A 55,667-nucleotide genomic window follows, 5' to 3' on the forward strand; every position below is an offset into this window, starting at 1 on the left:
GCCGCAGGGCGGCCAGGTTCATGCCCAGGCTGGCCGCCAAGCCGGCGAAAAACATCAGCCGGCACTGGCTGTCGAAATGCGTGGCCAGCGCGCCCGCCAGGGCGATGCCCGGCAGCAGCAGGGCGGCCGCCAGCCAGGCCCGGCGGTAGCGGTAGGCCGCGTGGAAATACAGCGGCAGCAGGGCGGCAAACAGCCAGGTGAGGCCGCTGACGGCATACAGGCGCGCAAGATGCGCGGGATAGGCGTAGCCGGCGATGCCGCGCCAGCTTTCCGCTACCAGCAGCAGGGCGGCGGCCAGGCATAGCGCCGCGAACACTGCCCAGTGCGGGCGCCGCCGGTAGCGCAGGGTCAGGCCCAGGAAGAGCAGGGCGATGGCGCCCAGTGCGCCGGCCAGCAGCAGGGGCGGCAGCTTGCGCCACGCCTGCGCCGCCTGGTAGGCTTGCTGCTCCTGCAGCCATAGCGCATGCAGAGGCGTGTCCAGGCGCGCCGGCACCCGTTGCGTCGACAGCCGCAGGCGCAGCTGGTGCGTGCCGGCGGCCAATTGCCGTGGTGCCAGGGGGAAAACGACATCGATGTTGCCCGGGCGTTCGTCGGCCGCGCGGGACGCCGGCTGGCCATTGCTGCCGATCAAGACGCCATCGAGCCAAACTTCGCTGGCGGCCAGCGCCGACAGCACCAGCACCTGCGTGGACGACGGCGTGGCGGCCAGGACCAGGTCGCGTTCGACGCACAGCAGCTGGCCCCGCTTGAGCAGCTGGTGCAGCGGAGCGACGGGCGCTGCGGGAGCGCTGCCGCAGGCGCGCCAGCCATCGTCGAGCGACAGCCTGGCCATGCCCATGGCAAGGGAGGGCAGGGCCAGGCAGCACAGCAGCAGGGCGCGGAGGAGTGGGGGCATGGCGGGCATTGTAGCTGCTTATTTGCAACATATTGGCGCCCGCCCGTGCCGTTCATGCGCACAGCGTGCATTTCGTGCACGGCCCGCCACCGGCGCGTGAAATCCTTTTACCATGCAGCAGCGCCGCGCGGTGGACGGGGCGATACGGGGGAAAGATCGATGATGCAATGCAGCAAATATGACTGGTCCGCCGGCGCGTTCGCGCTGGCGCTGCTATGCGGCCCGGTGCAGGCCGGCGCCGCATCGGCGCCTTCCGCCGCGCTGGCCGCGCGCCTGGCCGCTTTCGACGGCTGGGTGGCGCAGCGCATGGCCAGGGAACGCATGCCGGGCATGACCATCGGTTTCATGCAGGACGGGGTGACGTGGGTGCAGGGCTATGGCTATGCCGACCTGGAAAACCGGGTGCCGGCGACGCCCAGGTCCAGCTATCGCCTCGCTTCCGTCACCAAGCCCATGACGGCGGTGGCCATCCTGCAACTGGTGGAGCAGGGCAAGGTCGACCTCGACGCGCCCGTGCAGACCTATGTGCCGTATTTCCCCGTGAAGGCGTTTCCCGTCACGGTGCGCCAGCTGCTGGGCCACCTGGGCGGCATCGACGCCTACCGCAATCCTCAGGCCGAGCAGCATTTCAAGGAACACAAGACGACGCGCCAGTCCATCGCCGTCTTCGAGCACTTCGACCTGATCGCCGAGCCTGGCACGCGCTACCGCTACACCAGCTACGGCTACAACCTGCTGGGCGCCGTCATCGAAAGCGCCTCGGGCGAAAGCTATGGCGGCTACATGCGGCGCCACGTGTGGCAGCCGCTGGGCATGGACGCCACCGTGATGGACGACCCCGATGTCGTGATCGCCCACCGCGTGCGCGGCTACCGGCTGGCCGGCACGCAGGTGCGCAATGCGGAATTCGTCGACATCAGCAGCCGCTTCTCGGCCGGCGGCACGCGTGCCAGCGTTCCCGACATGCTGGCCTTCGGCCAGGGCATCCACGACGGCAAGGTGCTCTCGGCGGCCAGCCTGGCGGCCATGGTGCAGCCCATGGCCACGCGCGCGGGCCGCCTGACGGACTACGGCATGGGCTGGGAAACGTATCCCACGGGCGGGCGCTACGTCATTTCGCACAGCGGCCAGCAGCCCGAAACGGCGACCTACCTGTTCAGCTTTCCGTCGCGCCGGCTGACGCTTGCCGTCGCAGCCAACCTGGAACGGGTGAATACGGAAGCGTTCGCGCAGCGCCTGTTCGAGGTGGTCACGGGCGAGCCGTGGCAGCTGAAAACCTATGTTGCCGATACCGCCGCGCAGCGCCATTACCGGGTGGCGCAGGGCCTGTTCGAGGAGGGCCGCGCGTACGCCGAGCGCACGCGGGCACCCTATGCGGACGGGGCCGCCACGCGCGCCGCCTTCCAGCAGATCAACGGGCAAGCCCTGGCGCCCGACGCCGCGGCGGCGCGCCCCTTCATCGACGCGGCCCGCCATCCGGCCGGCGGCCGCGTTTTCCTGGCGGCCGGCGCCGGCATGGCCGAGGCCTTGCGCGCTTCGGGCATCGACCTGGACCGGTATTCGCGCGGCGGCGCACTGGCCTTTGCGCGTGACTACGTGCGGCTGTCGCAAGGCGCACCGGCAGGCGCGCTGCCCCGCTTCGAGCCCGCCTTCGAGCAAGCCGTCGCGGCCCTGGCAAGCAGCTGGGACCGCACGGGGGCCATCGCCTGGCCGGCGGCGCCCGTTTCCGTCGCCACGCTGGACGCGACCTTGCGCGCGGCCTTCCGCGGCCAGCGCGCCTATCCTGATTTCATGCCCGAGCTGCTTGAGCTGGCGCAAACCGCGGCTGCGCGGGGCGACGCCGGCGACGCGCTGGCGGCGGGCAGGCTGGCCGTGGCCCTGTATCCGCTCAGCGACGGCGCGCATGCGCTGCACGGCCTGGCCTTGCTGCGCGCCGGCGCCACCGACGCGGCCATCGCCGCGCTGCGCCTGGCGCTGGAACGCGACCCTCTGGGCGCGGCCAGCCCGGCGGCGCTGAACGGCGCAGCCTACCGGCTGCAAGGCGAAGGCGCCATCGGGCCGGCGACGGCCGTGCTGCAGGCGGCCGTGCGGCTGCATCCGCGCGACGCCAACCTGCACGACAGCCTGGGCGAGTTGTATGCGGAGCAGGGGCTGCGCGCGCAGGCCCTGGCGGCGTACGGGCAGGCATTGCGGCTCGATCCCCGCTATCCGGGCGCTGCGGGGGCGAAGGCGGCGATGCGCCAGCTGGGTGGCGAGAGCGCCGTGCCCACGCCATGATGGCGCTTAGATGATTTACGCATAAACAAGGGTGAAAAGATTCCTTTTTGGAAATAAGGGCGCTGCGGTCTAATGGCGCCATTCATTAGCCACCAGAGGAATCCCATGCAGACCCGTCTTCACTTCGCCGCCCTTCTTTTCACGACGCTTGCCTTTGCGCAGGTGGCGCAAGCCGACCAGCTGGCCAGCATCAAGGCGAAGGGCGAACTGGTCTGCGGCACCCTGGGCACGGACGAGCCGAACAGCTTCATCGATGCCAAGTCGCGCGAGCTGGTCGGCTATGAAGTGGACCTGTGCCGCGCCATCGCCAGGAGCCTGGGCGTGAAGCCGGTGATCAGGCAACTGGCCGTGGCTGCCCGCATTCCCGAACTGCAGCAGGGCAGGGTGGACATCCTCACGGCATCCTTGACGCACAACAAGGAGCGCGAAGCGCTGGTCGATTTTTCGCTGTCGACGTTTTACACGGGCCAGCGCGTGCTGGTGAAAAAGAGCAGCAATATCACCAGCGTCGCGGGACTGGCCGGCAAGAAAGTGCTCACCGTCAAGGGCGGCACGCAGGAACCGAATATCCGCAAGGCCGTGCCCGGCGTGGACGTGGTGACGTTCGAGACGGCGGGCCAGGCCTACCTGGGTTTGCAGCAAGGCAAAGGCGTCGGCTATGTCGACGATGAAGTGTCCCTGCTGAACAATTACGCCAAGCTGGGCGCCGCGCAAAAAAACTACGTGGTGCTGCCGCAAAACATCAGCCAGGAAGTCTTTGCCTTCGGCATCCGCAAGGGCGAGACGGGCTTCAAGACGGCCGTCGACAACGTGCTGCGCAGCCTGGAAAAGTCGGGCGAGGCGGAGCAGCTGTTCTTCAAATGGTATGGCCCCACGAGCAACGTCAAATTCCAGAAGCGCACATTTAAAATCGAGTCGGACAAGATCAACGCCTGAGCCTGGCCTGACGCTTCCCCATGTTTGACCTGAACTTTCTGCTGTCCGGCGACTACCGCGACTGGCTGCTGTCCGGCCTGCTGCTATCCCTGCAACTGATGGGCATCACCTTGCTCTTGTCCTTGCCGCTGGCGTGCGGCGTGGCCATGCTGCGCCTGGCGCCGTCGCGGCTGCTGAACGGGCTGGGCGCCGCGTATGTCGAGCTGATCCGTAACGTGCCGCTGCTGGCGCATCTGCTGTTCTGGTATTTCGGCGCGCCCGAGCTGCTGCCCGAGGCGTGGAAGGAGCGCTTGTACGCTGGCAATATCGAGGCTGCCAGCGCCATCACGGCGCTGACCTTGTATACGGCCGCCTACATGGCCGAGGATATCCGCAGCGGCATCCGCGCCATTCCTGCCCAGCAATTTGAAGCGGGCCGCGCGCTGGGCTTGAGTTTTCTGGCCACCATGCGCCTGTGCATCTTGCCGCAGGCGCTGCGCCTGGCCGCGCCGCCGCTGTTGTCGCAAACCCTGAACCTGTGGCAAAACACCAGCATTGCCACCGTCATCGGCGTGGCCGAGCTGATGTACCAGACGCAGCGCGTGGAAGCGGCCTCGTTCCGCAGCGTGGAGGCCTTCGTGTTGGCCAGCGCGGCCTACCTGGCCGTCTCGCTGGCCCTGTCCGGCCTGGCGGCTCTGCTGCAAAAAAAGGTGGCCTGATGCTGGAACTGCTGCACGATTACTGGCTCTACTTTCTGGTGGGACGCTATCCGCAGGGGCCGTTGGGCGGCCTGGCGCTGACGGTGCTGCTGGCCAGCCTGGCCCTGGTGCTGAGCTTGCCCTTGGGATTGCTGCTGGGCCTGGCCCGCCTCAGTCCGTGGCGCGCGCTGCGCTGGCCCGTCACGGCGCTGATCCACGTGGTGCGGGGCATCCCCTTGCTGCTCGTTATCTTCTGGGCCTATTTCTTCCTGCCCAGCGTGACGGGACATGAAAGCGGGCAGTTCGGCACCATGCTGGCGGCCCTGGTCCTCTTCGACGGCATTTACCTGGCCGAGATCGTGCGCGCGGGCGTGCAAGCCGTGCCGCGTGGCCAGGTGGAAGCGGCCCGTTCGCTGGGCTTGAGCTACCTGCAGAGCATGCGCGCCGTGGTGCTGCCCCAGGCGCTGCGCCACATGCTGCCTTCGCTGGTGAACCAGTTCGTCTCGACCATCAAGGAAACGTCGCTGGGCACCATCATCGGCCTGGCCGAAGTGTCGTTCATCGCCTCGCAAGTCAACGGCCTGGTGCTGACGAAACCCGTGCAAGTGTATTTCCTGCTGGGCATGAGCTACTTTGTTTTATGTTTCAGCCTGTCGCGCGCCGCCTTCTGGCTCGAGCGGCGCCAGGTGCGTATCTTGAAAGCGGCAGCATGATCAACTTTGACAACGTCCACAAATACTATGGCGGCTATCACGCCTTGAACGGCATCGACGGCCACGTGGCCAGGGGCGAGGTGCTGGTGGTGTGCGGCCCGTCCGGCTCCGGCAAGTCGACCCTGATCCGCACCATCAACCGCCTGGAGCCGATCGCCTCGGGCCGCATCACGGTGGCGGGCCAGGACATTCACGCGCCGGGACGCGACGTGAACGCCTTCCGCTCGCATATCGGTTTTGTCTTCCAGCAATTCAACCTGTTCCCCCATTTGTCCGTGCTGGACAATTGCACGCTGGCGCCGCAGCGTCTGCGTGGCCTCGGCCGGCGCGCAGCGGAAGAGCGGGCGCTGGGCCTGCTGGAGCGGGTGGGCCTGGCGCACAAGGCGCGCGCCATGCCGGTGGCCTTGTCGGGCGGCCAGCAGCAGCGCGTGGCGATTGCCCGCGCGCTGGCCATGCAGCCGCCGCTGATGCTGTTCGACGAGCCGACCAGCGCGCTGGACCCGGAAATGGTGGGCGAAGTGCTGCAAGTGATGCGCGACCTGGCGCAGGGCGGCATGACGATGGTGTGCGTCACGCACGAGATGGGTTTTGCGCGCGAAGTGGCCGACAAGGTCTGGTTCATGGACCAAGGCCGGGTGCTGGAGCGGGCCACGCCCGACGACTTTTTCACGCGGCCGCAACACGCGCGCGCGCAGCAATTCCTGTCCGATATCCGCAGCCCGTTTGGCGTGCCGGCCTGAGGATTTTTGGGCTGTGTGCGTAAGCGAACGGTGCGCCGCGGCGCGCAGGCGCACGCTGCCTGTCAGTGGCGCGCGGTGCGCCAGCAGCCGACCAGGAGGGCAGATCATGTCACGCATCATTGCAGGTCATTTTCAGTTGCAGGAACAAATCGACGCCGCGCGCGCCGCGCTGAACCAGGCGGGATTTTCCGACAGCCGCATCAGCGCTTTTTTTGTCAACCAGCCTGGGCAGCATGACCTGCACGCGCTCGGTGGCGACCGCGACATGTCGCCGGGCGCCAAGGAAACGCCCGAGGGCGTGGCGGAAGGCGCGGCCGTGGGTGCTGCCGTGGGCGCCGGCATCGGCGCGGCCACGACACTGGCGACAGGGCCGCTGGGTCCGGTCGTCGGCGCGCTGGTGGGTGCCCACGTAGGTTCGCTCTACAGTTTCAATAAGATGAAGGGGGCGGGCGAGCCGGAGGAAAATGGCGAAAACCGCCGCCAGCCCCGCCATCCGGGCATGCTGATCGCCGTGGCCTTGAGCGGGCTCGACGAGCGCGAGCGGGCGCTCGAGGCGCTGCACCGGCTGGGCGCCGAGCATATCGAGGAGGCGGAAGGCACCATCGCCAATGGCGACTGGCACGACTTCGACCCGCTCAGCATCCCCGTGCTGGTGGCCTGATCTGGCGCTGGCGCCACGCACGAAGCCATAAATGCCGCGCTGCACGAAATTTAGGTATTATTCTTGTTAGTATTGGTAATCAATGCCGACAGGGATAGTTCCTAGCGCCCCGAGCCAGACAGGACCAAGGTGACTGCCCGTAATAATGCCTCGCATGCTAACGAGTATGGATAGGAGGGCGCGTCATGACACAGGCATGGTTCATTCTGACTCGGGCCGATGGGCGCGACATCTGCGCGCCTTCGCCATCGCAGCTGGCCGAGGCGCTGGCCGAGGTCTACCGGGGCACCGCCGTCGCGCCGGATGGCAGCCCGGCCGCCGTCTTGTTGCGTTTTGGTTACGACGATGGCTTGATGTACCAGGTCGAAGTCGCTAGCGGAGGCGAAGTCACTTTCGAGGAATGGTCGGACCGCGATTGCGAAATCGCGCTGGCCAGCCCGCGCCGCATGTCGGCCCTGCCGCAGGACGATGCGCTGCAGCTGTGGCAATGGCTGGCGCAGCGCCAGGTGGCGAAGATCCGCAGCCAGCCGTGGCAGGGAGGCTAGCCGTCCGCTCCCGGCCGGGTGGGCGCTGGCGCTAGTGCGCCATCAGCACGGGAATCGTCATGCTCTGCAATATCGTGCGCGTGACGCCGCCCAGGATGGTTTCGCGCAGGCGCGAATGTCCGTAGGCCCCCATCACCAGCAGATCGGCCGACAGGTCGGCCGCCTGCGACAGCAGCGCCTCGCCGATATCGCCGCGCCGCACGCCACCGCCATCGAGCAAATGCACGCGCGCATTGACGCCGTGGCGCCCCAGGTATTGCAGCAGTTCCGCACCCGGCCGTTCGCCATGCTCGGCCGCATGCACCTGGGCATCGAAGATGGCCACGTGCACCTGTTCGGCGCGCTGCAGCAAAGGCAGGGCGGCACTGACGGCGCGGCTCGCTTCCTTGCTGGCATTCCAGGAAATGAGCACGTTGCGCGCAGCCGCCGGCGGCGCCAGCAGGGGCAGTGGCGGCGCATATGGCACGATCAGCACGGGCCGCCCCGAATGCAGCAGTACATACGCTGGGAAATCGCGCATCACGGATGGTGATTTATCCTTGGCATTGTATTGGCTGATGACCACCAGGTCCGCATAGCGGGCCAGCAAGCTCATGCCGCCAGCCGCCTCGTCATCGACCACGCGCTGCTCGAACGACGCCACGCCCGCCGCGCGCACTTGCTGCTCGAAACCATCGAGGGCGCGCGCGGCCCGTTCACGCAGGAAATTCAGGTGCAGCGCCAGGTTCGGGTCCGCATCGAGGTCGGGCTGGTTCTGGTACAGCAGGCGCGACACGCCCGTCAGCGCCACGCCCGTCAGGTGGCCGCCGCACGCTTGCGCGATGCTGGCGGCGGCGTCGATGCGGGCGCCGCGGCTGGCGCTGTCGTCAATATGGAGCAACACGGTTTTATACGTCATGGCCTGGCCTCTCGCTGTGGAGTAAGCCCCATTCTGGCACAGTCACGGACGCCGGCCGCGCACGCCTGAGGACGGCGCCCTGGGCATCAGCTCATGGCGATGATGATGATATCCGCGTCGCAATTGCGGTAATGAATCACGATGACGATGATGCGCCGCAACTGCGCCGCCTTTTGCGCCACGGTCAGCATGGCGCGGTCGGCGCGGTTCTTCATGGTCACCTGCACTTGCGAAGCATCGCTGACGGGAATGCCCATGGCCTTCAGGGCCGCCTTCGGATTGGCCATCAGGGCCAGCGCGTGCTGTGGATCGAGTTCGGCCTGATGCACCGATTCCACGTCGCTCATGCCGGGATTGATATCGTTGAACAAATCCCTCAATGCTTCTGTGTCGTCCTGGATTTCCATCGCGTTCTCCTGTGATTCCTGCCATCAGGCAAAGTTTGCACGGCTTGCCTGCCGAGGTGCCGTCACCTCATGGATGAGTGTAGTTTTATGCACTCACCATGCATGGACACGGCGCAGGCGGACGCTGCAATTTACAGGCTCAGCTTTTGATCTGGCGCAATGCCTCCTTCAAAAGTGCCACCTACACTTGATTCCACGCAGAACAACCATAACAAGCGGGGAGAGACAAGCATGGCTGAATCAAGTGCATCAAGCACGGCTGGAAAAAAAGTGGCCCTCGTCACGGGCGGCATGGGCGGACTGGGCACGGCCCTGTGCCGCCGCCTGCATGCGGCCGGCTTGACGGTCGTGGCGGCGCATACGCCGGCTAATGCGCGCGTGGAAAATTGGCTCGATGAGCAGCATGCGCAAGGGTATTACTTTCATCCGCTGGCCATCGACGTGACGGATTTCGCCGCCTGCCGCGAGGCCGTGGGGCGCGTGCTGGGGCAGTTTGGCAGCGTCGACGTGCTGGTGAATAATGCCGGCATCACGCGCGACCAGAGCATGCGCAAGATGGAGTTGCCGCACTGGTCCGAGGTCATGCGCACCAACCTCGACAGCCTGTTCAACATGAGCAAGCAGGTGCTGGAACCCATGCTGGAAAAAAAATGGGGCCGCATCATCAATATCTCGTCCGTGAATGGCCAGAAGGGCGCGTTTGGCCAGTGCAATTATGCGGCCGCGAAAGCGGGCGTGCATGGTTTCAGCAAGGCGCTGGCGCTGGAAGTGGCGCGCCATGGCATTACCGTCAACACGGTCTCGCCCGGCTATTTGCGCACGCAGATGGTGATGGACGTGCCGGCCGACATCATGGCAGGCAAGATCCTGCCGCAGATTCCCCTGGGCCGCCTGGGCGAGCCGGAAGAAGTGGCGGCGCTGGTGGCCTATCTGGCGTCGGACGAGGCGGCCTTTGTCACGGGCGCGAACATCGCCATCAATGGCGGCCAGCACATGAGTTGATCAGGCTTGCCGTCGAGGCTGGAAAGCTTGAAACAGGGCAATGGCAGTGGAGGAGACGCGCCTGCCCAGCCGGCACGCACGATGCTGGCGGGCGGCGGATGGCAGCAGCGTGGTATGGCAGTGCGCCAACGTAGGAGAGGTGGCAAAGGCTGCAAGCAAAAGCAGCAAACAAAAGCAGCAAACAAAAGCAGCAAGCAAAAGCAGCAAGCAAAAGCAGCAGACAAGGGCAGCAAGCGAGGGGCAGGGCAGCGATGCCCTGCCCCTTGTGGTGACTTCGGGACACGGCCTGGGCGTTACGGCACGCCGCGCCGGGCCTTTTCCAGGCGGGTCTGGCAATCGATGCACAGGCGCGCTTCGGGGCGCGCATTCAGGCGCGACAGGCCGATGGACTCGCCGCAATTGTCGCACAGCCCGTAGCTGCCGTCGGCCATCCTGGCCAGCGCCTGCTTGACGATGGCCAGTTGCGCCAGATTGTGCTCGGCCGCTTCGCTGACGAGGGCGTTCAAGGTGCGCACGCTGGCATTGTCGGCCGGCGATGCTTCGATCTCATTGAGCAGCGAGGCGCGCGCGCCTGCTTCGGCCATCTCGCCATCGATTTGTTCCAGCAGCGCCTGCTTGCGCTGCTCCAGCACGCCTTGCAGGCGCAGCAGCTGATCTTGCGGCAATCCATTCATGGCAGTCATCCGGTAGGAGTCTCTCCTAGTATGGTAGTCCAAGATCGCCACGTCTGCTTGCGCTACTACCCGCGCCGCGTTTGAGGCGGCGCAGGCAGGCAAGGGGCATTCTATGCTGGCTGTTTCAGGCAGTTGATCATCCACGCCACGCCGAACTGGTCTTTCAGCATGCCGAAGCGCTTGGCCCAGAAGGTTTCCTGCAGCGGCATCTGGACGTTGCCATCGCGCGCCAGGGCGTCGAAGGCCCGCTCCGCTTCTTCCGGCGTGTCCAGGGTCAGGCAAACCGAGCAGCCGCTCATGCCCTTGGCGGCATCGCCGGGGCAGCCGCCGTCCGAGCCCATCAGCATGGTGGGACCCAGCTGCACGGAGCCGTGCATGATCTTGTCGTACCAGTCTTCCTTGACTTGCTCCTGGCCGGGCGAGCCGCGAAACGGCATCAGGCACAGGTCTTCGCCCTGCAGGTGCTGGCGGTAGTATTCCAGCGCTTGCGCGCAGTTTCCATCGAATTGCAAATACGGTTCGATACGCATGTTGGTCTCCTCTGGTCGCCCCGCCGGCCTGATTGCCATGCGGGGACGTCCCAGTATAGACGCTGGGTGGCCGAATTCAATCAGTCTGGCGCCATCTCTTGCAGGCGCTCACGCACCTTGCCCACGGTGCTGAGGATGCGTTCGGGATTGCCGGCAAGGACGGCGCTGCCCATGTGCAATAAACTCGTGGCCAGGCTGATCCAGTGCCGTACGTCATCGTTGCGGGCAATGCTCAGGCGTACCGTGTCGAGCAGGCCGCTGAGCTGGCGCTGTGCCGTGTCCAGGCCGGCGACGGTATGCCCGGCAGCATCGGCATACAGCTGGTTGGCTTGCTGGCGCAGGGCGACTTCCAGCGCGAACACGGCTTGCGCCTGGCTGTGGCTGATGCCGAGCTCTCCCTGGCTGGCGCGCCGGCGGATGGCGCGCATGACGGCGCCATGCAAGGTGACGGCTGCCTGCGACAGGCTGTCGGCCAGTTGCTCCACGCGCATGGCACTGCTCAGGGCTGCTTCGCGGCGTTCGCTGCCAGGTGATCCGTCCATCGTGCCTCCGTGGTGGTGAGGGCGGCGGCCAGGCGCGCATGTTCGCGCCCCAGCGCCGCCAGTTGCCGCCGTGCCAGGGTGTGGCGCAAGCCGGCCAGGCGGTACTCTTCGCTTTTGCTGTGCTGCAGGCTTTTCGCCAGCACCCGCAGCAAGCGCTGCGGCGGCGTGTCGGCATAGGCGATATCCATTTCCAGCAGTCCCAGCACCACGTCGCGTTCGTTGTCGCCGCTCTTGTCGTACAGCATCAGCAAGTGGTCGAGCGCGGCCAGCAGCGCTTGCAGGGGGGCGTCGCCCTCATGCAGCACTTGTGCCAGGCGCGCCTGCTGGCCGGCCGCGCCGCCGAGGCGCGATAGTTGCTGCAGCAACAGGGAATACGCGCTGACATGGCGATCGTCGATGCCGCTGCCGGGCCAGGCGCGCAGGGCGGCGCCGGCGCTGCCCAGCTCGGGGGCAATGTCATACGCATCGGCATTGGCCAGGCGCGCCAGCGCCTGCAGGTACAGCCGCACGGCCTGTGCCAGCCGTTCCACGTCCGCCTGCGCGGCGCGGCGCTGGATGTCGAGCAGGCGTTCGCGTGCATCTTGCGCGGGAGACAGGTAAGGGCGCACGCGCTGGTAGCTGTCGACGTGGCGCTGCGACAGCTCGCCAAAGGCGCTCAAGGCGTCGCCGCCGGCCGCCAGGGCGCGCACCTGCGCCAGCTCCGTGCCCGGACTGGCGCAGCCGCACAGCAGCAGGCAGACGATGGCGCCATAACGGGCACAGAAGGAAGACACGGCACCTCGCGATACGTTGAAATACTGTACGGAAAGGTATTGTGATTCCAGCCTGCCGGGGCTGTCTTGTGCGGGCGCAAGCGCCGTGCGATCAGCCTGTCGTCAAGTTCCCGCGCCAGCCCAGTCCGGCGACCGTGTCGCCGCTGGGGCGGTATTCGCAGCCGACCCAGCCCGTGTAGCCGACCTGGTCCAGCAGCTTGAACAGGTGGCGGTAATTGATCTCGCCCGTGCCCGGTTCGTGGCGGCCCGGCGTGTCGGCGACCTGGATGTGCCGGATCAGGGGCAGCAGGGCGCGGATGGTGTTGCTCAGCTCACCTTCCATGCGTTGCATGTGATAAATGTCGTACTGCAGGAAGACATTGCCGCGCTGGCAGTCGGCGATGATGTCGGCCGCCTGCTGGCTATGGTTGAGGAAGTAGCCAGGCATGTCGTAATGGTTGATCGGTTCGATCAGCACGTTGATGCCATGCGGACGGCAGGCGTCGGCCGCAAATTGCAGGTTGCCGATCAGGCTTTGCCGCGCCCGCTCCAGGCTCATGCCGGCTGGCACGATGCCGGACATGCAGTGCAGTTGCGTGGCCCCCAGCGCCAGCGCATAGTGGATGGCCAGCTGCACGCCGTTGCGAAATTCCTCGCCCCGTCGCGGATCGCAGGCGATGCCCCTTTCCCCCCGTTCCCAGTCGCCCGGCGGCAGGTTGAACAGGGCCAGCTGCAATTGATGCTGGTCCAGCTGCGCGGCGATCTGCCGCGCCTCGACGGCATAGGGAAACAGGAATTCCACCGCATCGAAGCCCGCCTTGCGCGCGGCGGCAAAGCGCTCGAGGAAGGGCAGCTCGGTAAACAGCAGGCTGAGATTGGCGGCGAAGTTCGGCATGGTCTGGGCGCGAAGGGGATGATGACCCTATCCTAGCCCAAATCGGCAAATGGTGGCGGGCATGAAAAAACCGTTCCAGAAACAAGTCCTGGAACGGTTTTTAGCTTTGCGATCAACGTTCAATACATGGTTGAAAACCGTCGCGAGCGGGAGTGATATCGGTTCGAGTAGCACAGCCGTACTGAAGTACGGCGCACAACGGAGAATCGATAGCGCCCCGCGCAGTAGGTTTGCAACCGTGTATTAGCGGCCGCGGCCGCCGGAACGGTGGTTGGCCGCCGAACGCGGCGCATTGCCCGAACGGTTGCCGCCGCCACCGCCGCCGCCCGATGGACCGGCGCTGCGTGGCTTGGCACCGCCGCCACCGGTTTTCACGCGCACCACGGCGCCGGCTGGCGCGCGGCTGTTGTTGCGGTGGCCACCGGTGCCGCTGCGCAATTGCACAGGTTGGGCACGTGCCGTCGGGTCCGGTTCAAAGCCAGCGATCACTTCACGCGGCAGCGTTTGCTTGATGAGCTTTTCGATGTCTTTCAACATTTCGTGCTCGTCCACGCAGACCAGCGACACGGCTTCGCCCTTGGCGCCGGCACGGCCCGTGCGGCCGATACGGTGCACATAGTCTTCCGGAATGTTCGGCAAGTCATAGTTGACGACGTGCGGCAACTGGTCGATATCGATGCCGCGCGCGGCGATGTCGGTGGCGACCAGCACTTGCAGGGTGCCATCCTTGAACTCGGACAGCGCGCGCGTGCGCGCCGACTGGCTCTTGTTGCCGTGGATGGCCAGGGCGCCGATGCCGTCCGCGCCCAGCTGTTCGACCAGCTTGTTCGCGCCATGCTTGGTGCGCGTAAACACCAGCACTTGCGTCCAGTTGTTCGACTTGATCAGGTAAGACAGCATCGGGTGCTTCTTGTCGCGGTCGACGGGATGGATCTTTTGCTTGATCACTTCCACGGTCGAATTGCGGCGCGCCACTTCGATCATGGCCGGCTTGTTCAGCAAGCCGTCGGCCAGGGCCTTGATCTCTTCCGAGAACGTGGCCGAGAACAGCAGGTTCTGGCGTTTCGGCGGCAGCACGGCCAGCACTTTCTTGATGTCGCGGATGAAGCCCATGTCCAGCATGCGGTCGGCTTCGTCGAGAATCAGGATTTCCACTTTCGACAGGTCAACGGTGCCCTGGCCCATGTGGTCCAGCAAGCGGCCCGGCGTGGCGACGAGGATGTCGACGCCATGTTTCAGCTGCTTGATTTGCGGGTTGATGCCGACGCCGCCGAAGATCACGGCCGAGTTCAGCTTGGTGTACTTGCTGTAGGCGCGCACGCTTTCCTCGACCTGCGCGGCGAGTTCGCGCGTCGGTGCCAGGATCAGGGCGCGGATCGGGCGCGTCGAGGTGTTGCTGGTGATGGCTGCGCCGTTCGCGTCGGTGGACAGGCGGTGCAGCACGGGCAGGGTAAAGCCGGCCGTCTTGCCGGTACCGGTTTGTGCGCCGGCCAGCAAGTCGCCACCAGCGAGCACGGCGGGAATCGCCTGCGACTGGATCGGGGTCGGCACGGTGTAGCCGTGTTCGGTAACGGCACGTACGATAGCGTCGGACAATCCGAGGGAGGAAAAGGACATGGTAACTTTATTGTGAGATCGGCCTGTCGCCATCGTGGGGCGCCAGTCGCAGGCAATCAGATTAGGGGTCGAAAGACAGCGGCAAGGGGACTGGTCATATGTGCCGCACACGCGAAGTATAACAGCCTGGCAAAAAAGCGCCTGCTTTGTTTCAAGTTTGCAATGCCACAAGTAAAGAAAAATGCGGCAAAGGCGCGCTACTCCCTGGCAATTTTGGGTAGAATTTCCGCCTGCACCCCTTGCGCGGGGGATCGCCGCGCTGCCGGGGTTCTTGTTCCTGGAGGAATACCATGCGCATCGCCGACCTTCGCATCGCCAGCCGCCTGTACGGTGGTTTTGGCATCATCGTCCTGCTGCTGGCCGTTCTGGTCACAGTCGCCACCCTGAATTTTTCGAAACTGGCCGAGGCCAATGCCATCAATACCCATACGTATCAGGTGCTCATGCAAAATGATGCCATCCTGGAAAGTCTGATCAATATGGAAACGGGGCAGCGCGGCTATGTCATCACGGGACTCGATGCCTCGCTGGAGCCGTACGCGGGCGGCAAGGCGGCCCTGCGCAACCACCTGGACAAGGCGCGCGCGCTGACGAGCGACAATCCTGCCCAGCTGGAACGCCTGGCGAAACTCGAAACTGCCGCGCAAGCCTGGCAAGCGGGCGCGCTGGACCCCGTGATCGCCATGCGGCGCGCCGTGGCGCAGGGCACGGCGCCCATCGAACCCGTGCTGGCGCTGGAAAAGCAGGGGCGCGGCAAGCAGGGCATGGACGCCATGCGCGCGCTGCTGAAAGACGTCGAGCAGGCGGAAACGGCCTTGCTGGCGCAGCGTTCGCAGGCCGTGGCCGCCTTGCAGACGCAGACGCGCTGGGTCTTGCTGGGCGGCGGCCTGGCGACACTGGTATTGGCGGGCCTGGTGGCGATGTGGCTGGCAAGAAATATCAGCCGGCCCCTGCGCTCGGCCATCGACGTGGCCAGGCAAGTGGCGCAGGGCGACTTGACGGTGCGCGTGGAGGTGCGTTCGCGCGATGAAACGGGCGAGCTGATGCAGGCCTTGCAGGACATGACGGCCAGCCTGCTGCGCATCGTCAGCGAAGTGCGCAGCGGCACGCAGACCATCGCCACGGCGTCGCGCCAGATCGCCTCGGGCAACCTGGACTTGTCGGCGCGCACGGAACAGCAGGCCAGTTCGCTGGAAGAGACGGCCTCGTCGATGGAAGAACTGACGGGCACGGTACAGCAGAATGCGCACAATGCCCACCAGGCCAATGGCCTGGCGGCAACCGCGTCGAGCGTCGCGGGCAAGGGCGGCGCCGTGGTGGCGCAAGTGGTCGACACCATGGGGTCGATCAATGCTTCCTCGCGCAAGATCGTCGATATCATCGGCGTCATCGACGGCATCGCCTTCCAGACGAATATCCTGGCTCTCAACGCGGCCGTGGAGGCGGCCCGGGCGGGCGAGCAGGGACGCGGCTTTGCCGTCGTGGCGACGGAAGTGCGCAATCTGGCGCAACGCTCGGCCGGTGCCGCGCGGGAAATCAAGGCCCTCATCAACGATTCCGTGGCGCAGGTGGAAAGCGGCGCGCGCCTGGTCGACGAGGCGGGCCACACGATGCACGAGATCGTCGACAGCGTGCACAAGGTCAGCAGCATCGTCGGGCACATCTCGGCCGCCAGCGACGAGCAGCGGGCCGGCATCGAGCAAGTCAACCAGGCCATCAGTGAAATGGACCAGGTGACTCAGCAGAACGCGTCGCTGGTGGAGGAGGCTGCCGCCGCGGCGGAAGCCATGCAGGAACAGGCGGCGCGCCTGGCCGACGCCGTGGCCGTGTTCAAGACGGCGCAAGCGGTGGCCATGCCGGCGCCGGCGCAGCCGCCCGCCGCGCGCCGTCCCGCGTCCGTCAAGGCGGCGCCCGCTCCCGCCCGGCTGCCGGTGAAGGCGGTGGCGCGCCATGCGCCGCACATTCCTGCCGGGAAACAGCGTACGGGCGAGGATGAGTGGGAAGAGTTTTAGCGCGGTGTGCGTGCGGGCGTGCGACATTTGTCGCAAACAGGGCTTGCGTGTGTGTGACTGTTGTCGCATAATTGTGTCAATAGTCACTAAAAGGAATTGCCATGAGTACGCCCGCCGTCACCGAACTGTCGTTGCTGAAAGCCTTGTGGAAAGAACAGCCGCTGTCCGCCCGTGAATTGCATGCCCGCGTGGAAGACGAGCTGGGCTGGTCGTTTTCCTCCACGCGCAAGACCCTGGAGCGCATGCTGGACAAGGGCATGCTGCTGCAGCGCAGCGTGCATGGCGTGCTGGTATATGAAGCCAATGTGGACAAGGTGTCCACCCTGGCCGCCTTCGCCCACGACTTTGGCCGCCGCGTGATGGAAATCGACAGTCCCTTGCCGGTCAGTATGTTTACGGGCAGCAAACTGGTGGACCAGCAGGAACTGGCGGCGCTGGAACAGCTGCTGCAGGACTGGCCGCTCGACGGCAAGGAGTAAGCCATGACCTTGTTTGCCCTGACTTTGCTGCAGGCAACGCTCGCCTGCCTGCTGGGCGGCTGGCTGCTGCGAGGCTTGCTGTACCTGGCGCTGCGCCGCTGGCCCGCGCTGGGGGCGCAGCGCAGCGTGTGGCTGGGAGCCTTGCTGGTGCTGCTTGCCGTCTTCCTGCTGCCACTCTTGCCGCATGGCCGGCAGATTAGCGTGGTGCCGGAGATCAGCCTGCCCGCCGCCGCCTCTGCGGCAGCCTTGCCGCGCGACGAGGCCGAAGCCGAGGTGGTGCCGGCGCTGGCGGCTGCCGCGCTGGCACCGGCACCATCCGCCACTACTTGGCTAAGCATGCTGGCGATTGCCTGGCTGGGCGTGTATGCACTGGGCCTGGCCGTGATGGCGCGGCGCCGCTGGCGTGGCCGCGCCAGCGTGCGGTCCCTGCTCAAGGCGGCGCAGCCGCTGGCCACGCATGCAGCCTTTTCGCCAGAGCAAATGCGCCAGTTGCGGGCACAGCGCATTGCTGTGCTGGAAATCGATGCGCCCGTGTCGGCCATGCTGGTGGGGGCATGGCGTCCCCGCCTGCTGCTGCCCGCGCATCTGCGCCTATTTACGCTGGAGCAGCAGCACCTGGTGATCGAACATGAATTGACGCATGCGCGCCACGCCGACCCCGCGCTGCAACTGCTGGCCGGCGCGGTGCGGCTGCTGCTGTGGTTCAACCCGGCAGCGCGCCAGCTGGGCGCGCAACTGGGCTGGGCCCAGGAACTTGCCTGCGACCGCCACGTACTGGCTGGCCGTCCCCAGCGGCAGCGCCAGCAATATGCGGCCGCGCTGGTGCGCCAGCTGGGCCTGCAGACATGTTTTCTCGCCGGCCTGGCATTTGGCGGCCAGGCCAGCAGCATGCAGGAACGCATCGTTCGCATGCGCGACAGCAGCGCCGCCGGAGTGCACTGGGCTGCCAGTCTGGCAATCGGCCTGGCGCTGTGCGCCCTGGGCGCGGCCAGTGTGGTCCTGCAGCCGGCACTGGCCTGGACGGCCGCCGAGCCAACTGCCAGCAGCGCCCTGGCTGCAGCCGCAGTACCGGCACAGGCCACGCCCTGGCGCAATCCGCTGGCCAGCATGCGCGTCACGGGTTTCTTTGGCGTCGCGCGCCCCGTCACGCCGAGGGGCTTGCGCGGGCTGGACCTGGCCGCCAGGCGGGGTACGCCCGTGCTTGCCGTGGCCGATGGCATTGCCACAGTGACGCAGGATGAGTGGCTGGGCAAGCTGGTGCGCATCAACCACGGCGGCGGGCTGGAGTCCCTGTACGCGCATCTCGACAGCGTTGCACCGGCCGACGGCGCCATCGTCAAGGCGGGGCAGCCCATCGGCACGGCGGGCGCGACGGGCCGGTCCACGGGGCCGCATCTACACTTCCAGGTCAGGCAGGATGGCCGCGTGCAGGATCCGCAGCAGTGGCTGCACGGCCTCGATGCCAACGCCAGCGCGCGCGCCCTGCGCATGCGCAAGGAGCAATTCGGCCGCTGACGCCAGTCATGTGGCGGCAGGCCGGGAGGGCGCGGCGCGCCTGGCCCGGCAGTCACTCACCCTTTCAGGAACTTCCATGCGATTGAGTATTCTCTTGTGCAGCCTCGCGCTGCCGTTGACGGCCCACGTCCGCGCCGACGCTATTCTCCCTGCCGTGACGGTCAATGCGGGCAAGACGGAGCAGCGCCGCAACGATACCGTCGCCGCCATCGTCGTCGGCCACGATGAATTGATACGCCAGGGCGACCGCAGCCTGTCCGATGCCTTGAAGCGCCTGCCCGGCATGACCATCGGCGCGCCAGGCGGCGCAACGGGCGGGCAGCTCCAGCTGCGCGGGCTGGGCCAGGGGTATACCCTCGTCATGCTCGATGGCGTGCCCGTGCCGGCCGGTTTTTCGCTCGATTCCCTGGACCCGGAACTGGTCGAGCGCGTGGAAATCATGCGCGCCGCCACGGCGCAGTTTTCCGCCCAGGCGATTGCCGGTTCCATCAATATCGTGCTGAAAAAGTCCGGCGGGCGGCGCGAGCGCACGTTCAAGCTGGGGGCGTCCGGCAGCCATGGCATGCCGGCCGGCAGCGCCACCGTGCAATGGTCGGACAAGGACGGACGCCTGGCATACGCGCTGGCCGGCACGCTCAGTCATACGGGGCGCCGGGGCCTGTTCGATGAGTGGAACCGCGCCTTCGATGGTGGCGGCACGCCCGTGCTGCTGCGCCATGCGCCGCTCGCCGAGCGCGTGACAAGCGACGGCATCGAGCTGGCGCCCCGCCTGCAATGGGCGCTGGCGGGGGAAGGCAGCCTGGCCTGGCAAAGCCTGCTCAATGTCCGCCGCCTGGCCAGCCGCCGCCATGTGGTGGAAAAGGCTTATCTGGGTGGCGCCACCGACTTTCCGGACAACGACGCCGCTTTCGACCAGGACAGCGCCACCGTGCGCAGCGATCTGCACTGGCTGCGCAAGCTGGAGCACGGCGCCAGCCTCGATGTGAAACTGGGCGTCGATGTCAACCACCGCGCCAGCGATTATCTGTTCCAGGGCAGCCGCGCCGCGCCCGGGCCGGCCAACGTGCGCCGCGTCGATGCGGGCGTGGACGATGCGGGCGTGCAGGCCAGCGGCACGTATCGCCGTACCCTGGGCGAGGGACATGCGCTGGCGGCGGGCTGGGATGCGGGGCACCGGCGGCGCACGGAATTTCGCCGCGAACGCCAGCTGGAGCCGGGCGGGCCGCCCGTCCTCATGGACGCGGACTATGCGGCCACGGTGCGGCGCCTGGCCCTGTTCGCGCAGGATGAGTGGGATGTCTCCGCGCGCTGGTCGCTGAACCTGGGCCTGCGCTGGGAAGTCTGGCGCACGGCCAGCGGCACGGACGCCGGCGAACCGGTCGACGTGCGCGCGCAGGTGTGGAGTCCCGTGCTGCAAAGCCTGTGGAAGCTCGCCGGCAAGGACCAGGTGCGCCTGGCCGTCACGCGCACCTACAAGGCGCCGCAGATTTTCCAGCTGATCCCGCGACCGTACACGATCGACAACGGCAACAGCCCCACGAATCCGGATAACCGGGGCAACCCGGCGCTGCGCCCGGAGCTGGCGTGGGGCCTGGATGCGGCCTATGAGTACTATCTTGGGGACGGGGCCATGCTCAGTGCCAGCGCCACCTGGCGGCGCATCCGCGACGTCATGCTGGACCGGCTGTACCAGGAAGACGGGCGCTGGGTGGCCACGCCCGTCAACCACGGCAGGGCGCAGGTGCGCGGCATCGAGCTGGAAGCGAAGCTGCCATTGACGGCGCTGTTCGCGGGCGCGCCCGCGCTGGATCTGCGGGCGAATCTGGCGCGCAACTGGTCGGCGGTCGATGCCGTGCCCTGCCCCGACAACCGCCTCGATGGCCAGTTGCCGTGGAGCGCCAACCTGGGTGCGGACTACCAGCTGGCCAGCCGGCCCCTGGCCTTGGGCGGCAATCTGCATTACCAGGCGGGCGCGCTGTCGCGCGAATCTGGCCAGCTGCTGGCCTGGCAGGGCGCCAAGCGCGAACTGGATCTGTACGCGCTGTGGAAGTTCGGCGGCCAGCTGCGCCTGCGCCTGTCGGGCGCCAACCTGCTGCGCCAGGCCGACCGCGCGCGCAGCCTGTATGCCGATGGGGCGGGCAGCATGCTGCGCACGGTCGATGCGGGTACTTACCGCACCTGGCGCGTGATGCTGGAAGGCACCCTGTAGCTGGCTAGTCGTCGATCTCGGCGACAGTGTGCGCCACGCCCTGAGCCTCGAGGAAGGCGCGCAGGCTGGCCAGGCCGTGCCATGGCTCCGGGCGCAGGTACTGGCACACATACAGGCCGGCGTCCGTCAGCCGGGCGTCCGTGTCGGGCAGGCCGCCGGAGGCCAGCGGCAGCGCCGCCAGCAGCTGTTCGATGTGCTGGCGCTGGCCTGCCGTCAGGCTGGCCGTGATCCTGAATTCAAATCCCATGTTTTCCTCCCGTAGCTAAGGTGTTGGTGTGCCCATTTTATATCATCGAAAAAATCGAATATAGCTTGGCATTCTTTCCGTTTTTGTTTTCGTTTTTGTGCGTGCATACTGCATATCACTGACACGCAGCATGGCAGCGCAAGAAGAAAGGCGCTAGATTGTGCGGGCCGGATACCATCATTTTCATATTCAATTATTTTCACCGAGGAAAACATCATGCCGATCGCTACCGCCCAAGCCGCACAAAAACTGCTGACCCCGAACGACCATACCCTGATCATGATCGACCACCAGTCGCAGATGGCGTTCGCCACGCGCTCGATCGACCTGGCCCTGCTGCGCAACAACGCGGCGCTGGTGGCGAAGGCGGCGGCCGAATTCAAGGTGCCGGCCATCCTGACGACGGTGGCGGCCAAATCGTTCTCCGGCCCTATCTTCGACGAGATCCAGTCTGTCTTCCCGGAGCAAACGCCCATCGACCGCACCAGCATGAATACCTGGGAAGACGCGCGCATCGCCGACAAGGTGAATGGCTACGGCAAGGGCAAGATCGTGCTGGCCGGCCTGTGGACGTCCGTCTGCATCGTCGGCCCCGCGCTGTCGGCGCTGGAGCAGGGCTTTGAGGTCTACGTCATCGCCGACGCCAGCGGCGATGTCTCCGACGAAGCCCATGCGATGGCCATGCAGCGCATGATACAGGCGGGCGCGCAGCCGCTGACGTCCGTGCAATACTTGCTGGAACTGCAGCGCGACTGGGCCCGCGGCGAGACCTACAATGACACGGTGGCGACGGCCGTGGCGCACGGCGGCGGCTATGGCCTGGGCCTGATCTACGCCAAATCCATGTTCAACGCCAGCGAAGGCCATTGATTGCATCGCAATGCACTGACCCCGCCCGCCGGCGGGGCGCCGTCCCGCACCTGATCCCGGAGAACCCGCATGAACGCAAGCACGATTTTACTCAATGGCCGTTTCCACACGGTCGACAGGACGCAGCCGCTGGCGTCCGCCGTCGCCATCGCCGATGGCAAATTCCTCGCCGTGGGCGACGCTGAAGACGTGATGCGCCATCGCGGCCCCGCCACGCAGGTGATCGACCTGGCTGGCCGCACGGTGATCCCCGGCTTGAACGACTCGCACCTGCACCTGATCCGCGGCGGCTTGAACTACAACCTGGAATTGCGCTGGGAAGGCGTGCCGTCGCTGGCCGACGCCCTGCGCATGCTGAAGGAACAGGCGCTGCGCACGCCAAACCCGCAGTGGGTGCGCGTGGTGGGCGGCTGGACGGAATTCCAGTTCGCGGAAAAGCGCATGCCGACCCTCGACGAGATCAACGCGGCCGCGCCCGACACGCCCGTCTTCATCCTGCACCTGTACGACCGCGCCCTGCTGAACCGCGCCGCCCTGCGCGCCGTCGGCTATGACAAGAACACGCCGAACCCGCCGGGCGGCGAGATCGTGCGCGACGCGGCCGGCAATCCGACCGGCTTGCTGATCGCCCGCCCGAACGCCATGATTTTATATGCGACCCTGGCCAAGGGGCCAACCCTGCCGCGCGACCTGCAAGTCAATTCCACGCGCCAGTTCATGCGCGAATTGAACCGCCTCGGCATCACCAGCGCCATCGACGCGGGCGGCGGCTTCCAGAATTATCCGGAAGACTACGCGGTGGTCGAGGAACTGGCGCAACAGGAGCAGCTGACCATCCGCATCGCCTACAATCTGTTCACGCAAAACAAGGGCGCGGAACTGCAGGACTTCCAGAAATGGACGGGCATGGTCAAGCCGGGCGACGGCACGGATTTTTACCGGCATAACGGCGCCGGCGAAATGCTGGTGTTTTCCGCCGCCGACTTCGAGGATTTCCTCGAACCGCGCCCGGAGCTGGCGGCCGGCATGGAAGACGAGCTGGAAAAGGTCGTGCGCCACCTGGTCGAGCAGCGCTGGCCGTTCCGCCTGCATGCCACCTATGACGAATCGATCAGCCGCATGCTCGACGTGTTCGAGAAGGTCAACCGCGACACGCCATTCGGCGGCCTGCACTGGCTGTTCGACCACGCGGAAACCATCAGCCCGAGGAATATCGACCGGGTCAAGGCGCTGGGCGGCGGTCTGGCCATCCAGCACCGCATGGCCTTCCAGGGCGAGTATTTCGTCGAGCGCTATGGCGCCGAGGCGGCGAAGGCCACGCCGCCCGTGCAGCGCATGCTCGACGCCGGCGTGCCCGTGGGCGGCGGCACGGACGCCACGCGGGTGGCCAGCTACAACCCGTGGACGGCGCTGTACTGGCTGGTATCCGGGCGCACCGTGGGCGGCCTGGCCCTGACGGATGCGGCGGGCAGATTGTCGCGCGATACGGCGCTGGAACTGTGGACGGCGGGCAGCGCCTGGTTCTCCAGCGAGCAGGGCAAGAAGGGGCGCATCCGCGCGGGCATGCTGGCCGACCTGGCCGTGCTGTCGGCCGATTATTTTGGCGTGCCGGAAGAGGCGATCAAATCCATCGAATCCGTGCTGACCATGGTGGGCGGCAAGGTCGTCTACGGCCAGGCGGAATTCACGGCCCTGGCGCCGCCGCCCATCCCCGTGCTGCCAGAGTGGTCGCCCGTGCGCGCCGTGCCGGGGCATTACCGGCCCGTGGCCAGGCCGGCGCAGGCCGCCATGCCGCACCAGTGCGCGGGCGCCTGCGGCGTGCATGCCCATGCCCACGACCGGGCGCGCAAGTCGGCCGTGCCGATCAGCGATTTTTCCGGTTTCTGGGGCACACTGGGCTGCAGCTGCTTCGCTTTCTAGACGAGGAGAGGGCCATGCGCTACAAGAAAGTCATATTGGGCCTGCTGCTGGCCTTTGTCGTGGGCTTCGTCTGCCAGCTGGCGCGCATCCCCGTGCCGGCACCGCCCGTGCTGAGCGCCGCGCTGCTGGTGTTCCTGACCAGCTGCGGCTACTGGCTCACGGGCCTGTACCTGCAGCGCCGGGAATTGAAACGGGAGGCGCCATGAACGTCATGCTGGCCGGATCGGTCCTGGGCTTGCTGGTGGGCGTGGTATGCCGCTGGTTCGACCTGCCATCGCCCACGCCGCCCACGCCCACCGGCGCGGCGATGGTGGTGGCCATGACACTGGGTTTCGTCGTGGCGGGGCAGGTGGGGAGATAGCCTTTACTTGGAAATGCGCAAGATGGCCGAGGCGAGCCGCGTGAAGCACGGACTCAGGTCGCTGTCGGTGGCCGCGTAGCAGTACAGGCCAACGGGTTCGGCCGGTTTGCGGCAGCGGGAGGGAGCATCGACCGTGTTGGCCAGGCAGCGCAGCAAGTCTTCGCCCAGCTCGCTGTCCGGTCCTTCCTTGGTCTTCAGCGATGCACCCATGCCCAGGGTAAAGATGAACATGCCTTCCTGGCGCGCCTTGGCCGCCATCGCTTCGACCAGGTTGCGCGAGGCGCGGTGCACATTTGTCCATTGCACCTGCGCCGAGGCGATGGAAGCGGTCACGACGCGGGGCGTGTTGGTGACGATGGGAAACTCGCGCAGCGCCACGTCGTCGGCTTTGTCGAAATCGTTATTCGCGTTGTACCAGGGGGGGATCGCGGTGATCTTGCTGGCAGCGCAGTTCCCGGACTGCGCGTTGTCAGTCTCTTTCATTGCGTACAGACCCACCAGCGCGGGGTTTTGGAAATCGGTAAACGTGGCGAGGCCGCCTGCCGTCGTGCATTTGCTGCCTGTGTTGGGAAAGTACGAGGAAAACGCTGCCGGCGAGCCATCGGAAAAAAACACGATGACGCGCAGGCTGGAGCGGTTGAGCGGCAAGATATCGTTCAGCTGTTTGCGTGCCTGGTACATGCCGGCGGAAGAATTAGTGCCGCCGGTAAAGATAAATTTATCGATCTTGCCATCTTTTACGGTCATGCTGCTGCGGTCGAAACCGCGGTCGACCTGCTTGATCGGGACATCGATTTGCGCTTCCGAGGCGAAATGCAGCAGGCCGACGCGGTCGACCGTGGAGTTGAACTTGTTCAGGAAGGACTTGCCCGCCGCCCGCACGGCGGCGGCATTGGGTTCCAGCGAACGCGACGTGTCCATCACCAGCACCATGTCCAGGTCCTTGCGGATGGTTTGCGCGCTGGCCGCCACGTTCAGGGTCTTGAAGCCGAGTATGCCCATCAGCGAGACGGGGAGCGACGCCGTGGCCGAGACGTCGATGGTGACGGTGCCCTTGTCGAACACCACGCTGACGGGATTGAGCACGGGGGTCGAGAGCAGGAAGTTGTCCGGATAATTAATGTCAAAAAACTCCTTCGCCGACTGGCGCGCGCTGGCCCGCTGTTCGGCCTCCGTGCTGCCCGTGGTCACGCCGCGCGCCGCCGCCAGGCTGGCCGAGTCGACGGCCGCATTCAGCTTGGCCTTGACGAAGTAGCCAAGCGCGGAATCGATGGCCAGGCCTACCGCGGCGATCAGGACCACGGCCGACAGCGCCACCATGATCAGGACCTGCCCGCTTTGCCGCTTGTGTGGAATGCGCATCAGAATATCGTCATCGAATTGAGGTTGGGGCCGAGGACCGGCGTCGTGCCGTCGCCAACTTTTAAAGTGCCGAACAGCATGTCGAAATTGTAGAAAGTCTCCACTGCGTAAATCAGCTCGCCATCTGCCAGCTGGCCTGACATCAGGGCCAGCACGGGCGCGCTGCCGCCTTTGCCGATGCTCGTGCACGTGCCATTGCTCCAGCTGCCGCATTGCCAGACCTGGCTGGCGGGCAGGTAGCCGCTGGTCCTGGCGCCCGCTTCCCAGCGGTACTGTTCCAGCACGATGTTACGCACGGAGGCATTGGCCGAGGGGACATAGCCCATGATCTTGGTGATATAGATCATGCCGCGCCCGTTCATGTTCAGCGGCGGCGTGCTGGCGGCCAGCGCATCCATGATGCCCTGGCTTGAACCGCTCAGGTCGGACGTGGCGCGCGAAGCGAGATTGGCGCCTTCGCGGCTGATGTTGAGCAGGATGATCTTGGCCTGGATGGCCCGCGACAGGTCGACCACCATGAACAGCAGCAAGGCCAGCAACGGCAGGGCGATGGCAAATTCGACGGCGGCGATGCCGCGCGCGGCGCGGCGCGAAAGCGGGGGACGGGTGCGCATCATACGCCGCCGAAGCTTTCATTGCGCATGGTGGCGGCCACCACGAAGCGCCATTTGCCGTCCTTGAAGAAGGGCGCCATCATCGGCGTGGCAAATGTCCAGCTGCAGTCGACGGAGATGACGACGATGTCGCCGCTGTTGCCGAACATGCCGCTACTCGTGCCGCTGGAACCATTCACCGAAATGACGGGACTGACCTTGTCGTAGATGCCCATCGAACTATCTTTCATTTTTTGGATGACGGCCTGGTAGCGCTGCTGGTTGCTGCTGTTGGGGTCGAGATCCTTGTTGCCCGTCACTGCATAGCGCGCGCCTTCGCGCACCGCATGCTGCATGGTGAGGTTGGCGAAATACGCCATGCTCAATTCGATCACGCCGATCATGAGCAGCAGGAAGACTGGCGCGATGATGGCAAACTCGACGATGGTGGCGCCAGCTTGCCGGATTTTTCCTGTTGGGGTGCGGGGAAAGCGGGATGTGGCCTTGCTGAGCATCATTCTTTGTTATCCAGGTAAAGGCTCGCGCCGGCGCATGTCTGGCAATTGAATTGATGCAAACTTGCCGAAGCTCATTTTATATTGCTTTATGTAAGTGAGGGTGGGATTAAAATGCACGAAAATCAAGTTTGTTGCAATTAATGTAGTTAATCGCTGGCTTGCCATTCCTAATTTGCATTGCTGAGAGTAATATGCGTGGCGTACAGAAATTAAAAAATAATTAACCATTGTCTGGGCATGTCTGGCATATCTTGCCAATGGCGTTCTTTTTGCAAAGATGAAATCAGGATGCTGCAACAGCAACAATTGCAGGTGGAGCAGAATGCCGAGGCGGCTTTGCCGCTGGCCGATCATGCGGACTTGAACATGATTTTTGGCATGCGCTTATTGCTGGCCGTGACGGCATTGCTGACATTGATTATCAATCCCGGCAGTCACGGCATGTCGGGGCAATTGGCGTGGGTAATTTTGCCCTTGTATGTGGTGTACAGCGCCGTATTGCTGGTTTTTCTGTATTTCAATCACTTATTCGTCCAGGGCAAGCGGATTTACTGGCTCGATGTCCTGTGGTGCGGCCTGATCGTGTTTTGCACCGGCGGCGGCGAGAGTTATTTTTTTCCCTTCTTTTTCTTTGTCATCCTGGCGTCCTCGTTTCAGCGGGGACTCGATGAAGGCGCGCGTATCACGCTCGCTTCCTGCGCCGTGCTGGTGCTGGCGTCAGCAGTTTCCGATCATGCGCTGAACCTGTCGCACTTGCTCTTGCGCACGACGTTTGTCATGGCGCTCGGCTACATGATTGCCTACTGGGGTGGCTTGAGCTTGCTGCAAAAGCGCCGCCTTGCCTTGCTGCGCGAAGTCAGCCAGCAATCCAATCCCCGCTTCGGCGTCGATCATACGGTGGCGTCGATACTCGAGAAGGCGCGTGTTTTCTTTGGCGCCAGCAGCTGCATCCTGATCATGCGCGAAGGCGGCGCGGCGCATTGGCAGCTGCGCACGGCGCTCGACGACCGCCGCGGCAATGGCGGGCGCGTCAGCCAGATGAGCGAGGCGGCCGTGGCGCCGCTGATGGTGTTCGATGCCAGCCAGAGCGTGCTGTACGCGCCGTCGCTGCGTGCCCGTCTCGGCCTCGTCCCTGCGTGGCAGGCGAAGGTGCGCGGCACTGCCAAGTGGCAGCGGCTGGAGATGGACGCCACCCAGGGCGGCGCCCTGGCCGAGTTGTTCGATGCCCGCTCTTTCATCAGCGTTCCCCTGCCTTTGCACAAGGGGCAGGGCCGCCTGTACGTGATTTCGTCCACGAGCCGGCTGACGAAAGCCGATGCCAGGTTCCTGGCGCATATCGTGAGCCAGGTATTTCCCCTGATCGAGAACATCGCGATTCTCGACAAGCTCGCTTCCGGCGCGGCGTATCGCGAACGGCAGAAGATTGCGCGCGACTTGCATGATTCGACCATTCAACCCTACATCGGCTTGCGCCACGGCTTGAGCGCCTTGCGCGCCAAGGTGGCCGCGGGCAGCCCCCTGCTCGATGAGCTTGACCAGCTGATCGACATGAGCGGCCAGGTGATCGGCGACTTGCGCCAGATGGCACAGACGGTGCGCGGCGGCGGTCCGGAGCAGCATGATGAGCCGGAGCTGCTGGTGGCCCTGCGGCGGCAGGCGGAACAGTTGAAGAAATTCTTTGGTATCGATATTGCGATCGTCTCGGACCGCGCGTTTGCCCTGAGTGACCGGCTGGCGGCGGAGGTATTTCAGATCGTCAACGAAGGCATGAGCAACATCCGCAGGCATACCACCGCCCGCGAGGGCTGCGTGCGCCTTGCCTGCACTCCGCACGCCGTGTCGATCTCGATCGAAAATGCGGTCGAGGCCGAGGCGCCTGGCCATACCGCCTTCGTTCCCGCTTCGATCGCCGAACGGGCCCTGGCGCTGGGCGGCACCGTGCAGGTGGGCCTGGCTGCTGGCGGCGCGACGGCGGTGCGCATCCACATTCCCGTGTAAGGGCCGGGCCCTGCGGGCCGCGGCACATTTAAGGCAAGCTTATGTCAAGTCAACATCCCATCCGCGTCATGCTGGTCGACGATCACAAAACCATGTTGTGGGGCCTGGAAAAACTGCTGGAAGAGGCGCGCCCGCTGATGGAAGTGGTCGCCAGCGTCAGCGATATCGACGCCGCCGTGGCGCTGGCCGGCAGCTTGCGGCCCGATATCGTCGTGCTCGACGTCGATCTCGACGGGGTGTGTTCCATCGATTTCGTGCCGGCGCTGGTGGCCAATGGCGTCACGCGGGCGCTGATGTTCAGCGGCACGCGCGATCAGGAGATGCTGGGACGCGCCGTGCGCAACGGCGCGCGCGGCGTGATCGGCAAGGAAGCGGCGGCGGAGCAGGTGATCGATGCCATCGCCAGGGTGCATCGCGGCGAACTGTGCCTGGACCAGGCCTTGCTGGGCAGCCTGCTGGGCGCGCTGATCAAGCCTGCACCCGTGCCGGCGGCCCCCGATCCCGAGGCAGCGCGCATCGCCTTGCTGACGCTAAAGGAACGCAAGATCGTGGCCATGATGGTGGAAGGCAATGGCGCCCTCAACAAGACAATTGCCCAGCGCGCTTTTATTTCAGAACAGACCTTGCGTAACCATTTGACCTCGATTTACAGCAAATTGGAGGTGGCCAATCGCCTGGAATTATATGTCTATGCCGTCAAGAATAGCTTGGCAACGCCGATGGATACGGGTGAATAGTACAAATGTCCTGTTTCTGTGCGGGAAAAAAAGATGCTTTGTACTGGCAATAAAATGACTTTTGTCTGATTAATATCAATAATTATTTTCATACAATACCTGCATCAGCAATCGGTAAATGCCGCTGAATGCGCCAGACTGATATTGCGAACAGGACAGGAGCGGGAATGGTTTTGAAAAATGAAGGTATGCAAGGCGTCGCGCATTTCTTGCGCGATCAGCGCGGCAATTCATTTTTCGAGCACGCCTTGTTATTGTCCCTGATGGCCGTGGTGTGCCTGATTGCACTCCTGGCCATATGCAAGGGTCCCTGAAATCGATCCATTTACTGGCTGCTCCCGCAGTTGCACATGACGTTGTCAAACTCACTCTGAATGGATTAATCATGAATTTCATCAAAAACTTTATCGCTGAAGAAGATGGCGTGACCGCAATCGAATACGGCCTGATCGCCGCGCTGATCGCTGTCGCGATCGTTGGCGTCGTGAAAACCGTTGGCACCGATCTGGGCGCCGTATTTACCAACGTCTCGGCCAAGTTGACAGGCAAGTAATCGCCACACGTTCCATGGCGGCGTGCCCGGTTTCGGGCGCGCGCCGATGGTGGCCCGGATCCTCTTGCATGGCGCCGGGCCATTTTTGTTTGTACCCGAGTCCTTCTCCTTCCTGCGCCGGATAATCCATGCATACCGATCTTTTCCTGACCTGGTCACCGGCAGTCCTGCTGGTCGGTTTGCTGTTGCTGGCCGTATGCCACGACGTGCGCAGCCGACGCATCCCGAACCGCCTGGTGTTTGCCGGCGCGCTGGCCGGACTGCTGTTCAATACGCTGTTGCCTGCCGGTGCAGGTCTGTTGACGGCCACGCCCGGTGCGCTTGGTTTCTGGCCTGCCCTGGGCGGCCTGGCCCTGGGCCTGGCGCTGCTGATGCCCATGTATGCCATGAAGGCGCTGGGTGCCGGCGACGTGAAACTGATGGCGATGGTGGGCGCTTTCGTCGGCCCCCATGCCGTGTTCTTTTGCCTGCTGAGCAGCTTGCTGGCCGGCGGCGTGCTGGCGCTGGCCGTGGCAGCGTGCCACGGCACGCTACGCCAGGTGGCCAGCACCAGCTATCACCTGGTGCTGGCCAGCTTCCTGCGCGCCATCGCGGCGCAACGGCCGACGATCGATGCGCCGGCCGTGCCCAGCGGCAAGTTGCCGTATGCCATCGCCATCGCCAGCGGCACCTTGCTGTATCTGCTGCTGGCCGCCAGCGGCAAGGCGGGCATATTCGCATGATGGCTGGCATCACCCGGACGCGTGCCCATGCACGCTGACCTGCATCCCGCACCGGCTTCGCTGCGCGCCCCGCGCACTGTGGAAGAGACGGGCCTGCCTTTTCTGTTCCTCGTCGAGCTGCTCGTCAAGGTGCTGTTCCAGCGGGGGCAGCTGCACCTGCCGGAACTGGCCGCCTACGTCAAGCTGGGCCTGGGCGTGATCGATCCCGTGATCGGCTTCATGCGGCAGGAAAAAATGTGCGAAGTCATGCGCCGCGGCGCCAGCGGCACCGATGCCGACATCCATTACCAGCTGACGGACAGCGGCCGCCAGCGCGCGCTCGAATGCCTGGCGCGCAATGCCTATGCGGGACCGTGCCCGGTGCCGCTGGCCGCCTACAACGCGCAGGTGTCAAGCCAGAGCGTGGCCAACATGCATGTCACGCGCGCGCGGGTGGCAGCCAGCTTCGACGGCGTGGTGGTCAACCAGGGCGTGCTCGACCAGCTGGGCGCGGCCATGAACTCGGGCCGCGCCATTTTCATCTACGGCGCCGCCGGCAGCGGCAAGACTTACCTGGCCGAGCGCCTGCAGGACTTGCTGCAGGGCGCTATCGCCCTGCCGTACGCCATCATGGTCGATGGCGAAGTCGTGCCTTTCTATGATCCGGTGCTGCACCTGCCGGCGGCGCAGCAGCAGGACGCGCCGGCCGGCATCGAGAAAGTCGTGCAGCTCGACGCGCGCTGGGTGCGCGGCGTGCGCCGCCCCGCGGTGCTCACCGGCGGCGAGCTGACCCTGGAAATGCTGGACCTGCGCTTCGACAGTGTGACGCGGCTGTACCGCGCGCCGCCGCACCTCAAGGCCAACAATGGCATTTTCATCATCGACGACCTGGGACGCCAGCGCTGTTCGCCGCTGGAACTGATGAACCGGTGGATCGTGCCGATGGACCGTGCCATCGATTACCTGTCATTGCACAACGGGCACACCTTCCAGGTGCCGTTCGATGTGGTGGTGGTGTTTTCCTCGAATTTCCTGCCCGAGCGCCTGTCGGACGCGGCCTTTTTGCGGCGCCTGGGCTACAAGATCGAGGTGCCTGCGCTCAGCGCCGAGCATTACGAAACCGTGTTTCGCCAGACCTGCGCCGCCTGTGGCGTGGCATTCGATGCGGCCGCCTTCGCCTTCCTGCTGCAGCGCCATGCGCGCGGCAAGACGCCGTTGCTGGCCTGCTATCCGCGCGACCTGATACGCCAGGTGCGCGACCTGGCCCGCTATGAAGGCACGGCGGTGCAGCTCGACGAGGCCGTGCTGGACTGGGCCTGGAACAACTATTTTGCCGGCGCTGGCGACACTCACGGCGCCCAGGACAAGGCCGTGCAAGAGCGGCGCGAACAGAAACCAAGCTGAAGTCAGAGGAAAAACCATGCGAAATACCCGTGCTTTACTCATGTTGTTGCTGGCCCTGGTGCTGGCCGGCGCCGCCGTGCTGGCGGCCGCCGTGTGGATGGGCGGTCAAAGCACGCCGTCGGGCCAGAAGATCGTCGTGGCCCTGGTCGATATCGGCGTCGGCACCAAGGTGACGCCCGTGATGTTGCGCAGCATGGACTGGCCCGCAGGGGCGCAGCCGCCCGGCGCCTTCACCGATGACAAGGTGCTCGACGGCCGCATCACGCGCACGGCCATCAGCATGGGCGAACCTGTGCTGGAAAGCAAACTGGCGCCGCCGGGCGCGACCGGTGGCCTGTCGTCCATCGTCGCCGATGGCAAGCGCGCCATGACCGTGCGCGTCAATGACGTGGTGGGCGTGGCCGGTTTTGCCTTGCCCGGCAACTTCGTCGACATCCTCGTCAATACCCAGGATGACCGCGCCAAGGCCAGCGGTGGCGCCGAACTGGCCATTTCCAAGATCGTGCTTGAGCGCATCCTGGTGCTGGCCGTGGCGCAGGAATCGAACCGCGATGACAACAAGCCGAAAGTGGTCAATGCCGTGACCCTGGAGTTGACGCCGGACCAGGTGGAAAAGCTGGACCTGGCGCGCAGCGTGGGCGCCTTGTCGCTGGTGCTGCGCAATCAGGTCGATCCGGCGCCCGTCAATACGGGCGGCGCCACCAAGGAGTCTCTGCTGGGACTGAAACCGCTGGTGCCGGTGGCCGCGCCGCGCGCCGCCGCGCCAGTGCGCCCGGCGCCGCCGCGCGCTCCCGCGCCGCCGGCCGACAGCGTCAAAGTGATCACGGGCATGGACACGCGCGTCCAGCAATTTTAAAAATACCAGAACCAGGGATAGTTGATGACCTCATTTCGTACCCGTATTGTCAGGCCACACGTGACCCTGACCTTGGCCATGGCCTTGAGCGGCCTGGCGGCGAGCTTGCCGGCCAGCGCCGCGCCCGCCGCGCGCAAGCCGGACACCGGCGGCAAGGTGGCCGAGGCGGCGGCACCCCTGGCGCTGGGCGCCGATATCGCCAGGCTGGGGCCGCCGATCCGTTTGTCCGTTGGCAAGTCGACCCTGCGCAGCCTGACGCGCGCCGTCTCGCAGATCGCCGTCAATGATCCGAAGGTGGCGGGCGCCAGGCTGCTGGGCAGTTCCAGCGAGCTGTATATCTGGGGCCTGGCACCGGGCAGCACCAACCTGATCCTGTGGGACAAGGATCATCGGCCCGTGATTGTCGATATCGAAGTCGACGTCGATGCGGATGGCTTGCAGGCGCAGCTGACGCACGTGTTTCCGCGCGAAACCGATCTCAAGGCCAGCTCGGCGGGTGGCGCGATCGTGCTGACGGGCATGGTATCGGACGCCGTCAAGGCCAGCCAGATCGTGGCCATGGCCACGGCGTTCGCGCAGCGCGGCGCCGCGGATGCCGCCGCGCCTGCCGCGGCCGCAGGGGCGGCCGTCCTTGCCGCGCCAGCGGCCAGCCCGGCCGGTGCTGGCGGGGCCGGTGCGGGGGTCAGCGTGATCAATATGCTGACCGTCGCCGCGCCGCAGCAGGTGATGCTGGAAGTCAAAATCGCCGAAGTGTCGAAAACCCTCGTCGACCAGCTGGGCGCCAGCATCGGCGCGCGCGCCAGCAGCGGCAACTGGACCTACAGTTTCCTGTCAAATTTACTGAGCGGTAATCCCAGCATGATCGATGGCTTCAACGGCAAGAACGGCAACTTCCTCACGCTCGACGCGCAAAAGCGCGACGGCCTCGTGAAAGTGCTGGCCGAGCCGAACATCATGGCCATCAGCGGGCAGGAAGCCAGTTTCCTGGCTGGCGGCAAGATCTACATTCCCGTCTCGCAAGACAGCACCACCAACAAGATCACGCTGGAAGAAAAGGAATTCGGTATCGCCGTCAAGTTCACGCCCACCGTGCTCGACGGCGGGCGCATCAACCTGAAGGTGGCGCCGGAAGTGTCGGAACTCAACAAGGACGGCATCGGCATCACCACGGGCGGCACGGCCGGCAGCGCCATCCTGCCCGCGTTTACCACGCGGCGCGCCACCACCACCGTGCAGTTGTTCGATGGCCAGAGCTTTGCCATCGGCGGCTTGATCAAGAACAATGTGACCACCAACATCAAGGCGCTGCCGATGCTGGGCGAGATCCCCGTGCTGGGCGCCTTGTTCCGCAGCAGCGATTTCCAGACTGACCGCACCGAGCTGGTGTTCATCATTACGCCGCACCTGGTCAAGCCGCTGGCTGGCGACTACGCGCTGCCGACGGATGCCTACGTGGCGCCCAGCCGCGCGGAATTCTTCCTGCAAGGGAAGATGGAAGGCACGCCCAAGGCGCCGCCAGCGGCTGACAAGCAACCGGGCGCCCCAGCGGCGACCGGCTTTGACATTCAATAGGAGCGTGACCATGCAGCGTCCTCCATTATTTTCCCTGCCGTGCGTGCTGCTGGCCGCGTGCGCCCTTGGCGGCTGCAGCACCACGCCGCAGCTGGACCGCGAATTTGGCCGCAGCGTCGGTTTGCTGCGGGCCCAGCAAGTAATCCATCCCCAGGCGGGACTGAACCGCGACCCCGTGGCCGGCCTCGACGGCAAGTCGGCGGTGGCGGGCTACAACGCCTATCAAAAGACGTTCAGTGCGCCGGTACCGCAATCGAGCACCTTGACGATCGGCGTCGGACGCCAATGAACATGTCATCGTTACCACAGAACAAGCAAGGCACATTGTGAAAATCGTCATCATATCGAGGGATGAAAGAGCGCTGGCCGAACTGGGCCGGCTGGTGGGCAACCGTAACCAGGCCGACGAGGTCGAGGCCAGCGCCGGGCCGCTGGAGCAGCTGTATTCGGCGCAGGAGTTGCCCGACGTGCTGATTTTCGACCGGCCTGGCAACGAGGGCGCCGACCTGGCGGCCATCGAGCGCCTGAGCAACCAGTATCCGCGCCTGGCCGTCATCCTGTTGTGTCCGCAGCATACGCCCGATTTCCTGCTGCAAGCCATGCGCGCCGGCGTGCGCGAAGTGCTGCCGTCGCCTGCCGCCGCCAGCAGCATCCATCCGGCCCTCGAACGCATCGAGGGAAAACTCGAGCGGCGCGACAATGGCAATGGCAAGGTGCTGGCCTTCATTTCGTGCAAGGGCGGCAGCGGCGCCACTTTCATCGCCACCAACCTCGGCTATGCCCTGGCGGCAGGCGGACACAAGCGCGTTGCCCTGCTGGACCTGAACCTGCACTTCGGCGACGCCTCGCTGTTTGTCTCCGAAAGCAAGCCGCTGGCCACCCTGTCCGACGTGACGCGCGACATCCACCGCCTCGATCCGTCCTTCCTGGCCTCGAGCATGCTCAATGTCTTGCCCAATTTCAGCGTGCTGGCCGCACCCGAAGATCCGGCCCACGCCAGCGAAGTACTGCCCGAGCATATCGACGCCATCATCAAGCTGGCGCGCCGCCAGTACGACTTCGTCGTGCTGGACGTGGGCCGCAACCTCGACGCCGTCAGCGTGCGCGCGCTCGATCATGCCGACCTGATTTTTCCCATCCTGCAAACCACCTTGCCCTACATCCGCGATGGAAAGCGCCTGCTGGGGATGTTCCGCTCGCTGGAATACGACAAGGACAAGGTGCGCCTGATCGTCAACCGGCATGACAAGGGCGGCGAAATCCGCCTGCAGGACCTGGAGGCGGCATATGGCACGACCATCGACCGCACGGTGCCGAATCACTATATGTCGGCGGCCGCCTCGGTCAACCAGGGCGTGCCGATCTTGCAGCTGGATAAGAACAGCCCCATCACGCGCTCGCTGCAGGAGTTCGCGGCCAGCTTGACGGGTGTCAACGTCGAACCCGTGCGGCAAGGCTGGCTGAACCGTGTGCTGAAACGCGCCTAACTCCCCGAACAGGAAACCATCCATGGCCACCACCTCCGCCCCCAGCCTGTCGATCCGCGAGCGTCTCGGCAGCGGCAAGATCGCCACCCTGACGCCGCAGCGCGCGCCGTCCATCGACAACCGCAGCTACCGCGAGTTGAAGCAACGCATCCACACGCTGCTGCTGGAAAGGGTCGACCTGGAAAGCATGCAGCGCCTGACGCAGGAACAGATCCGCGACGAGCTGCGCAGCCTGGTCGAGCGCTTGCTGGACGAGGAAGCGGTGGTCATCAACGATGCCGAGCGCAGGAACCTGACGCGCGACATCCGCAACGAAATGCTGGGTTTTGGCCCGCTGGAAACCCTGCTGTCCGATCCTACCGTATCGGATATCCTCGTCAATGGCCACCAGCAGGTCTACGTGGAGCGGCGCGGCAAGCTGGAGCTGACCGATGTCGTCTTCAATGACGATGCCCATCTGATGAAGATCATCGACAAGATCGTCTCGCGCGTGGGCCGGCGCATCGATGAATCGAGCCCGATGGTCGATGCGCGCCTGCCCGACGGATCGCGCGTGAATGCCATTATTCCGCCGCTGGCCATCGACGGTCCCGTGATGTCGATCCGGCGCTTCTCCGTCGATCCGCTGCGCCTGGCCGATCTGGTGGCCTACGCCAGCATGACGGCCGAGATGGCAGAAGTGCTGCAGGGCCTGGGCAAGGCAAAGATGAATATCCTCATTTCCGGCGGCACGGGCAGCGGCAAGACCACCATGCTCAACGTGATATCCGGCTTTATCGGCAATACGGAACGCATCGTCACGGTGGAAGACGCTGCCGAGCTGCAATTGCAGCAGCCACACGTGGTGCGCCTGGAAACGCGGCCGCCGAATATCGAAGGCAAGGGCGAGGTGTCGCAGCGCGCGCTGGTGCGCAATGCCCTGCGCATGCGGCCCGACCGCATCATCCTGGGCGAAGTGCGCGGCGCGGAGGCGCTCGACATGCTGGGCGCCATGAACACGGGCCATGAAGGCTCGATGGCGACGATCCACGCCAACACGCCGCGCGACGCCATCACGCGGCTGGAAAACATGATCAGCATGGCGGCCGCCAACCTGCCGAGCAAGGCCATCCGCCAGCAGATCAGTTCCGCCGTCTCGGTGGTGGTGCAAGTGTCGCGCCTGATCGACGGCAAGCGCAAGGTCACGTCGATCCAGGAAATCACGGGCATGGAAGGCGACGTCATCACGATGCAGGAAATCTTCAGCTTTAAGCAGACGGGAGTGGGCGAAAGCGGCGCGGTGGTGGGCTATTTCTCCGCCAGCGGCATCCGTCCCCGTTTCCTCGAGCGGCTGAAGAGCTTTGGCATCGGTATTTCCAGTACGGTGTTCGAGCCGTCCGGCCCCGGGCGTTGAGGCGGCATGGGCTATTTATCTTACCTGGTGTACCTGCTGGTCTTCCTGACGGTCATGCTGCTGGTCGGCGCCGTCTATGTCAACTGGCAATCGCGCGGCGCCGGTGCCGACCGGGTGGCGCGTCGCTTGCGGGCCATGAATACGGCCAGCGACGACGCGCAGAAAATCGTCTCGATCACCAAGGAGCGGCCGCTCAGCGCGCATGCTGGCGTGCAGGGCCTGCTGGAGGCATTGCCCGGCATGCAGTGGCTGGACCGCTTGCTATTGCAATCGGGTAAACACTGGAACGTCGGCAAGCTGCTCGGCTATTGCCTGCTGGGCTGGCTGGCGGGGCTGCTGCTGGGAAGTCTCAGTCCTTTTCCGTGGTATCTGCGCCTGCTGCTGAGTTTGTTCTGCGCGGCCTTGCCATTTTTGCTTGTGAACCGCGCCAAGGCCAGCCGTCTGGTGCGCATCGAGCAGCAGTTGCCCGATGCGCTGGACATGATGAGCCGTGCCATGCGGGCCGGCCATGCCTTTCCCACGGCCCTGAAAATGGTCGGCGATGAGATGACGGGACCCCTGGCGGACGAATTCCGCACCGTGTTTGACGAAGTCAATTTCGGCGTGTCGATGTCCGATGCCTTGTCGGGCCTGGCGGCGCGCGTGCCCAGCACGGATTTGCGCTATTTCGTCATCGCCGTGCTGATCCAGCGCGAGACGGGCGGCAACCTGACGGAACTGCTGGGCAGTATCAGCGCCATCATCCGCGACCGCCTCAAGCTGCTGGGCCAGGTGCGCGTGCTGTCGGCAGAGGGGCGCATGTCCGCGTGGGTGCTCGGCTCGCTGCCCTTTGCCGCCGCCGTGATGATGCAGGTGACGAACCCGGAGTTCCTCGCCGTGCTGTACATGGATAGCGGTGGCCGCAAGATGGTTGCCGGCTCGTTTGGGATGTTGATTATCGGAATATTTGTGATTCGCAAGATTATCCGGATTCGCGTGTGAGGCCATGAGATGAAGCAATTGACTAGACAAACGGGGGCGCGATGAGCGGCATGCAGATCGGCCTGTTGGTGGTGCTGTTCCTGATCGTGTTCGGCATCGTCCTGGTGCTGGCACGGCTGTTCGCGGGCAACGCGGTGCAAGTGCGCCTCGATACCCTGGACGTCAAGAAAAGAGAGAGCGGCAAGGCCCGCCGCATGAGCCAGCGCTGGATGGCGCACCTGATCAGCCTGACCCGTCCGCTGGCCAAGCTGTCCTTGCCCGAAGATGGCTGGGAAGAGTCGCCCGTGCGCATTCGCTTCATCAATGCGGGCTGGCGCAAGAGTTCCGCGCCGGCGCTGTTTTACGCGGCCAAGACGGGGCTGACCGTGCTGTTTCCCTTGCTGGCATATCTGTTGTTGCGCCATGGCGAGCATAATCTGTTCCTGTGGCTGGTGCTGGGCGCAGCACTCGGCTATTACCTGCCTGACCTATGGCTCAAGCATTGCCTGAAGGAGCGGCAGCGCGAAATTTTCGAGACCTTTCCCGATGCGCTCGATTTGATGACCGTCTGCGTCGAAGCGGGCCTGGCGATGGATGCCGCGCTGGCCCGCGTGGCGCAGGAAATCGGCATGAAAAGCGAGATCCTGGCCGAGGAATTGCAACTGGTGACGCTGGAGCTGCGCGCCGGCAGCGCCAAGGACAAGGCCTTGCGCAACCTGGCACTGCGCACCGGCGTGGAAGATGTCGATGCGCTGGTGACCTTGCTGATACAGGCGGAGCGCTTCGGTACCAGCATCGCCGCCTCCCTGCGCGTGCAATCGGACCAGCTGCGCACCAAGCGGCGCCAGCGCGCCGAGGAAACGGCGGCGAAGATCGCGCTCAAGCTGCTGTTCCCCCTGATCTTTTTCATTTTCCCCTCCTTGCTGGTGGTGCTGATGGGGCCTGCCTTGCTGCAGATCCGCCGCTCCCTGCTGCCGGCGATGGGCGCGCAATGACGGCGCCATCGTGCTGGCTGCGCCTGCCTGGCCTGTGCTTGCTGCTGTGGTTGCTGCAAGGGTGCGCGGCCACCCACGTGCCGCCGCAGTGGCAGGTGGAGGGCGTGCAGCGCATCCGCAATTCCGCTGGCCAGAATGCGGCAACCTACCTTGAACTGGGGAAGTTTTATCAGGAACGGGGCCAGCTGGACCTGGCGGCGGATGCCTATGCCGCCTCGATCGCCATCGACCCGCAGCAACTGGCGGCGCGCAATGCGCAGGCCGTACTCGATGCGCGCCGTGGCCGGTTGGAGCAAGCCGCCACGGCGCTGCGCGCCCTGGTGCGCGACTATCCCGAGGCAGCCCAGCCCATGAATAATCTCGGTTATGTGTATTACCTGCAAGGCGAGCTGGCGCAAGCGTCGAGCGTGCTCGAGCAGGCAGTGACGCGCGCTGGCGGCAGGGCATTGGCGCGCAATAACTTGCAGCTCGTGCAGCAGGCGCAAGCAGCGCGGCTGGCGCCGGCAGGGCAGTCCGCTGCCGCGGCACCCGCCGCACCGCCGGCCAGGGTCGACATCATCAATGGCAACGGCGTGCGCGGCATGGCGGCGGCGCTGCGCTTGCGCGTGCAGGCGCAGGGCATGGTGGTGGGCCGGCTGGGAAATTTCCCCGGTTTTCGCCAGGTGCGCAGCCAGATCCTGTATGCGCCCGGAAACGCGCGACAGGCCAGCGCCTTGCGGCAAAGCCTGGCGCAGCATGGCCCGGCCATGCAACTGGTGGCAGTGGACAGCCTGGGACGCGGCGCCGGCATCCGCCTGGTCCTGGGCCGTGACCAGGCCTGAGCAAGACAGAACAAAACTACACAATTATCAGCAACAAAATAACAGGGAGAAGTGCATGTCAGGATTTACGAGTAGCGGTACGCCGGCGCGCTGGGCGCTGTATCTGGCTGCCGGCACGGCAGTGACCTTGCTGGCCGGCTGTGGCGGAGGAGGTTCCGGCAGCAGCGATTGCAGCAACCTCGATCCGAGCCGCAATCCGAACCTGCCCGGCTGCGTGGTGCCACCCGTCACGCCCGAGGTACCGGTCAAGCCTGTCGTTCCCGCCGCGCCCGCCACCGTGGTGCTGAGCCTGAAGGACGCCGCCGGCAAGGCGACGACGTCCGTGAGTCCCGGCAACAATGCCACCGTGCAAGCTGTCGTGAAGGATGGCAGCGGCGCCGCGTTGCCAGGCGTCTTGCTGACCTTGAACAGCAGCGACAAGAGCGCCGTCTTCACGCCGGGGGCGGCCAGTGCCCTGACGGACGCCAACGGCGTGGCCACCATCGTCCTCGCGGCCGGCAGCCAGAGCGGCGCTTTTGCGCTGACGGCCAGCGCCACCGTCAATGGCAGCGTGCTGACCTCGGGTATCAACTACAGCGTGGTCTTCCCGACCCTGACGCTGGGCGGCGTTGGCGCCGTGCCGGCAACCCTGTCGGCGGGCGGCACGGCCGGCCTGAGCGTGACGGTGATGAGTGGCGGTGCGGTGTATGCGCCGGTGCAGTCGGTGGTCTTCAGCTCGCCCTGCGCCAGCGCCGGCAAGGCGGCCATCAGCAGCCCCGTGAATACGGTCAATGGCGTGGCCAGCACCTCGTACATCGACAAGGGCTGCGGCGCGCCCGACGTGATCACGGCCAGCACCGTGTTCAATGCCACCACACTGAGCCAGACCGGCACCCTGACGGTGCAGACGGCCAGCGCCGGCCAGATCGGCTTCGTTTCCGCGCTGCCGCAAAATATCGCCCTGAAGGGCACGGGCGGGGCGGGGCGGCAAGAATCGTCCGTCGTGACCTTCAAGGTCCTGGACCGGAACGGCAATCCTGTCAGCGGCCACGTGGTCAATTTTGCGCTGAACACCACGGCCGGTGGCCTGAGCCTGAATCCGGCGCAAGCGACCAGCGGCGCCGATGGCAGCGTCAGCACCACGGTAGCGTCCGGTACGGTGAATACGCCGATCCGCATCACGGCCAGCCTGCAGGGTACCAGCCTGTCGACGGTGTCGGACCAGCTGGTGGTGTCCACCGGCGTTGCCGAGCAGGACAGCTTTACCTTGAGCACGTCGATGTTCAATACGGAAGGCCGGGACTTTGCCGGCTGTAGCGTACCAACGGGCGCTACCATCACGGCGCGCCTGGGCGACCATTTCCATAATCCCGTGCCCGATGGCACGGCCGTCAGCTTTACGGCGGAAGGCGGCACCATCGACGCATCGTGCCTGACGGGCCTGGTGAACACGACCTTGACGGATGGCACGGTGATCACGCAAAAAGGCGTGCCGGGTTCCTGCTCCGTGCGCTTTTGCCCTGGCAATCCCCGTCCGGCTGACGGCCGCGTGACCATCCTCGCGTATGCGCTGGGCGAGGAAAGTTTTGTCGATGCGAATGGCAACAACCTGTTCGAGAATGGCGAAAGCTATGTCGACCTGGGCGAGCCGTTCCGCAACGACCGCGCCATCGTGAGCGGCAATGCCAACTTCAAGGATGACGCCTACAGCAAGGACAATGCGGTGCGCGCCAGCGGCGAGCCGTATATCGATTCGAATGGCAGCGGCGACTGGGATGCGACCGGCGACAAGGGATACAACGGCGTGCTGCGCGCGGCCTCCAGCGTCAACACCACGGCCGCCAACACCGTGCATATACGCCAGGCACTGGTGCAGGTGATGTCCGGCAGCACGGCGCGCATCACGCCCCTGGGCGCCGCATCGATCGACCTGGACAAGTGCGTCGACGGCACCGTGTTCGAGAACACGGTCCATACTTTCCCGCTCGCCATCCGGGATAATAATGACACCGTGTTTGTCGTTAACAGCAAGGACGTGACCAAGCGGGCGATCGACCTGCCCGGCAATCCGCTGCCGGCCGGCACCACGATCAGTTTCTCGACAAGCAACGGCAGTATCGTCAGCGACAGCAGTTTTGTCGTGCCGAGCATGGACAGCGCCAGTTCGGCCAGCTGGATCTATCCCCTGCAGATGATCAGCGATGTCACGCAGATCGGCACCGCGTGCCAGCCCAACAACGTGCGCAACGGCCTGCTGACGGTGCGCGTGCAAACGCCGAATGGCGTGGTGACGACGGCGCAATACGCCGTCAGCGACTGAGCACGGGGAGCCCGGGCAAAAAAAAGCTGCCGGAGTTTCCTCCGGCAGCTTTTTTTACGTCAGCCCGCGTCTGGCAATCAGGCGAATGGCGTCAGCAGGGGGATCATCTGGCCAAAGATCTTCGGGCTGGCGGCGATGACGTCGCCCTTGTACAGGTAGTCCGATTCACCGGAAAACTCACCGACGATGCCGCCCGATTCCGTGATCATCAGCGCGCCTGCGGCGATGTCCCAAGGCTTCAGGCCTTTTTCGTAAAAGCCGTCCAGGCGGCCGCAGGCCACGTAGGCCAGGTCCAGCGCGGCCGAGCCGGCGCGGCGCACGCCCTGGCAGCGTTCGCCCATGATGGCGTACATCTTCAGGTATTCGTCCAGCGCGCGGGCGCTGCCGGCCACGTAGCCGGTGCCCAGCAGGGCGTTCGAGATGCGGTCGAGCTTGGTGACGCGGATGCGTTTTTCGTTCAGGTAGGCGCCGGCGCCCTTGGTGGCCGTGAACAGGTCGTTGCGTACCGGGTCGTAGATGACGGCTTGCGTGACGACGCCGCGGTGCGCGAGGGCGATCGAGACGCAGTATTGCGGGAAACCGTGGATAAAGTTGGTGGTGCCGTCCAGCGGATCGATGATCCACTGATATTCATTCTCGTCGTGCGTGTTGGCGGAAGCGCCCGATTCCTCGCCCAGGATCGCGTGATCCGGGTAGGCTTTGGACAGCACCTCGATGATGGCTTGTTCGGCCGCCTGGTCGACGTCGGTGACGAAATCGTTATGTTGTTTTTCCGTGACGACGACGCGGTCGAGGTCAAAAGAGGCGCGATTGATGACGGCGGCGCCGCGGCGGGCGGCTTTGATCGCCGTGTTGAGCATTGGGTGCATGTGAGCTTCCGTTAAAAGCACGCGACCGCCCATGGCCGCCTTGCGGCGCCGGTACGATAGAGTGCAAGAATGAATTAAAGAGCGGAGCGGTGCCGAAGTGGTTAAAATCCCGGCCTGGCGTCAGCGTTTTGTGACCCCGTTTCCCGAAATTTCCTGTATCGATACCGCGCAATAGCGCTATTTTAAATGAATCTGCCCGAAATCAACACGTCTCTTTTCAACCGCCTGCGATTTATTCTTGTCGAAACTAGTCGCTCTGGCAACATTGGCGCCGTCGCCCGCGCCATGAAAACGATGGGTTTTTCCGATCTGGTGCTGGTCAACCCGCGCTTTCCCGATGCCTTGACGGATCCGGAAGCCGTGGCTTTCGCCAGCGGCGCGCAGGATATCCTGTCCGGCGCGCGCATCGTCGGCTCCATCGCCGAGGCGCTCGAAGGCTGCAACTACGCGGCGGCCGTGTCGGCCAGATTGCGCGAATTCTCGCCGCCCGTCACTACCCCGCGCGCCATCGCCGGCCAGCTGGCCGCCGGCACGGAGCTGCACGCCGCCGTCATCTTCGGCAACGAGCGTTTCGGCTTGCCCAACGAGATCGTCGAGCAGTGCAACGTGCTGATCAACATTCCCGCCAATCCCGCGTATTCCTCGCTGAACCTGTCGCAGGCGGCGCAAGTCGTCGCGTATGAATGCCGCGTGGCGGCCCTCGATGCGGCGGGCGCGGCGCCGGCGGCCAGCGCCGTCGGTTTCCATGGCGACGCGGCCAGCCTGGCGCAGGTCGACGGCATGTACGCGCACCTGGAGCAGGCCCTGGTGGCCATCGATTTCCTCGACGCCGACAACCCGAAAAAACTCATGCCGCGCCTGAAACGGCTGTTTTCGCGCACGGGGCTGGAGACGGAAGAAGTCAATATCCTGCGCGGCATCGCCCGGCACATCCTGGCGGCGGCGAAAAAAGCGCCATGATCGAAACCCGGCTGCTGCGCCAGTTCATCGCCGTCGCCGAGGAACTCAATTTCCGCCGCGCCGCCGAACGGCTGCACATGGCGCAGCCGCCCCTGTCGCAGGCCATCCTGCGGCTGGAAGAAGCGCTGGGCCACCCCGTGTTCGAACGCAGCAATCGCAAGGTCAGCTTGACGCCGGCCGGCACGGCCTTCCTCGCCACGGCGCGCCAGCTGCTGGCCAGCCTGGACGAGGGCGTGTCGGCCGCGCGCCGCGTGGCGCAGGGCATCGAGGGACATTTGCGCCTGAGTTTCATCCATATCACGCCGTACGCCCACGTGCTGGCCGCCTTGCGCGCCTTTCGCGCTGCCTCGCCCGCCGTGCAGTTCACCCTGCGCGAAGCATCGACGCAGCAGCAGGTCGAGTGGCTGGAGCGGGGCGAGACGGACATCGCCCTGCTGCGCGCGCCGGGACGCAGCACGCCCGGCTTGCGCTTCGAGCGCCTGTCCGGCGAAGACATCGTGCTTGCGCTGCCTTCGGACCACCGCTGCGCGGGACAGGCGCGGGTGGCGCTGGCGGACCTGGCCCATGACGATTTCGTCGCCTCGCCGCGCGAGCTGGGCCAGGGTTTCCATGATCAATTGGCCAGCCTGTGCCTGCACGCGGGTTTCGTGCCGAACGTGGCGCAGCAGGCGCGCCGCCTGCAAACGGTGCTGGGACTGGTGGCGGCCGGTTTCGGCGTGGCCCTGTTGCCGGCCAGCCTGGCCGCATCCATGCCGGCGGGCGTCGTCATGCTGCCGCTCGACAGCGATGCGCCCGGGCCGCTGCGCCAGCTCGACCTGTACATGGCGTGGGACGCGCGGCGCGAGTCTCCCGTGCGCGAGCGCCTGCTGGCGCAGTTGCGGCTGTTATCTGCCCATTGAGACTTTGAGGGTCTCGTTTCGAGATCAATAAGATATTTTACAGATGACGGCCCAGGGGCCAGCATGGCGTTTTGACTGTACTGGAAGCGCCATGTCCATTGTTTCTACCCGCGCCGCAGCGTCGCCTGCCGCGCTGCCGCCCGCCATCTATCTGCTGTCCCTGTGCAGCTTTGCCTTCGGCCTGTCCGAATTTATCGCCGCCGGCCTCTTGTCCGGCATGGCGCGCGACCTGCACGCCAGCGTGGCGGCGGCCGGTGGCGCCATCGCCGCCTATGCGCTGGGGGCGGCCATCGGCGCGCCCCTGTTGACGGCCGCGCTGTCGCGCTGGCCCGAGCGCCAGCTGTTGGTGGCCACGCTGGCCGTGCTGGCGGCAGGCAGCGTGGCCATGGCAACGGCGCCGGCGCTGGGCGCGCTGCTGGGCGTGCGCTTCGTCGTCGGCCTGGCGCATGGCGTGTTCATGGCCGTCGCCTCGCATGCGGCCACCAGCCTGGTCGAGCCGGGTCGCGCGGGCAGGGCGCTGTCCATCGTCTGGCTGGGCCTGACCCTGGCGCTGGCGGGTGGCGTGCCCCTGGGGACCTGGCTGGGCGCGCTGTCGTCGTGGCGCTGGGTGTTTGCCGCCATCGGCGTGCTGGCCCTGGGCGGCGGCGCCGGCTTGCTGTGGGCCATGCCATCGGTGCGCAAGCCTGCCGCGCCCTTGTCTGCCTGGGCCGGCCTGCGCACCATCGTGCAGCCGGCCCTGCTGCTGGCGGCCGGCGTGGCGGCGCTGGTCAGCGTCGCCACCTTCAGCTTTTTCACGTATGTCTCGCCGTTTTTGCTGCAGATGGGAGGACTCGGCGCGGGCTGGCTGGGCGCCGCCATGCTGTGCTTTGGCGCGTGCGCCATCGGCGGCAACCTGCTGGGCGGCTGGTGCGCGGATCGCCCTTTCGCGCAGCGTGCCACCGTGCTGGCCCTGGCCGCGCTGGCGCTCAATCTGCTGGGTTTTTATCTGCTGCGCGCCTGGCCCGTGGCCCTGCTGGCCCTGTGCGGCAGCCTGGGCCTGCTGTTCTTTGCCCTCGTGACGCTGTCGACCATGCGTTTGCTTCGCCTGGCGCAGCAGCATTGTCCGGGCAGCGACGCCGTGGCGGCGGGCCTGAATATCGCCGCCTTCAATGCGGGGACGGCGGCCGGCGGCGCGCTCGGTGCGGCCCTGATCGTCAGCTTTGGCTTGCCCAGCATCGCCCTCGGCGGGGCGCTGGCGGCGCTGCTGGCCATGCTGCTGCTGTGGTTTTCGTCAAGAAAACTAGACGCTCTGCTCTAGTGTTTGCGCGCGGAGCCGCTTCTCCTTTGGCGTACACTGGCCGGCAAAAGGCCGTGCAAAACAAGGGGAGACATGCCGATGCGACGCAGATCGTTTCTGAAACTGGGCTTGCTGGGCGCCTGCGCGCTGGCCGCCGGCGGCGCCGCCTACCGCCTGGTACGCGGGCCGGCGCCGCCGAATCGCTTCGTGCTCGATGGCGCGGCGCGCGCGGCGCTGGCGGCCATCGTGCCGGCCATGCTGGGCAGCGCGCTGCCGCGCGAAGCCGGCGCGCGGGCCACTGCGCTCGATGGCGCCATCGCCGGCGTGGACACGGCCATCCATGGCCTGCCCCTGGCGGCGCAGCAGGAAGTGCAGGACCTGTTTGGCCTGCTGGCGCTGGCACCTGCGCGGCGCTTCGTCGCCGGCGTGAAGGATGGCTGGCCCGGGGCGGATCCGGCCCAGGTGGCCGCCTTTTTGCAGGCGTGGCGCACGCACCGCCTGGCCACCCTGCAGACGGCCTATCTGGCCCTGCATGATTTGATTCTCGGCGCCTGGTATGCCGATGCCGCCCACTGGGCCGCCATCGGCTATCCGGGGCCGCTGCCCGAACTGAGCTGACAAGGCCACCATGAGCACATCACCGATACCCGACCCCATCGCCATCGGCGTGGCCAGCGGCTGGCACGTCACCGACGCCAGCACCCTGAGCAGCGACCGTGCCTTCGAGGCGGACGTCGTCGTCATCGGCAGCGGCGCCGGCGGCGGCGTGACGGCGGAAATCCTCGCGCTGGCCGGCCTGAAAGTGCTCATCGTCGAGGAGGGCGGCTTGAAGTCTTCCCGCGACTTCAAGATGCGCGAAGCGCAGGCCTATCCCGCCCTGTACCAGGAATCGGCGGCGCGCAAGACGCGCGACAAGGCCATCAATATCCTGCAGGGCCGCACGGTGGGCGGTTCGACCACCGTCAACTGGACGTCGAGTTTCCGCACGCCGCCCGGCACCCTGGAATACTGGCGCAAGCATTGCGGCCTGTCCGGCTATGCCGTGGACGCCATGGCGCCGTGGTTCGCCATGATGGAGCGGCGCCTGCACGTGAGCGACTGGGCTGCGCCGCCCAATGAGAACAACGATCTGCTGCGGCGTGGCGCCACGGCGCTGGGCATCCCCACGGCCGCCATCCGGCGCAACGTGAACGGCTGCTGGAACCTGGGCTACTGCGGCACGGGCTGCCCGACGAACGCCAAGCAGTCGATGCTGGTGACGACGATTCCGTCGGCGCTGGCGCTGGGCGCGGGCCTGCTCGTGCACGCGCGCGCCGAACGTTTTATTTTCCAGGGCGAGCGCGTCGACAGCCTGCAGGTGACCGCGCTGGACGCGGCCGGCCAGGCTCCCACGGGCGTGCGCCTCACCTTGCGCGCCAGGCACTTCGTGCTGGCCGGCGGCGCCATCAACTCGCCGGCGCTGCTGCTGCGCTCGCAGGCGCCCGACCCGCACGGCTTGCTGGGCCGGCGCACCTTTTTGCATCCGACGGTGGTCTCGGCGGGCCTGTTCAAACAGCGCGTCGACGCCTACGCGGGCGCGCCGCAGACGATTTATTCCGACCATTTCCTGCACCTGGCGCCCATCGACGGACCCATCGGCTACAAGCTCGAAGCGCCGCCCCTGCATCCGCTGCTGATGGCCACCACCATGGGCGGCTTTGGCGACGAGCACGCGCGCACCATGCGCCAGTTTCCCCATGCGCATGCCTTGCTGGCATTGCTGCGCGACGGCTTTCACCATGATTCGGCGGGCGGCAGCGTCTCCATCGACGGCTTCGGCGCCCCCGTGCTCGATTATCCGCTCACGCCCTACCTCTGGGATGGCGTGCGGCGCGCGCTGCTGTCGATGGCGGAGATCCAGTTCGCCGCCGGCGCGCAAAGCGTGTATCCCGTGCATGAGCTGGCCCGCCACTACACCAGCTGGGCGCAGGCGAAGCAGGCCATCGGCGCGTTGCCGATGCAGGCGCTGCTGGCCCGCGTGGTGTCGGCCCACGTGATGGGCGGCTGCGCCATGTCGGACGATGCGCGCCTGGGCGTGACGGACGCGGATGGCCGCTACCATGGCGTGCGCAACCTGTCCGTGCATGACGGCTCGCTGTTTCCCACGTCGATCGGCGCCAATCCGCAGCTGACAATTTATGCGCTGGCGGCGCGCCTGGCCAGCGGCCTGGCGCGGCAGCTGACGGGGCAACCGGCCCCCGTGCCCGTCCCCGCTGCCACGACGGCATGATCGCGCGCATCCTCAAGTGGCTGATGCTGCTGCAAGTGCTGGCCGTGCTGGGACTTGCCTGGCTGGCCATGCATGCCTGGGGCATCGCTTCGCCGCTGCTGGCGTTGCTGCTGGCGGGCGCCATGCTGCTGGCCGTGCGCGCGCTGATCGTGGCGCGCAATTTTGCCGAAAGCCGGCGCCTGGGCAGTCCCGTGCCGCCAGCGTTTCGGCTCGGCGCCATGGCCGCCGCGCGGCTGTTCCTGGGCGAACTGCGCGCCACCCTGTGGACGTCGTCGTGGGGCATGCTGCGGCCGCACCTGCATGCGGCCGCCACCATCGACGCTGGCCAGGCCCTGCCGGTGCTGCTGGTCCACGGCTATGTGTGCAACCGCGGCTACTGGGCAAAGCTGAGCAAGCTGCTGGCGCAGGCGGGCATCGCGCACGATGCCGTCGACCTGGAGCCGATCGGCGCCAGCATCGACGATTTCGTGCCGCAGGTCGAGCAGGCGCTCGCGCAGCTGTGCGGGCGCACGGGCAGCGCGCGCGCCGTCATCGTCGCGCACAGCATGGGCGGCCTGGTGGCGCGTGCCTGGCTGCGCCGCCACGGCGCGACGCGCGTGGCACGCATCGTCACCATCGGCACGCCGCACCACGGCACGGCGCTGGCGAATCTGGCGGCGGGAACGAATGCGCGGCAGATGAGCCGCAGCGACGACGCGCCCAGCGGCTGGCTGGCGCAGCTGGCCGCCAGCGAGACGCCCGAGATGCGCGCCCTGGTCACGTCGATCTATTCGCATCACGACAATATCGTCGTGCCGCAGGCTTCCGCGCATCTGCCCGGCGCGCGCAATATCGCCTTCGGCGGCATCGGCCACGTGGCGCTGGCCAGCGAGGCGCGCGTGCTGCGTCAGCTGCTGGCAGAAATTACTATCAAGAACGAAGTCTGCCAGCCCCCATCCTCCCCCCATTTTGCCTGAGTGCTGTTGTGTTTTACCCGCATGGCAAGAGTGTCTGTTTTGACTCTGCTGTTGCCTGGGTTTAACAGGGCACGGGCCAGAAAAACCTGTTTTCCACTGGCGGACTGTATTAAGCTAACGTCAGGAAGGTGCCATCGAGAAATTTATTCCTGAGGCCGCCTGCGCCGTCCCGCTGAAATCCGGGTGCGAGATTTTTACCGGGATCTATGGCAAGATGTTGTGGGATTGTTATGTTATGTGCGCAAGTGGAAAGATGAGTACAGGCAAAAAAATGGATCAATGCAGTTTTTATTGGGAGTGCTAATTGTCCGCACGAATCCTGATTATTGAAGATAACGCCACCAACATGGAATTGATGGTGTACCTGCTGCGTGCCTTCGGCTATACGCCGCTGGCCGCCTATGACGGCGAAGAGGGCGTGCGCATGGCGCGCAGCGAGTTGCCGGACCTGATCATCTGCGACGTGCATCTGCCGAAGCTCGATGGCTATGGCGTGGTGGCGGAATTGAAGAAAGACCCGCAGCTGCGCAAGATCCCGGCCCTGGCCGTGACGGCGCTGGCCATGGTGGGCGACCGTGAACGCCTGCTCGAAGCGGGCTTCAATGGCTATATCGGCAAGCCGATCGAACCCGACCTGTTTGTCGCGGAGCTTGAATCTTTTTTACCCGGGGCGCCGTCGACGCCAGTTAAAAACGACATAGCAACGATATTGATCGTCGACGATCATGTATTGAACCGCGAATTCCTCACCGCCTTGCTCGGCTATAGCGGCCACCGCCTGCTGGAAGCGGCGAATGGCGCCGATGCGCTCGACGTCATGCGCACCGAGCGGCCGGACCTGATCATTTCCGACATCCTCATGCCGAACATGGATGGCTACGAATTCGTCACGCGCGTGCATGAGGATGCGGCACTGGCCGACGTGCCCATCATTTTTTATACGGCCACCTACCGCGAACAGGAAGCGATCCTGCTGGCGCAGGCGTGCGGCGTGCGCTGGGTGCTGCCGAAGCCGTCCGACCCCGAGGTCATCGTGCGCACCGTGAACGAGGCGCTGGGGCTGATGCCGGCGGCGGTGCCGCTGCCGGCCACGCCGGTTGCCGGCGCTGCTGCCGGCAGCAACGCTGCCGCGCCGGGCTCTGGCCAGCTGGCCGGCATCGAGCACCAGGTCAGCGGCTATCTCGATGAACTGGAGTCGAGCAGCCAGCAGATTTCGCAGCTGGCCAGCCAAAACGAAGGCCAGGCACCGGTGCCGGAAGACCTGGCCATCATGACGGAGCGGCTGTCGCGCTCGCTATCGAGCCTGCAGGCGGTGAGCCTGCGGCTGACGGCGCTGATCGAGCTGGGTATCGAGCTGGGCGCCGAACGCGATCCGCGCGCCCTGATCGAGGCAGGCTGCAAGGTGGCGCAGAATATCTGCGTCTCCAAGTATGCGTGCATCGGCGTGCTGGAGCCGGGCGCCGACAAGCTCAGTTATTTTTCCTCGTGCGGCGCCGAGAAAAATCTCGACCGCATCGCCAGCGCGCCGCGCGTGGGCATCCTGAACCGGCTGCTGGAACAGCGCCAGCCCTACCGCGTGAACGGCTTGAAGGGCGACCCCGCCGCGCTGGGCCTGCCCGATTCGCACCCGCCCGTGCATTCCTTCCTGGGCGTGGCCATCGCCTCGCGCGAGCGCAGCCACGGCTGGCTGTACCTGGTCGATAAGCTGGGCGCGAACGAATTTTCCGAAGTCGACGAGCGCGTCGCCGCCACGGTGGCCGCGCAGATCGCCGTCGCCTACGACAACCTGCTGCTGTACGACGAGATCAAGCGCCATCATGAGCAGCTGACCCTGGACATGGCGGCGCGCATCCGCCTCGATGAAGACTTGCGGCGCTTCCGCCTGGCGATGGATGCGACGGCGGACGCGATTTTCCTCGTCGACCGCGCGGGCATGTGCTTCGTCGATGTCAACCAGACGGCATGCCGCATGCTGGGCTTCGAGCGCGAGGATTTCCTGCGCGTCGGGCCGGGCCGCGCGCAGGAGGGCGAGGCGCAGCTGGAAGAACTGTACAACAAGCTGCTGGCCGGCGACCAGGGCGGTCCGATGACGGAATTGCAGCTGCAGCGCAAGGATGGCTCGCCGCTGTCGGTGGAAGTGCAGCGGCGCACCCTGCGTTCGGGGCAGAGCTGGATCCTGGTGGCCGTGGCGCGCGACATCACCGAGCGCAAGGATGCCGAACAGCGCCTGATGAAGCTGGCCCATTTCGATACGCTCACCGGCCTGCCGAACCGCAGCCAGTTCTACGCCTCGCTGACCCATTCGCTGGCGCAGGCGGTGGAGCACCAGTGGGCCGTGGCCGTGCTGTTCATGGATATCGACCGCTTCAAGAACGTGAACGACACCCTGGGCCATACCATCGGCGACGACCTGCTGCGCCAGTTCTCCAGCCGCCTGGTCGATTGCCTGCGCGTGCGCGACACCATCGGCCGCTTCGGCGGCGATGAATTTGCCGCCATCCTGGTGTTGCCCGAAGGCGCCCAGCATTCCGTCGGCGTGGTCGACAAGATCCGCGAAGCGATGCGCAAGCCATTCGACTTGCAGGGGCATGAAGTGACGGTCACCGTCAGCATCGGCATTTCCGTGTATCCGGACGACGCTGTCGACGCCGACACCCTGATCCAGTACGCCGACACGGCCATGTACCGCGCCAAGGAAGCGGGGCGCGACGCCTTCCGCTTCTTCACGGCGGAAATGAATGCGCAATCGATGGCGCGGCTGGACATGGAGAACGCCCTGCGGCGCGCCATCGACAACGAGGAATTCGTGCTGTTCTTCCAGCCCAAGGTGCACATCATTTCGGGGCGCATCAGCGGCGCCGAGGCGCTGATACGCTGGCGCCGTCCCGGCCATGGCATGGTCTCGCCGGCCCTCTTCATCCCGCTGCTGGAAGAAACGGGGCTGATCGTGCGGGTGGGGAACTGGGTGCTCGACGAGGCCTGCAAGAAGATCAGCGAGTGGGGCGCCAGCAGCATCGGCCCCGTGCACCTGTCCGTGAATGTGTCGGGCATCCAGTTCTTTGTCGGCGGCCTGGAAGAAGAAGTGCTCAAGGCCATCCGCAAGTACGATATCGCACCCGACCTGCTGGAGCTGGAGCTGACGGAAAGCTCGCTGATGTCGAACGCCGAGGAAACCATCGCCGTATTGCGCAACCTGAAGGCGCTGGGCATCCAGATTTCCATCGACGATTTCGGCACCGGCTATTCCAGCCTGGCCTACCTGAAGCGCTTCCCCATCGACAAGCTGAAGATCGACATCGCCTTCGTGCGCGAAGTAACCAGCAATCCCGATGACGCGGCCATCGTGCTGGCCATCATCAGCATGGCGCACAGCATGAAGCTGCAGGTGATCGCCGAAGGCGTGGAAAACGACGCGCAGCTGGCGTATCTGCGGCGCCATGGCTGCGACGAGATGCAGGGCTATTATTTCAGCCGGCCCGTGCCGCAGGAGGAATTCGAGCAGATGCTGATGGGGGGCAAGCTGCTGCAGGCGCCGCTCGATGCGGGCAGCGAAGAACAGCAAACCCTGCTGATCGTCGACGACGATGTCTTCATGCTCGACGTGCTCAGCGACTTCCTGGCGCAGGATGGCTACCGCATCCTGACGGCGCAGACGGCGGCCGAAGGTTTCGACATCCTGGCGCGCCACAAGGTGCAGGTGATCCTGTGCGACCAGTGCATGCCGCTCATGAGCGGCACGGAATTCATGGAGCGGGTCAAGCACCTGTGCCCCGATACCTTCCGCATCATGCTGTCCGCCTTTGCCGACCTGACGCCCATCATGGCCGCCATCAACCGCGGCGCCGTCGACCGCTTCTATACCAAGCCATGGAAGGGCGCCGTCCTGCGCGAGAACATCCGCGAAGGCTTCCGCCTGCACGGTCTTTTGCACGGCCCCGTGAAGGCGGCCGCCTGAGTGCTTGCTTGCGTGTGCTGGCGCACCCTGCGCGCCGGATTTTTATCGGATTAGACGCCCGTCTCTAGTTTTGCTCTCTAGAATAAAAGCATCCATGATAGTGATGGCCTTGCAAACGACGGGAGCTGGCGATGGTAAAGAAATTGAAGGAATTGGCGGAAGACAAGGAACTGGCGAACGCCGTGCGGTCGTCGGCGCAGCAGATCTGGCAGGCGGGCCTGGGCGCGTTCGCCAAGGCGCAGGAAGAGGGTGGCCGCGTGTTTTCCAAGCTGGTCCAGGAAGGCACGCAATTCCAGCAGCGCGCTGAAAGCAAGGTGGCCGACGTCAGCGACAGCGTGGGCAAGCTGGCTGACGGCGTGGGCAAGCAGGCCAGCGGTTCCTGGGACAAGCTGGAGCAAGTGTTCGAGGAGCGCGTGGCGCGCGCCCTGGCCACCATCGGCGTGCCCACGCAGCATGACATCGCCGCGCTGCACGCGAAGCTCGATGCCTTGAGCGCGCAGGTGGCGGCGCTGTCCAGGCCGCTGGCCAGGGGCGAGGCCAAGCCTGCCGCCAAATCCGCCGTGAAGGCGGCGCCGAAAGCGGCGTCGAAGGGGGTCGCGGTTCCCAAGGGCACGGCCAAGGCGGCACCAAAGGCAGCCGCGGCGAAGACGCCGGCCAAGGCCGCAGCCAGCCCGGCGCGCCAACCCGCTGCCAGGCCGGCGGCGAAGAAAAAAGCGCCGGCGGCCTGACCGGCTTCCCGCTCCAGCCCCAGCCTGCTTGCGCAGGCTTTTTTTCGCCAGCCTTTTCGCCGGGGCCGGCGGGCGGAGTGTTTCATTACGGCTATTTAAGGTGGTATGCTTGCGGCAGAACACAGAGAGATTGCCCGCCATGCTACAAAAAGCACCACGCCGTACCCGCGAACGCATCCTGGAATTGTCGCTACGCCTGTTCAATGAGTTCGGTGAGCCGAATATCACGACCACCGTCATCGCGGAAGAGATGAATATCTCGCCGGGAAATCTGTACTACCACTTTCGCAACAAGGACGATATCGTCAATTCCATCTTCGTGCAGTTCGAGGCGGAAATCGAACGCATCCTGACCGTGCCGGACGGGCGCCGCTCGAATATCGAGGACGTATGGCTGTATCTGCACCTGATGTTCGAACTGATCTGGCGCTACCGTTTCTTTTATCGCGACCTCAACGATCTGCTGTCGCGCAACCGCAAGCTGGAATTGCATTTCAAGCTGATCCTGGCGCACAAGATTAAGGTGGCCACGCAGCTGTGCGAAGACTTGCGCAGCGAACAGTCCCTGGAAGCGTCGGACATGGAAATCGGCGCCATGGCGACGAATATGGTCGTCGTCGCCACTTACTGGCTGTCGTACGAATACGTGCGCAATCCGCGCAAGTACAGCGAGCAGCAATCGATGTCCGATGCGCTGGCGCGCGGCTGCTACCAGGTGCTGTCGCTGATCGGGCCGTATCTGCGCAATGAAACACATTTGTTGTTCCGCAAATTGTCGGAAGAGTATGTGACCAAACTCAAGAACGACTGACGGCCGAGCCCGGCGCGCCGGCGCGGCCGGCAGGCGGGCAGGACGTTATTTACAGGAGAGACGGTATGGCTTGGAAACAATTCCCTTATCCTGACGCAGCCTATGTCTACACGGCGCAAAGCCTGGAAGCGGCCTGGCCGCGCCTGCATGCGGGCGACGTCGAACCGTTTCCCGCGCACCCGGCGCTGCTGCAGGCGTGGCTGGCCTTTCACGCGGGCGACTTCGAACGTGCCGTGAAGCTGGGCCTGGCCGTTGGCGTGCCTGGCTATGCGGTGGCGCACAAGGCCACCTGCATTTACGCCACGCATCTGGAAGTGAGCG

Annotated in this window: 55 protein-coding genes (2 of these 55 running past the window's edge); 41 read left to right on the top strand and 14 right to left on the bottom strand. The window is 65.3% G+C overall.

From position 1 onward, the window contains the following. A protein-coding gene (locus ACZ92H_RS22175; protein WP_465051041.1) for a histidine kinase crosses the window boundary here: on the bottom strand, positions 1-895 show its 5' portion. Its footprint begins 746 nt before the window's first position; 895 of the gene's 1,641 nt are visible here — the first part of the coding sequence; it begins with the start codon at positions 893-895; its stop codon lies beyond the left edge, outside the window. 159 nt (positions 896-1,054) lie between these two features. Between ACZ92H_RS22175 and ACZ92H_RS22180 the strand changes: the two genes are divergently transcribed. The 7 genes from ACZ92H_RS22180 (at position 1,055) to ACZ92H_RS22210 (ending at position 7,444) form a co-directional block, all read left to right on the top strand. Beyond that, positions 1,055-3,172, top strand: coding sequence for a serine hydrolase domain-containing protein (locus ACZ92H_RS22180; RefSeq protein ID WP_465051042.1), 2,118 nt, complete (start codon positions 1,055-1,057; stop codon positions 3,170-3,172). 105 nt (positions 3,173-3,277) lie between these two features. Continuing rightward, positions 3,278-4,108, top strand: a complete 831-nt coding sequence (locus ACZ92H_RS22185) for an ABC transporter substrate-binding protein (RefSeq protein ID WP_465051043.1) — start codon at positions 3,278-3,280, stop codon at positions 4,106-4,108. A gap of 20 nt (positions 4,109-4,128) precedes the next feature. Further along, complete coding sequence (locus ACZ92H_RS22190) at positions 4,129-4,806, top strand: amino acid ABC transporter permease (protein WP_465051044.1); 678 nt, start codon at positions 4,129-4,131, stop codon at positions 4,804-4,806. Beyond that, positions 4,806-5,498, top strand: a complete 693-nt coding sequence (locus tag ACZ92H_RS22195) for an amino acid ABC transporter permease (protein WP_465051045.1) — start codon at positions 4,806-4,808, stop codon at positions 5,496-5,498. Before ACZ92H_RS22190 ends, ACZ92H_RS22195 begins: the two co-directional genes overlap by 1 nt. Continuing rightward, positions 5,495-6,238 carry an amino acid ABC transporter ATP-binding protein gene (locus ACZ92H_RS22200; protein ID WP_465051046.1) on the top strand — a complete coding sequence of 248 codons (744 nt, stop codon included), beginning with the start codon at positions 5,495-5,497 and terminating at the stop codon, positions 6,236-6,238. Before ACZ92H_RS22195 ends, ACZ92H_RS22200 begins: the two co-directional genes overlap by 4 nt. 106 nt (positions 6,239-6,344) lie before the next feature. Beyond that, positions 6,345-6,899, top strand: coding sequence for a glycine zipper domain-containing protein (locus ACZ92H_RS22205; RefSeq protein WP_131377762.1), 555 nt, complete (start codon positions 6,345-6,347; stop codon positions 6,897-6,899). Positions 6,900-7,084: 185 nt separating this feature from the next. Continuing rightward, positions 7,085-7,444: a hypothetical protein gene (locus ACZ92H_RS22210; RefSeq protein ID WP_131377760.1), complete on the top strand. Its 360-nt coding sequence runs from the start codon at positions 7,085-7,087 to the stop codon at positions 7,442-7,444. Between the two features lie 31 nt (positions 7,445-7,475). Here ACZ92H_RS22210 and ACZ92H_RS22215 read toward each other — a convergent pair whose 3' ends face one another. After that, positions 7,476-8,342: a universal stress protein gene (locus tag ACZ92H_RS22215; protein WP_131377758.1), complete on the bottom strand. Its 867-nt coding sequence runs from the start codon at positions 8,340-8,342 to the stop codon at positions 7,476-7,478. Positions 8,343-8,428: 86 nt separating this feature from the next. Then, positions 8,429-8,749, bottom strand: a complete 321-nt coding sequence (locus ACZ92H_RS22220) for a hypothetical protein (protein WP_131377756.1) — start codon at positions 8,747-8,749, stop codon at positions 8,429-8,431. Positions 8,750-8,980: 231 nt separating this feature from the next. On the opposite strand from ACZ92H_RS22220, the gene phbB reads away from it, so the two are divergent. Then, complete coding sequence (phbB, locus tag ACZ92H_RS22225; RefSeq protein ID WP_465051047.1) at positions 8,981-9,751, top strand: acetoacetyl-CoA reductase; 771 nt, start codon at positions 8,981-8,983, stop codon at positions 9,749-9,751. Between the two features lie 293 nt (positions 9,752-10,044). Here phbB and ACZ92H_RS22230 read toward each other — a convergent pair whose 3' ends face one another. From ACZ92H_RS22230 to ACZ92H_RS22255, 6 genes are all read right to left on the bottom strand, one after another. Further along, positions 10,045-10,425 carry a TraR/DksA family transcriptional regulator gene (locus ACZ92H_RS22230; protein ID WP_131377752.1) on the bottom strand — a complete coding sequence of 127 codons (381 nt, stop codon included), beginning with the start codon at positions 10,423-10,425 and terminating at the stop codon, positions 10,045-10,047. A 110-nt stretch (positions 10,426-10,535) separates the two neighbouring features. Beyond that, entirely contained in the window at positions 10,536-10,955 is a 420-nt protein-coding gene (locus ACZ92H_RS22235) for a VOC family protein (RefSeq protein ID WP_465051048.1), read from the bottom strand. 80 nt (positions 10,956-11,035) lie between these two features. After that, positions 11,036-11,497, bottom strand: coding sequence for a hypothetical protein (locus ACZ92H_RS22240; RefSeq protein WP_131377748.1), 462 nt, complete (start codon positions 11,495-11,497; stop codon positions 11,036-11,038). After that, on the bottom strand, positions 11,455-12,270 hold the full coding sequence (locus ACZ92H_RS22245; RefSeq protein ID WP_465051049.1) for a hypothetical protein: 816 nt from the start codon (positions 12,268-12,270) through the stop codon (positions 11,455-11,457). The genes ACZ92H_RS22240 and ACZ92H_RS22245 overlap by 43 nt, the downstream gene beginning before the upstream one ends. Before the next feature lie 91 nt (positions 12,271-12,361). Then, positions 12,362-13,144, bottom strand: a complete 783-nt coding sequence (gene otnI, locus ACZ92H_RS22250) for a 2-oxo-tetronate isomerase (RefSeq protein WP_465051050.1) — start codon at positions 13,142-13,144, stop codon at positions 12,362-12,364. Positions 13,145-13,387: 243 nt separating this feature from the next. After that, positions 13,388-14,761 carry a DEAD/DEAH box helicase gene (locus ACZ92H_RS22255; protein WP_131377742.1) on the bottom strand — a complete coding sequence of 458 codons (1,374 nt, stop codon included), beginning with the start codon at positions 14,759-14,761 and terminating at the stop codon, positions 13,388-13,390. A gap of 290 nt (positions 14,762-15,051) precedes the next feature. On the opposite strand from ACZ92H_RS22255, the gene ACZ92H_RS22260 reads away from it, so the two are divergent. The 4 genes from ACZ92H_RS22260 to ACZ92H_RS22275 all read left to right on the top strand — a co-directional run bounded on the left by ACZ92H_RS22260 (position 15,052) and on the right by ACZ92H_RS22275 (position 20,976). Continuing rightward, positions 15,052-16,773 (top strand): methyl-accepting chemotaxis protein, encoded by a 1,722-nt coding sequence (locus ACZ92H_RS22260; protein WP_465051051.1) that lies wholly within the window; start codon positions 15,052-15,054, stop codon positions 16,771-16,773. Between the two features lie 101 nt (positions 16,774-16,874). Beyond that, on the top strand, positions 16,875-17,252 hold the full coding sequence (locus ACZ92H_RS22265) for a BlaI/MecI/CopY family transcriptional regulator (RefSeq protein ID WP_131377738.1): 378 nt from the start codon (positions 16,875-16,877) through the stop codon (positions 17,250-17,252). A gap of 3 nt (positions 17,253-17,255) precedes the next feature. After that, positions 17,256-18,767 carry a M56 family metallopeptidase gene (locus ACZ92H_RS22270; protein WP_465051052.1) on the top strand — a complete coding sequence of 504 codons (1,512 nt, stop codon included), beginning with the start codon at positions 17,256-17,258 and terminating at the stop codon, positions 18,765-18,767. Between the two features lie 76 nt (positions 18,768-18,843). Then, positions 18,844-20,976, top strand: coding sequence for a TonB-dependent receptor plug domain-containing protein (locus ACZ92H_RS22275; protein ID WP_465051053.1), 2,133 nt, complete (start codon positions 18,844-18,846; stop codon positions 20,974-20,976). Positions 20,977-20,980: 4 nt separating this feature from the next. Here the strand turns inward: ACZ92H_RS22275 and ACZ92H_RS22280 are convergent, their stop codons facing one another. Further along, a complete protein-coding gene (locus tag ACZ92H_RS22280) occupies positions 20,981-21,223 on the bottom strand; it encodes a hypothetical protein (protein ID WP_465051054.1) in 243 nt (80 codons plus the stop codon). Between the two features lie 216 nt (positions 21,224-21,439). On the opposite strand from ACZ92H_RS22280, the gene ACZ92H_RS22285 reads away from it, so the two are divergent. The 4 genes from ACZ92H_RS22285 to ACZ92H_RS22300 all read left to right on the top strand — a co-directional run bounded on the left by ACZ92H_RS22285 (position 21,440) and on the right by ACZ92H_RS22300 (position 24,374). Continuing rightward, positions 21,440-22,093: a hydrolase gene (locus ACZ92H_RS22285; protein WP_131377730.1), complete on the top strand. Its 654-nt coding sequence runs from the start codon at positions 21,440-21,442 to the stop codon at positions 22,091-22,093. 69 nt (positions 22,094-22,162) lie between these two features. Then, positions 22,163-24,013 (top strand): amidohydrolase, encoded by a 1,851-nt coding sequence (locus ACZ92H_RS22290; RefSeq protein ID WP_465051055.1) that lies wholly within the window; start codon positions 22,163-22,165, stop codon positions 24,011-24,013. Between the two features lie 14 nt (positions 24,014-24,027). Continuing rightward, positions 24,028-24,219, top strand: a complete 192-nt coding sequence (locus tag ACZ92H_RS22295) for a DUF1427 family protein (RefSeq protein ID WP_131377726.1) — start codon at positions 24,028-24,030, stop codon at positions 24,217-24,219. Then, positions 24,216-24,374: a XapX domain-containing protein gene (locus ACZ92H_RS22300; RefSeq protein WP_131377724.1), complete on the top strand. Its 159-nt coding sequence runs from the start codon at positions 24,216-24,218 to the stop codon at positions 24,372-24,374. Before ACZ92H_RS22295 ends, ACZ92H_RS22300 begins: the two co-directional genes overlap by 4 nt. Positions 24,375-24,377: 3 nt before the next feature. On the opposite strand, the gene ACZ92H_RS22305 is transcribed toward ACZ92H_RS22300, so the two are convergent. Genes ACZ92H_RS22305 through ACZ92H_RS22315 form a run of 3 tightly spaced genes read right to left on the bottom strand, consistent with a single transcriptional unit; the run spans position 24,378 to position 26,847 of the window. Next, entirely contained in the window at positions 24,378-25,736 is a 1,359-nt protein-coding gene (locus tag ACZ92H_RS22305) for a vWA domain-containing protein (RefSeq protein ID WP_465051056.1), read from the bottom strand. Further along, entirely contained in the window at positions 25,736-26,353 is a 618-nt protein-coding gene (locus ACZ92H_RS22310; protein ID WP_465052376.1) for a TadE/TadG family type IV pilus assembly protein, read from the bottom strand. The genes ACZ92H_RS22305 and ACZ92H_RS22310 overlap by 1 nt, the downstream gene beginning before the upstream one ends. Then, on the bottom strand, positions 26,350-26,847 hold the full coding sequence (locus ACZ92H_RS22315) for a TadE/TadG family type IV pilus assembly protein (protein ID WP_131377718.1): 498 nt from the start codon (positions 26,845-26,847) through the stop codon (positions 26,350-26,352). Before ACZ92H_RS22315 ends, ACZ92H_RS22310 begins: the two co-directional genes overlap by 4 nt. A gap of 288 nt (positions 26,848-27,135) precedes the next feature. Between ACZ92H_RS22315 and ACZ92H_RS22320 the strand changes: the two genes are divergently transcribed. From ACZ92H_RS22320 to ACZ92H_RS22390, 15 genes are all read left to right on the top strand, one after another. Continuing rightward, a complete protein-coding gene (locus ACZ92H_RS22320; RefSeq protein WP_465051057.1) occupies positions 27,136-28,845 on the top strand; it encodes a sensor histidine kinase in 1,710 nt (569 codons plus the stop codon). A 41-nt stretch (positions 28,846-28,886) separates the two neighbouring features. After that, entirely contained in the window at positions 28,887-29,582 is a 696-nt protein-coding gene (locus ACZ92H_RS22325; protein ID WP_465051058.1) for a response regulator, read from the top strand. A 167-nt stretch (positions 29,583-29,749) separates the two neighbouring features. Next, positions 29,750-29,896, top strand: coding sequence for a Flp family type IVb pilin (locus ACZ92H_RS22330; protein ID WP_465051059.1), 147 nt, complete (start codon positions 29,750-29,752; stop codon positions 29,894-29,896). A gap of 71 nt (positions 29,897-29,967) precedes the next feature. Further along, complete coding sequence (locus tag ACZ92H_RS22335) at positions 29,968-30,135, top strand: Flp family type IVb pilin (protein ID WP_131377714.1); 168 nt, start codon at positions 29,968-29,970, stop codon at positions 30,133-30,135. Positions 30,136-30,263: 128 nt separating this feature from the next. Then, on the top strand, positions 30,264-30,857 hold the full coding sequence (locus ACZ92H_RS22340; RefSeq protein ID WP_465051060.1) for an A24 family peptidase: 594 nt from the start codon (positions 30,264-30,266) through the stop codon (positions 30,855-30,857). A gap of 27 nt (positions 30,858-30,884) precedes the next feature. After that, positions 30,885-32,240 (top strand): DUF8689 domain-containing protein, encoded by a 1,356-nt coding sequence (locus ACZ92H_RS22345; protein ID WP_131377712.1) that lies wholly within the window; start codon positions 30,885-30,887, stop codon positions 32,238-32,240. 16 nt (positions 32,241-32,256) lie between these two features. After that, a complete protein-coding gene (cpaB, locus tag ACZ92H_RS22350) occupies positions 32,257-33,096 on the top strand; it encodes a Flp pilus assembly protein CpaB (protein ID WP_131377710.1) in 840 nt (279 codons plus the stop codon). 24 nt (positions 33,097-33,120) lie between these two features. Next, positions 33,121-34,668 carry a type II and III secretion system protein family protein gene (locus ACZ92H_RS22355; RefSeq protein WP_131377707.1) on the top strand — a complete coding sequence of 516 codons (1,548 nt, stop codon included), beginning with the start codon at positions 33,121-33,123 and terminating at the stop codon, positions 34,666-34,668. Positions 34,669-34,678: 10 nt separating this feature from the next. Beyond that, positions 34,679-34,957 (top strand): pilus assembly protein, encoded by a 279-nt coding sequence (locus ACZ92H_RS22360; RefSeq protein WP_465051061.1) that lies wholly within the window; start codon positions 34,679-34,681, stop codon positions 34,955-34,957. A 37-nt stretch (positions 34,958-34,994) separates the two neighbouring features. Beyond that, positions 34,995-36,155, top strand: a complete 1,161-nt coding sequence (locus ACZ92H_RS22365; protein ID WP_465051062.1) for a CpaE/TadZ family protein — start codon at positions 34,995-34,997, stop codon at positions 36,153-36,155. A gap of 22 nt (positions 36,156-36,177) precedes the next feature. Further along, the gene (locus ACZ92H_RS22370; protein WP_465051063.1) at positions 36,178-37,548 is read left to right on the top strand and encodes a TadA family conjugal transfer-associated ATPase; all 1,371 of its coding nucleotides are present in this window, start codon (positions 36,178-36,180) and stop codon (positions 37,546-37,548) included. Positions 37,549-37,554: 6 nt separating this feature from the next. After that, positions 37,555-38,529 (top strand): type II secretion system F family protein, encoded by a 975-nt coding sequence (locus ACZ92H_RS22375; protein WP_465051064.1) that lies wholly within the window; start codon positions 37,555-37,557, stop codon positions 38,527-38,529. A 41-nt stretch (positions 38,530-38,570) separates the two neighbouring features. Further along, positions 38,571-39,503 (top strand): type II secretion system F family protein, encoded by a 933-nt coding sequence (locus ACZ92H_RS22380; protein ID WP_465051065.1) that lies wholly within the window; start codon positions 38,571-38,573, stop codon positions 39,501-39,503. Further along, positions 39,500-40,324, top strand: a complete 825-nt coding sequence (locus tag ACZ92H_RS22385; protein ID WP_465051066.1) for a LytR C-terminal domain-containing protein — start codon at positions 39,500-39,502, stop codon at positions 40,322-40,324. Before ACZ92H_RS22380 ends, ACZ92H_RS22385 begins: the two co-directional genes overlap by 4 nt. Before the next feature lie 55 nt (positions 40,325-40,379). Beyond that, positions 40,380-42,623 carry an Ig-like domain-containing protein gene (locus ACZ92H_RS22390; protein ID WP_465051067.1) on the top strand — a complete coding sequence of 748 codons (2,244 nt, stop codon included), beginning with the start codon at positions 40,380-40,382 and terminating at the stop codon, positions 42,621-42,623. 77 nt (positions 42,624-42,700) lie between these two features. Here ACZ92H_RS22390 and ACZ92H_RS22395 read toward each other — a convergent pair whose 3' ends face one another. Next, positions 42,701-43,483, bottom strand: a complete 783-nt coding sequence (locus ACZ92H_RS22395) for an inositol monophosphatase family protein (protein ID WP_131377954.1) — start codon at positions 43,481-43,483, stop codon at positions 42,701-42,703. Positions 43,484-43,678: 195 nt separating this feature from the next. On the opposite strand from ACZ92H_RS22395, the gene ACZ92H_RS22400 reads away from it, so the two are divergent. The 10 genes from ACZ92H_RS22400 to ACZ92H_RS22445 all read left to right on the top strand — a co-directional run. After that, complete coding sequence (locus ACZ92H_RS22400) at positions 43,679-44,452, top strand: RNA methyltransferase (protein WP_131377688.1); 774 nt, start codon at positions 43,679-43,681, stop codon at positions 44,450-44,452. Then, positions 44,449-45,351: a LysR substrate-binding domain-containing protein gene (locus ACZ92H_RS22405; protein ID WP_465051068.1), complete on the top strand. Its 903-nt coding sequence runs from the start codon at positions 44,449-44,451 to the stop codon at positions 45,349-45,351. Before ACZ92H_RS22400 ends, ACZ92H_RS22405 begins: the two co-directional genes overlap by 4 nt. Positions 45,352-45,442: 91 nt before the next feature. Beyond that, positions 45,443-46,648, top strand: coding sequence for an MFS transporter (locus tag ACZ92H_RS22410; RefSeq protein ID WP_465051069.1), 1,206 nt, complete (start codon positions 45,443-45,445; stop codon positions 46,646-46,648). A 72-nt stretch (positions 46,649-46,720) separates the two neighbouring features. Further along, the gene (locus ACZ92H_RS22415) at positions 46,721-47,245 is read left to right on the top strand and encodes a hypothetical protein (RefSeq protein WP_131377683.1); all 525 of its coding nucleotides are present in this window, start codon (positions 46,721-46,723) and stop codon (positions 47,243-47,245) included. Positions 47,246-47,255: 10 nt separating this feature from the next. Next, positions 47,256-48,896: a GMC family oxidoreductase N-terminal domain-containing protein gene (locus tag ACZ92H_RS22420; protein WP_465051070.1), complete on the top strand. Its 1,641-nt coding sequence runs from the start codon at positions 47,256-47,258 to the stop codon at positions 48,894-48,896. Beyond that, entirely contained in the window at positions 48,893-49,852 is a 960-nt protein-coding gene (locus ACZ92H_RS22425; RefSeq protein WP_465051071.1) for an esterase/lipase family protein, read from the top strand. Before ACZ92H_RS22420 ends, ACZ92H_RS22425 begins: the two co-directional genes overlap by 4 nt. 304 nt (positions 49,853-50,156) lie before the next feature. Continuing rightward, on the top strand, positions 50,157-53,807 hold the full coding sequence (locus ACZ92H_RS22430; protein WP_465051072.1) for an EAL domain-containing protein: 3,651 nt from the start codon (positions 50,157-50,159) through the stop codon (positions 53,805-53,807). A 131-nt stretch (positions 53,808-53,938) separates the two neighbouring features. Continuing rightward, positions 53,939-54,535, top strand: a complete 597-nt coding sequence (locus ACZ92H_RS22435) for a phasin family protein (protein WP_465051073.1) — start codon at positions 53,939-53,941, stop codon at positions 54,533-54,535. Between the two features lie 139 nt (positions 54,536-54,674). Further along, the gene (locus ACZ92H_RS22440) at positions 54,675-55,346 is read left to right on the top strand and encodes a TetR/AcrR family transcriptional regulator (RefSeq protein ID WP_071324565.1); all 672 of its coding nucleotides are present in this window, start codon (positions 54,675-54,677) and stop codon (positions 55,344-55,346) included. A 65-nt stretch (positions 55,347-55,411) separates the two neighbouring features. Next, a protein-coding gene (locus tag ACZ92H_RS22445; protein WP_131377669.1) for a tetratricopeptide repeat protein crosses the window boundary here: on the top strand, positions 55,412-55,667 show its 5' portion. It continues 518 nt past the right edge of the window; only the first 256 of its 774 coding nucleotides appear in the window; it begins with the start codon at positions 55,412-55,414; its stop codon lies beyond the right edge, outside the window.

The sequence above is a fragment of the Janthinobacterium foliorum genome, assembly GCF_978021625.1.

Bases quoted from the DNA above. Each gene is read 5' to 3' on its own strand.
- ACZ92H_RS22315 (WP_131377718.1), bottom strand. From the start codon at position 26,847: ATGATGCTCAGCAAGGCCACATCCCGCTTTCCCCGCACCCCAACAGGA.
- ACZ92H_RS22215 (WP_131377758.1), bottom strand. From the start codon at position 8,342: ATGACGTATAAAACCGTGTTGCTCCATATTGACGACAGCGCCAGCCGC.
- ACZ92H_RS22345 (WP_131377712.1), top strand. From the start codon at position 30,885: ATGCACGCTGACCTGCATCCCGCACCGGCTTCGCTGCGCGCCCCGCGC.
- ACZ92H_RS22255 (WP_131377742.1), bottom strand. From the start codon at position 14,761: ATGTCCTTTTCCTCCCTCGGATTGTCCGACGCTATCGTACGTGCCGTT.
- ACZ92H_RS22195 (WP_465051045.1), top strand. From the start codon at position 4,806: ATGCTGGAACTGCTGCACGATTACTGGCTCTACTTTCTGGTGGGACGC.
- ACZ92H_RS22305 (WP_465051056.1), bottom strand. From the start codon at position 25,736: ATGCGCATTCCACACAAGCGGCAAAGCGGGCAGGTCCTGATCATGGTG.
- ACZ92H_RS22260 (WP_465051051.1), top strand. From the start codon at position 15,052: ATGCGCATCGCCGACCTTCGCATCGCCAGCCGCCTGTACGGTGGTTTT.
- ACZ92H_RS22240 (WP_131377748.1), bottom strand. From the start codon at position 11,497: ATGGACGGATCACCTGGCAGCGAACGCCGCGAAGCAGCCCTGAGCAGT.
- ACZ92H_RS22380 (WP_465051065.1), top strand. From the start codon at position 38,571: ATGAGCGGCATGCAGATCGGCCTGTTGGTGGTGCTGTTCCTGATCGTG.
- ACZ92H_RS22275 (WP_465051053.1), top strand. From the start codon at position 18,844: ATGCGATTGAGTATTCTCTTGTGCAGCCTCGCGCTGCCGTTGACGGCC.
- cpaB (WP_131377710.1), top strand. From the start codon at position 32,257: ATGCGAAATACCCGTGCTTTACTCATGTTGTTGCTGGCCCTGGTGCTG.
- ACZ92H_RS22185 (WP_465051043.1), top strand. From the start codon at position 3,278: ATGCAGACCCGTCTTCACTTCGCCGCCCTTCTTTTCACGACGCTTGCC.
- ACZ92H_RS22270 (WP_465051052.1), top strand. From the start codon at position 17,256: ATGACCTTGTTTGCCCTGACTTTGCTGCAGGCAACGCTCGCCTGCCTG.
- ACZ92H_RS22320 (WP_465051057.1), top strand. From the start codon at position 27,136: ATGCTGCAACAGCAACAATTGCAGGTGGAGCAGAATGCCGAGGCGGCT.
- ACZ92H_RS22435 (WP_465051073.1), top strand. From the start codon at position 53,939: ATGGTAAAGAAATTGAAGGAATTGGCGGAAGACAAGGAACTGGCGAAC.
- ACZ92H_RS22415 (WP_131377683.1), top strand. From the start codon at position 46,721: ATGCCGATGCGACGCAGATCGTTTCTGAAACTGGGCTTGCTGGGCGCC.
- ACZ92H_RS22375 (WP_465051064.1), top strand. From the start codon at position 37,555: ATGGGCTATTTATCTTACCTGGTGTACCTGCTGGTCTTCCTGACGGTC.
- ACZ92H_RS22230 (WP_131377752.1), bottom strand. From the start codon at position 10,425: ATGAATGGATTGCCGCAAGATCAGCTGCTGCGCCTGCAAGGCGTGCTG.
- ACZ92H_RS22190 (WP_465051044.1), top strand. From the start codon at position 4,129: ATGTTTGACCTGAACTTTCTGCTGTCCGGCGACTACCGCGACTGGCTG.
- ACZ92H_RS22205 (WP_131377762.1), top strand. From the start codon at position 6,345: ATGTCACGCATCATTGCAGGTCATTTTCAGTTGCAGGAACAAATCGAC.
- ACZ92H_RS22370 (WP_465051063.1), top strand. From the start codon at position 36,178: ATGGCCACCACCTCCGCCCCCAGCCTGTCGATCCGCGAGCGTCTCGGC.
- ACZ92H_RS22335 (WP_131377714.1), top strand. From the start codon at position 29,968: ATGAATTTCATCAAAAACTTTATCGCTGAAGAAGATGGCGTGACCGCA.
- ACZ92H_RS22420 (WP_465051070.1), top strand. From the start codon at position 47,256: ATGAGCACATCACCGATACCCGACCCCATCGCCATCGGCGTGGCCAGC.
- ACZ92H_RS22295 (WP_131377726.1), top strand. From the start codon at position 24,028: ATGCGCTACAAGAAAGTCATATTGGGCCTGCTGCTGGCCTTTGTCGTG.
- ACZ92H_RS22220 (WP_131377756.1), bottom strand. From the start codon at position 8,749: ATGGAAATCCAGGACGACACAGAAGCATTGAGGGATTTGTTCAACGAT.
- ACZ92H_RS22385 (WP_465051066.1), top strand. From the start codon at position 39,500: ATGACGGCGCCATCGTGCTGGCTGCGCCTGCCTGGCCTGTGCTTGCTG.
- ACZ92H_RS22180 (WP_465051042.1), top strand. From the start codon at position 1,055: ATGATGCAATGCAGCAAATATGACTGGTCCGCCGGCGCGTTCGCGCTG.
- ACZ92H_RS22235 (WP_465051048.1), bottom strand. From the start codon at position 10,955: ATGCGTATCGAACCGTATTTGCAATTCGATGGAAACTGCGCGCAAGCG.
- ACZ92H_RS22265 (WP_131377738.1), top strand. From the start codon at position 16,875: ATGAGTACGCCCGCCGTCACCGAACTGTCGTTGCTGAAAGCCTTGTGG.
- ACZ92H_RS22210 (WP_131377760.1), top strand. From the start codon at position 7,085: ATGACACAGGCATGGTTCATTCTGACTCGGGCCGATGGGCGCGACATC.
- ACZ92H_RS22280 (WP_465051054.1), bottom strand. From the start codon at position 21,223: ATGGGATTTGAATTCAGGATCACGGCCAGCCTGACGGCAGGCCAGCGC.
- ACZ92H_RS22290 (WP_465051055.1), top strand. From the start codon at position 22,163: ATGAACGCAAGCACGATTTTACTCAATGGCCGTTTCCACACGGTCGAC.
- ACZ92H_RS22395 (WP_131377954.1), bottom strand. From the start codon at position 43,483: ATGCTCAACACGGCGATCAAAGCCGCCCGCCGCGGCGCCGCCGTCATC.
- ACZ92H_RS22200 (WP_465051046.1), top strand. From the start codon at position 5,495: ATGATCAACTTTGACAACGTCCACAAATACTATGGCGGCTATCACGCC.
- ACZ92H_RS22440 (WP_071324565.1), top strand. From the start codon at position 54,675: ATGCTACAAAAAGCACCACGCCGTACCCGCGAACGCATCCTGGAATTG.
- ACZ92H_RS22285 (WP_131377730.1), top strand. From the start codon at position 21,440: ATGCCGATCGCTACCGCCCAAGCCGCACAAAAACTGCTGACCCCGAAC.
- ACZ92H_RS22360 (WP_465051061.1), top strand. From the start codon at position 34,679: ATGCAGCGTCCTCCATTATTTTCCCTGCCGTGCGTGCTGCTGGCCGCG.
- ACZ92H_RS22425 (WP_465051071.1), top strand. From the start codon at position 48,893: ATGATCGCGCGCATCCTCAAGTGGCTGATGCTGCTGCAAGTGCTGGCC.
- ACZ92H_RS22400 (WP_131377688.1), top strand. From the start codon at position 43,679: ATGAATCTGCCCGAAATCAACACGTCTCTTTTCAACCGCCTGCGATTT.
- ACZ92H_RS22405 (WP_465051068.1), top strand. From the start codon at position 44,449: ATGATCGAAACCCGGCTGCTGCGCCAGTTCATCGCCGTCGCCGAGGAA.
- ACZ92H_RS22340 (WP_465051060.1), top strand. From the start codon at position 30,264: ATGCATACCGATCTTTTCCTGACCTGGTCACCGGCAGTCCTGCTGGTC.
- otnI (WP_465051050.1), bottom strand. From the start codon at position 13,144: ATGCCGAACTTCGCCGCCAATCTCAGCCTGCTGTTTACCGAGCTGCCC.
- ACZ92H_RS22325 (WP_465051058.1), top strand. From the start codon at position 28,887: ATGTCAAGTCAACATCCCATCCGCGTCATGCTGGTCGACGATCACAAA.
- ACZ92H_RS22310 (WP_465052376.1), bottom strand. From the start codon at position 26,353: ATGATGCGCACCCGTCCCCCGCTTTCGCGCCGCGCCGCGCGCGGCATC.
- ACZ92H_RS22410 (WP_465051069.1), top strand. From the start codon at position 45,443: ATGTCCATTGTTTCTACCCGCGCCGCAGCGTCGCCTGCCGCGCTGCCG.
- ACZ92H_RS22300 (WP_131377724.1), top strand. From the start codon at position 24,216: ATGAACGTCATGCTGGCCGGATCGGTCCTGGGCTTGCTGGTGGGCGTG.
- ACZ92H_RS22355 (WP_131377707.1), top strand. From the start codon at position 33,121: ATGACCTCATTTCGTACCCGTATTGTCAGGCCACACGTGACCCTGACC.
- phbB (WP_465051047.1), top strand. From the start codon at position 8,981: ATGGCTGAATCAAGTGCATCAAGCACGGCTGGAAAAAAAGTGGCCCTC.
- ACZ92H_RS22390 (WP_465051067.1), top strand. From the start codon at position 40,380: ATGTCAGGATTTACGAGTAGCGGTACGCCGGCGCGCTGGGCGCTGTAT.
- ACZ92H_RS22330 (WP_465051059.1), top strand. From the start codon at position 29,750: ATGGTTTTGAAAAATGAAGGTATGCAAGGCGTCGCGCATTTCTTGCGC.